The organism is Blautia sp. aa_0143 (assembly GCF_004167315.1).
GTDB classification, from domain to species: Bacteria; Bacillota; Clostridia; order Lachnospirales; family Lachnospiraceae; genus Blautia_A; species Blautia_A fusiformis.
Genome location: NZ_RCXU01000019.1, coordinates 1 through 57,671, shown reverse-complemented (window position 1 = coordinate 57,671; position 57,671 = coordinate 1). Strand labels below are relative to the sequence as shown.

The following is a 57,671-nucleotide window of genomic DNA, read 5'->3' as shown; positions in this document are numbered from 1 at the left end:
CTGAAACACGATCTCGTTATCTTTCACAAGTCCCAACTTCTCACGAGCCGCCTCTTCCACATATTCGTCGGTCTTCATATGTTCTTTCTCTGCTTCGATCTCCTTGGTACGTTCCTTCTCACTTTCAATGGACTTCTCCAGTGCTGTAGCTTTGGAATCATAATAATCCCTGCGCCGTTCCAGAGTCTTACTCTGTAGCATAAGGCTTCCCAGCAACACCAGTGCGATCACCATGATCCCCGCCATGCCAAGATAATTATATCCGATCCGTTTTTTTTCTTTTCCATTTTTTGGATTTTTCAATCTGCTGCTCCTTTTTTACACAATCTGATCTCTTTACCTTTTACGAGCTTATACATCCAAATTTTACAACTTCTTCAAAAAAATATCAACCGGTTTGCTGTCATTTTAGCTTTAATGGAACAGTCTTTTTAAAAGGGATCCTTCTTTTTTGTCCTTTTTCCTGCCAAGATAGGTAAGACTGTCGATTTTTCCCTCCAAGCTAAGCTGCCCGCTTTTCAGATCAAGATGTTTTACATGAAGTCCTTCGCCTTTTATGGATAACTTTCCTTCCTCTGTATGCAGCAGTATTTCTTTTTCATCGAAAGAGATCACCTCCCGGATTCCCGTTATGGTGCCGCCTTTCTGCCGCTCCAGCATCAGACTGTGAAATGCTGCCGGTTTCTTCTCGTCCAATCCATACCTCCCTGGGGATGATTTCTCTTTTATTTTATGAAAAATCCATCCGGAATAGACCATCACGCCCAAACGGCAGCTGTCCCTGCATCAGATATAGCGGAACATGCTTTCCACCTCATCCTTTTTTACCGTTTCCTTAACTTCCAGGACTTCAACCTTTACATTACGACTTCCAAACTGGATCTCCACAGTGTCACCGGTCTTTACCTGTACAGAAGCCTTGGCCGGCTTGTCATTGACCAGAACTCTTCCTGCATCGCAGGCTTCATTTGCCACCGTACGGCGTTTGATCAGTCTGGATACTTTCAGATATTTATCAAGACGCATAATTTTTCCTCCTAAAAAAGCAGGGGAAACCAAAAACCGGTTTCCCCTGCCGTTATCACTCTGAACCAACAGATTATTTACCGTTGACAACGTCCTTTAAAGCTTTTCCTGCTTTGAACTTCGGAGACTTGGAAGCCTCGATCGTCATGGTCTCACCAGTCTGAGGATTTCTTCCCTCTCTTGCAGCTCTTGTGCTTACTTCGAAAGTTCCAAATCCAACCAGCTGAATCTTCTCGCCTTTTTTCAGTTCATCTGTTACAACATCGATAAAAGATTTCAGAACAGCTTCTACATCTTTCTTGGAAAGATTGGTGTCTTTCGCCATTGCTGCCACTAACTCTGTTTTATTCATGGTGTTTCCTCCTATAATTGATGTTCTCTTATTTTTGACTTTGCTTTATATATATACCGCTTTTGGCTTATAATGTCAAGGTTTTTCGCATATTACAGGCGGAATGTGACCATTTTATCATTTCATGGAATCAACCATTTCAAGAACAGCCTTGCCCATTGCATCGGATTTCTCGTCTGCATCTGCAAGAGATGTTCCCTTAACGCCATAATAGAATTTAACCTTAGGCTCTGTTCCGGACGGTCTTACGCAAACCCATGCATCATCGGTAAGCTCATAGTAGAGAACATTGGAATTCGGAAGTCCTGTCGGCTTCTTCTCACCTGTTGCAAGATCTGTGATCTCATCCAGCTTGTAGTCACGTACAGCAGTCACCTTATGTCCGGCAAACTCAGCAGGCGGATTCTGACGAAGTGTTGTCATGATCTCTTGGATCTTCTGAAGACCCTCGATACCCTTCATGGTAACTGCCTGAATGGCATCCTTATAGTAACCGAACTCCTCATACATATCGATCATTGCATCCCAGAGAGTCTTGCCCTGTGTCTTATAGTAAGCAGCAGCTTCGCAAAGTGCCATGGTAGCAACAATGGCATCCTTGTCTCTTGCATAGGTTCCGATCAGGCAACCGTAGCTCTCCTCAAATCCGAAAAGATATGTACCCTTGCCACTGTTCTCAAATCCGAGGATCTGCTGTCCGATGTATTTGAATCCGGTAAGTACTTCGATAAGATTCACGTTGTATCCCTTGGCAATGGCATCTGCCAGGTTTGTTGTAACGATAGTCTTTACAAGAGCTCCGTCCTCCGGAAGGCTTCCGTTTACAGCCTTTCTCTGGCTCAGCTCATAGTTTGCAAGAAGGCATCCGGACATGTTACCGGTAAGATCATGATACTCTCCGTTTTTATCCTTTACGCGGACGCCAAGACGGTCTGCATCCGGGTCTGTGGCAAGTACGATGTCTGCATCCACTTCCTTCGCAAGCTTCAGGCCAAGCTCAAATGCCTCTGCTGCCTCCGGGTTCGGATAGCTGACTGTCGGGAAATCCCCGTTCGGAAGCTCCTGCTCCGGTACTACATATACATTCTCAAATCCAAGCTCTTTAAGGATCCTTCTGGCCGGGATATTGCCGGTTCCGTGAAGAGGTGTGTAAACGATCTTCAGGTTCCTGCCCTCTGCCTGGATCGCATCCATATGGATGATCTGTTTCTTAAGCTCTGCCATGTAAGCATCATCGACAGCCTGTCCGATCACTTCGAAAAGTCCTGCCTTTACTGCGTCTTCCTTGTCCATGGTCTTTACGGTATTCCAGTCGGAGATCGCCTTTACCTCGCCCATGATACCGGAATCATGAGGTGGTGTGATCTGCGCGCCGTCCTCCCAGTAAACCTTGTATCCGTTGTATTCCGGAGGATTGTGGCTGGCTGTTACGTTGATACCCGCCACACAGCCCAGATGACGTACTGCAAAGGAAAGCTCCGGTGTCGGACGAAGTGTCTCAAAGATATAAGCCTTGATCCCGTTTGCTGCCAGGCAAAGCGCTGCTTCCTGGGCAAACTCCGGTGACATATGACGGGAATCATATGCGATAGCAACTCCCTGGGATTTCTTGTCAACCTTGGCAATATAGTTGGCAAGCCCCTGGGTTGCTCTTCTTACCACATAAATATTCATACGGTTGGTACCTGCGCCGATGATACCACGCAGGCCTGCCGTACCAAACTCAAGATCCATATAAAAACGCTCTTTGATCTCATTCTCGTCGTCTTTGATCGCTTTCAATTCTTCTTTTGTCGCCTCATCGAAGTATGGGTTTTCAAGCCACTGATTATAGATTTCTTTATAATCCATGTTCCAAAATACCTCCCTGTTTCTTTATATAAGATACTTAATATTATATAACAATTTTCAGAAAAAGGGAAGTTTTGTTTTTGTCACATTCAGAATCATTACTGCCTGAAGCACTGTTTTGAAAATTCCTCCCACTGTTTTTTCTGATGGATCAGGGTTCTCAGCTTTTCCACATTTTTTCCGGAGATCACAGCCTTGTTATGTGTATAATAATGGTTTGCCAGTTTCCAGTATTTTTCCGGATAACAGAACCGGACTCTCAGGTTCTGCCACTCAGACTCCGAGAGCGGCCGTACGGAATCATATGCAGAAAGCATCTTCTGCGCGAGGTGCAGATCCCAGCTGTATTTCTCCAGGATTTTCCGCATAAAGCGGTACAGATCTGCCATCTGCACATCAAAGCTCCAGTGACTGAAATTCGTCACCGCTGTGTTTTTCCCAAGTATCAGCACATTATGCTGATTATATTCGCCATGACAGATACTGCCACTTTGAAGAGACTGCTGCCGCAGATTTTTATAATCCGTGGTTTCCAGCATAGCTGCCGCTTCTTCTCCTTTTTGCAGAAACCATTCCACGCTTTTCAGATAATCTTTCTCAAAAGAATTGACCGCTCCTTTTTTTCGGATAAAACGGCGTATTTTTTTCATTTCCTGATTATGCCGGATATATTCTTCCTGCAGATTTCTTCCCGCATAATCCATTTCCACAGGAAGCTGCATGATCTTGTGGATCTGTGCCAGAGTCCGGATGCTTTTTAAAATATCGTTTTCGGATCTCGTGTCACATTCCCGTCCCTCAAACCAGATCTGTGCAGTATATGGAACAGAATCTTTGTCCCTGCTTACCAGTACGCCTTCCCTGTTTCTGAGATAGGCGTCCACAAGACAGTTCTGTTCTTTCATTTTTTCAAGAAGCTGCTGCTGCATGGAAAGCTTTTTTTCCGAGCCATGAAATTCCCGGAGTATCACCGGACCTTTTTCTGTCCGGCACAGAAGTGCCCCCCGCACCCTGCCGGAGAATGAAGCTGTAAGCCCATACTGCTCCAGCACGCTCAACCCATAATCATACAAAAAAGTTCCCCCCTGCCTTATTTTACGTTCTATTTTATGCAGGGGGGATTTTTGTTATTCTATTCGGTTTTTATGCTGTCTTTTTCTGCTGTTTCAAGAAGTTTTTCTTTTGTATTAAGGGTTGGATCTTTCAGCACACAGTCAAGAAGTCTTTCGAGCAGTGCTCCCAGTGCCGGTCCAGCCGGATGTCCTGCCTTTATAAGATCCTTTCCGGAAACTGCCAGGGTTTTCAGAGATGTACATTCACCTCTTTCAAGGATCCCCTGATAAGCTTCCGTCACACCGCTTAACCGTGCCAGCTTCTCCTCCCTCCTGTAAGTGCTCTGGGATAAAAGATCTGCCTTCTGCACTTTCAGATACAGCGGAAAAAGCTCTTCTCCGATAAGATTCACAGCTCTCCGCACATCCTCGGCGTCCGGAGTGGGACGAAGATCATGATACCGGATCAGACGACAGGTATTTCGGATCGTTACATTATCAAATTTCAGACGGCGCAGGATCTTTCCTGCCAGCTTTTCGCCTGCCGGTCCGTGAGTCTTAAAGTGGTCTCTTCCATTCTCATCTGTCTTTTTTACAACCGGCTTGGCAATGTCATGAAGAAGCATGGTGATACGGAGAAGCCGGTCATTCTCGATTTCTGTAAGACTTTTCAGAATGTGCTCTCCCACGGTATAGCAATGATGAGGGGTATTCTGCTCGGTTTCCATACAGGCGTCAAATTCCGGAAGAAATTCCCGGGTAAGACCTGTCTCCCAGGCGGTTCGGAGATAATCCGGATGATCGGATACCAGAAGCTTTACAAGCTCTGTCTGGATACGCTCTGCACTGACATGCTCCAGATTCCCCGACATCCGCGCCAGTGCCGCTTTCGTATTTTCCTCCACAGTAAAACCAAGCTGTGCGGAAAAACGCACTGCACGGAGCATACGAAGGGCATCCTCTGTAAAACGTTCTACCGGATCACCAACACAACGGATGATCTTCCCATTGATATCTTCCATTCCACCAAACAGATCCACCAGTCCATGTTCCGGATGATACGCCATGGCGTTGATGGTAAAATCTCTTCGTTTCAGATCTTCCTCAAGACTCCTGGTAAAGGTCACGGCATCCGGGTGGCGGCCGTCATGATATTCTCCGTCCACACGGTAGGTTGTCACCTCAAAGCCCTCTTTGCCCATCATTACAGTTACTGTTCCATGCTGGATCCCCGTATCTACAGTTCTGTGAAAAAGCTCCTTCACCTGCTCCGGAAGTGCAGAGGTGGTGATATCCCAGTCTCCAGGCACCCGATCCAGGATAGAATCCCTGACACAGCCGCCTACAACATATGCCTCATAGCCGGCAGCATTCAAGGTCTTCAGTATCTGCGCTGCCTTTTGTGGTATATTAATCGTCATGATAACTCCTCTTGATGATCGCTGCTGTCCGTTCAAAACACGTTTACATTTCGCTGTATTATCTCCATGTCAGCAGCCGAATAATATTCTGATATGTTTTCCTTAACGCTATTATAACATAGATTCATAAAAACAGCGGAGCATATTTTGCCCCGCCGTTGTTTCTGCAATATGGTTCCTGTTCACTCCGTTCTCAGTAACACGCTTCGCGATGCACAGAATTTATGCTGATCGCATAAATTCGCGCGGTATGTCTCGGGTTTTCTGTGACCTTCGCTCACACAAAACACCTCGCGGGACATTACCAGTGAACAGTAACGCAATATGATCATCCCACTTTTTTGAAGTGGCCTGCTGTATTTTTTAGTATGCACGTCCCCAGTAAACCATTTTCTTAGCCGGTTTTCCGCAGCATACGCAAACGTCGCTTAACTGCTCCTGCTCAAACGGCATACATCTGGATGTTGCCTGGAAATCTTCCTTGATCTTGTCTTCACATGCACGATCACCGCACCACATAGCTTTGATGAATCCCGGTTTGCTGTTGATGATCTCACCGAACTCCTCATAATTCTTTGCTACGTAAGTATGTGACTCTCTGTGTGCACGTGCGCGCTCCAGCATATCATGCTGAATGGTATCCAGAAGCTCTTTTACCTTATCTGCAAGCTCCTCGAAGGATACTGTGTATTTCTCACGGGTATCTCTTCTGCAGAGAACTGCCTGACCGTTCTCGATATCCTTCGGTCCACATTCCACACGAAGCGGGATGCCACGCATCTCCTGCTCAGCAAACTTGAATCCCGGGCTCTTGTCTGTCGCATCAACCTTTGCACGGATACCTGCTGCCTTCAGTGCTGCAAGAAGCTCGTCAGCCTTCTCCATAACCCCTTCTTTACGCTGCTGGATCGGGATGATCACAGTCTGTACCGGAGCGATCCTCGGAGGAAGAACAAGTCCGCTGTTATCACCGTGAACCATGATGATCGCACCAATCATACGGGTTGTCATTCCCCAGGATGTCTGGTGAACATATTTCAGTGTATTATCTTTATCTGTGTACTGGATTCCGAATGCTTTGGCAAAGCCATCTCCAAAGTTATGGCTTGTACCGGACTGGAGAGCCTTACCGTCGTGCATCAGAGATTCGATGGTATAAGTAGCCTCAGCACCTGCAAATTTCTCCTTGTCTGTCTTCTGGCCTTTGATGACCGGAATCGCAAGAACTTCCTCGCAGAAGTCTGCATAGATGTTCAGCATCTGGATGGTACGCTGCTCCGCTTCCTCAGCTGTTGCATGAGCAGTATGTCCCTCCTGCCACAGGAACTCTCTGGAACGAAGGAAGGGACGTGTTGTCTTCTCCCAACGGACAACGGAACACCACTGATTATATACTTTTGGAAGATCTCTGTGGGACTGGATCTCTTTCTGGTAGAAATCGCAGAACAGAGTCTCAGAAGTCGGACGCACGCAAAGTCTCTCCTGCAGCGGATCAAGGCCGCCATGAGTCACCCATGCAACCTCCGGAGCAAAACCTTCTACATGATCTTTCTCTTTATCAAGAAGAGACTCCGGGATAAAGATCGGCATGTAAACGTTCTCTACACCGGTTTCTTTAAATCTGCGGTCAAGCTCATGCTGGATATTCTCCCAGATCGCATAACCTGCAGGTTTGATCGCCATACAGCCCTTAACACTTGTATAACCACAGAGCTCAGCCTTCTTAACAACGTCTGTATACCACTGAGCAAAATCCTCATCCATAGATGTGATGGCCTGTACTAATTTCTTTTCTTTTGCCATGATAAATCTCCTTTTTCTTGTGATCTGTTACATATTGCCGACTGTCAGGCAGCCACAGCAATCCGGAATCCTTCCAGCTTACTCTTCTGTCCTATAAACCGTACACTGTATTTACAATCCCGTTTTACGGACAAAAAATAAGCCATCCAAATCCCTCACAAGGGACCGAATGACTTCGGCGGTACCACCCCAGTTAACAGCCTGAAAAGCTGTTCTCTCAACACCCGTTAACGCCGGAAACACACGCCACGCTTCAATCACGCAGAGCTCCGAGGCCGGTTCCACAGTTCACGCACAGGATCCTTCCACCAAAGCAGATCCCTCTCTGAGATAATTCCCTGTGTACTATTCTCATCATCGCCGTATCTTTGATATATTTTAGGCGAAAACCGCCTCAAAGTCAACCCCAAACAAAAAAATATAACAAGTCTCCCTGCTATAACTCCTATTCCTTCACAGACACAGCCGGCATCTCCAGATACCTGTTCAGATCTTCTGTGAGAATATGGAGCTTAGTTCTGGTATCCTGCTCCTGATAAGTCAGCCGCCCTGCGATCCTGGTGATATAATCCTCTTCTTCGATAATCTCACAGGTCTCAGGAAAATTGATATCATAATACTGTGCAAGATAAGATACCCAGTAATCCACCGGCACATGTCTGTCTGCGGATAACACGGATTCTCTTCTGAGACAGGACTCCCACACTGCCGGTGAGATCAGCCCTTCTCCTGCAGCTTTCTCAGAGACTCCCAGCATGGCTTCAACAGACGCCTCCAGCTTTACTCTGCAGTTATCCAGCTTATCGGCATCCCGGATCAGTTTTGCATGGAAAAGTGTTCTTGCATCGTGGATTCCTTCCAGTTTGAAATCACTGTGCTTCCGAATTGCTGCATCGATCAGCTCATCAAATTTATCATCCTCCACGAAACGCCGGATCAGCTTCTCCTCCCCGAAGAGAAGTTCTGCACCGAACACGGCATGATCCATAGTTCCCGGCTCAAAGCTGTGAAATCTACGGATCTGCTCAAAACGGCCTATATCATGAAGCAGACCGATCAGCTCCGCAAGTTCCACATCTTCACCGGAACATTCCATTTTTCTGGCGATCTCTCCTGCGTATTTCACCACACCATAGGTATGTACGATCTTCAGACAGATCTGTTCATCCTCCCGGTCGTATTCATCCAGATATTTTTCGAATTCCTGTTTTGCATGCGCAATGTCGATCATTCTGCCACACCCCTTCTTCTTTTGTTCATTCCGTAGTTCTGTAAACACTCTGTATTTATTATATCGAAGGTCTCTGACAAATTCTACTGTATTTCCCGGAATTTTAAATCTTCTCGCTGCTGCCGAATGACTTCCCTGCTCAAGGAGCCAATTATACCCTTCGTTTCCGGAAATGATATCCGGAACAACATGGGCAACACCGCCCTCCTCTGTCTGGTCTGCCTCCACATCACGGAGCCATTTGCGGTTTCTTCTATTCATACTTTACGATTTCTTTCCTCAGCCGCTTCATGATCCGCTTTTCCAGGCGGGAAATGTAGGATTGCGAAATTCCTAAAAGATCCGCTACCTCCTTCTGTGTTTTCTCGCTTCCTTCCCGGTTTCCGATGCCGAATCGCAGACGGATGATCATCTGTTCCCGCTTTGTCAGTTTGCTGATGGCTTTTCCAAGAAGTGCGATCTCCACCTCATCTTCCAGACGTCTGGAAATCACATCGTCATCCGTTCCCAGGATATCCGAAAGCAGCAGCTCATTTCCATCCCAGTCCACATTCAGCGGCTCATCAATGGAAACCTCCATCTTTGTTTTGCTGTTTCTCCTCAGATACATCAGGATCTCATTTTCGATACATCGTGATGCATAGGTAGCAAGCTTGATATTTTTTACCGGATCAAAGGTATTGATAGCCTTTATGAGCCCTATGGTTCCGATGGAGATCAGATCCTCCACACCTACCCCTGTATTATCAAATTTCTTTGCAATATAAACCACCAGCCGTAGATTATGCTCGATCAGAACCGACTTTCCCTCTTTTTCCTTTTCTGTTCCCAACATTTCGATCACTTCAGCCTCCCGTTCCGCTGACAACGGCGCCGGAAGGATATCATTTCCACCAATATAAAAAACCTCTCCCGGACGATTGAACATAAATTTCCGGATCACCTGAAACGGATAGGATCTTGCAGCTGCTCTGTTCATAACATAAGCCCCCTTCTCAATTTAATAGTCTGGAATTCAAAAGTATCTCGTACTCTTCTCCCAAAGCTGAGGGCTCGGATGTTATAGCAAGCACCGGTTTTCCTACATGTACCACCCTTTCGGGAGTCTGGATCAGAAGTTCATCAAGGATCACTGCCAGCAGCAGTCCTTTTTTTCCATCTGCGGTATGACAGCTCAGAAAATGCGGCTGCAGACTGACAAATCCTGTATTTTCCAGTTCCTCTGGTTTATCTTTAATATCCATCAGTTTTTTCACCTGCTCTTTCGATATCAGGCTTCCCAAAAGTTCCTGTTTGATGATCGATACCGGCTGTTTTTTCACAGGATCCATAAGGAGATTTCCGGTATCATAAAAGCCGTATGTCTGCTGCAGCTTCCCCTGATATTTCAAAGTGACCGGAAAAATATTTCTTCTTCCAAACCGGAAGGTCTCGGTCACACATCCCAGAGTATAAAGTGTGCCATAAATCCCTGCCAGAAAAAGCAGAAATATTTTCACCGTCATGGTTCTTTCCGTTTCCAGTGCCTGATAGATCCCGCCAACCACAAAAGCTGTGAAATACAGAGCCAGAATGGTTTTTACAAGAAGGCCGCCTTTTTTCAGTCGAAAAGCAAACGACGCCATAAAAAAAGCGCAGCCGCCATGGATCAGTACAGCGGCAGGAAAAATGATCTTAAAAGGTACACATACAAGCAGGCAGGATACAAAAGATCCAAAGGCAGCGGATATCACACATCTTCTGCGTTTCCCGTCAAGATGCAGAAATTTTCCCACAAGTCTTAAAAGCATGTAATCCATAAGGAAATTCGTCATAAAAACGATATCTATGTATATCCTCTGATACATAAGCTTCCCCCACTGCTGTTTCGTCTGCCATCGATTCTCAACTTTGGTAAGTGTATTTATTATAGGGCAGGCTCTTTGCATATTTTGTCAAATCCGGATGTCGATTCTTCTAACTTATCGGGTCGTTTCTGTCTGTCTCGACATTTATAGATTTTTTCTATGAATCGGCGACAAAAATGTATAAATTTCCGTACAATATTTGTATTTGTTGATTTTCGCACTTTATAGTGCTAAAATATTTTTTATTATATTTCGTAAAGAAATTCTATTATATGAGATACAGGAGGGAATCGAACAATGATCAATATTACCGGACATACCGGGCTTACCGGCCTTCTGGGAAGCCCCGTGGCACACAGCGTATCACCTTTAATGCACAATGAGGCATTCCGTTATCTTGGACTTGATTATGTGTATCTCTGTTTTGATGTAACAGAGGAGACCCTTCCCCAGGCTGTGGAAGGACTGAAAGCCTGTGGGATCAAGGGCTTTAACCTGACCATGCCAAACAAGAATAAGATCGTGGAGCTTCTGGACGAGCTTTCTCCCACTGCCCAGCTGATTGGAGCGGTAAATACCGTACGCAACGACAATGGAAAATTAAAGGGGTTTAATACTGATGGTTATGGATTTACCCAGTCTGCCAGAGATGCCGGCTGTGATGTAAAGGGGCGCACTATCACCGTTATGGGTGTCGGCGGTGCCGGAATGGCGATCTGCGGCCAGTCCGCCCTGGAGGGTGCAAAAAAGATCCATGTTTTTGCACGTCCTACCAGCCGTTACTGGGAACGTGCTGCTGCCATGGCAGAAAAAATGTCTCATATGACAGAATGTGAGATGATCCTTCATGAGATGGATGATCACACTGCGCTGAAGGACGCACTGGAGGAAAGCAATCTCCTCATCAATGCAACTTCTGTGGGAATGGTTCCGGATGTGACAGGCACCGTGATCCCGGACAAGGCTCTGTTCCATCCGGAGCTTACCGTAGCCGATGTTGTATATGAGCCAAGAGAAACAAGACTTCTCAGGGAAGCCCGGGAAGCCGGATGTCCGACCTTTAACGGAATGTACATGCTGCTCCACCAGGGTGTAAAGGCTTTCCACATCTGGACCGGACTAGACATGCCGGTTGAGCTCGTGAGGGAGAAATATTTTAAATAAAAAATATCCGGCAATACTGACCGCCTCCGCATCACAGCGTGGTCTCAATATTGCCGGATCAAAAATAAAGGCGGCCCGCCTATCACACGGGTCGCCTTTTATTTATCCGTCAATCATCTGTTTTGTTTATTTCTTCTCTTCCTGAACCTCGATCTTACGGATCGTCTTGTTCTTGATCTCTTCTTTGATGAAGTCAATGAACTCACCAAGCTCTTTCATTCCCTCATCGCCAAGATAGCGGCTTCTTACGGAAACCTTACCCTCTTCTTCCTCTTTTGCACCAACGATAAGCATGTAAGGTACTCTCTCAAGACGTGCCTCACGGATCTTGTATCCCATCTTCTCGGAACGTCCGTCTACAGAGCAGCGGATTCCTGCTTCTCTCATCTGAGCTTCAACCTTCTGTGCATAATCGTTATACTTCTCGGAGATCGGGATCACACGAACCTGCTCCGGGCAGAGCCATGTCGGGAACATTCCTGCGTATTTCTCAATGAGCCATGCCAGTGTTCTCTCATAGCATCCCATGGATGTACGGTGGATGATGTACGGACGCTGTTTGTCGCCATTCTCATCGATATAGTACATATCAAACTGCTCTGCGAGAAGTGCATCCCACTGGATCGTGATCATTGTGTCTTCTTTTCCGTATACGTTCTTTGCGTTGATATCAACCTTCGGTCCGTAGAAAGCAGCCTCGCCCACATCCTCTGTGAATGGAATGTTCAGCTCCTCAAGCATCTGGCGGATATGGCCTTCTGTCTCTTCCCATACCTCCGGCTCACCGATGTATTTCTCTTTGTTTGTCGGATCCCATTTGGAAAGATGATAGGTTACATCTTCCTCAACACCAAGTACCTGCAGACAGTACTGGGCAAGTGCGATACAGTCTTTGAACTCTTTTACCATCTGGTCCGGTCTTACGATCAGATGTCCCTCGGAAATAGTAAACTGACGAACTCGTGTCAGGCCATGCATCTCTCCGGAATCCTCATTACGGAACAGTGTGGAGGTCTCGCCGAGACGGATCGGCAGATCACGGTAGCTGTGCTGCTCTGCTTTGTATACATAGTACTGGAACGGACATGTCATCGGACGAAGTGCATAAACCTCTTTGTCCTTCTCCTCATCACCAAGTACGAACATACCATCTTTGTAATGATCCCAGTGTCCGGAGATCTTGTAAAGATCGCTCTTTGCCATAAGAGGAGTTTTTGTTCTTACGTATCCACGCTTTGTCTCCTCATCCTCGATCCAGCGCTGAAGCTCCTGCATCATGATCACACCGTTTGGCATGATAAGCGGAAGTCCCTGTCCGATCACATCTACAGTTGTGAAGATCTTCATCTCACGGCCAAGCTTGTTATGATCACGTCTCTTTGCTTCTTCCATCTGCTCCAGATGCTCTTTCAGCTCATCCTTTGTAGCATAGGCTGTTCCGTAGATACGTGTAAGCATTGCGTTCTTCTCACTGCCTCTCCAGTATGCGCTGGAAGAAGAAAGAAGTTTGAATGCCTTGATGCCTTTTACACTCATCAGGTGTGGGCCTGCACAGAGGTCTGTCCAGTCTCCCTGTGAATAGAAGGAAATCTCTTCTCCCTCCGGAAGATCCTCGATCAGCTCAACCTTGTATGGCTCATTTTTCTCTTTAAAGTATGCGATGGCATCCTCACGGGATTTTGTAAAACGCTCGATCTTTGCGCCTTTTTTGATGATCTTTTTCATCTCTTTCTCAATGGCGTCAAGATCCTCACGTGAAAATGGATCGTGGTCGAAATCATAGTAGAAGCCTGTATCAATGGATGGTCCGATGGCAACCTTTGCCTCCGGGTATAAGTTCTGTACAGCCTGTGCCATTACGTGAGATGCTGTATGACGGAGAACTGCAAGGCCCTTCTCGTCTTTCGCTGTAAGGATATTCAGCTCACAGTCGCTGTCAAGAACTGTACGAAGATCTACGACCTCTCCGTTTACTTCTCCTGCACATGCAGCACGTGCAAGGCCTTCGCTGATGTCATATGCGATATCGATCACAGCTTTTGCTTCTGCATATTCTTTTTTTGAGCCGTCTTTTAATGTAATGATCATTGTTGTTTCTCCTTTCATTTGAAATGAAGTTTCTATGGTACACAGTATGTGTCTGCTTTTGCAAGAGATTCTGCAATAAAAAAATCCCTCACAGTACATCACATACTGTAAGGGACGAGTTCATTCATTCTCGCGGTTCCACCCTGCTTGCTCTGCTGCCCGGTCATGCCAGGATGCAAAGCCTCTCAATTATGATGATAACGGAATCACCGGACCGGATTGGGGCCACTCGGAGGTAGTCTTCGGCTGTTTCCCGATAAGATGTTTCCAGCACTTCACATCTCTCTCTGTAACGTTTCACAGCTTACTCGTCTCGTCAACGTGTTTTTTATTTCTTTTTCTGTGGTTCATTATAAGCGCAGTATTTTTATTTGTCAACGCATGTTGACAAAATTTTTGAGATTTCTCTTCTCGCACAGATCTACAGATTTCCCATGAGTTTGTCTTTGATAATAGCCAAAATCTCACGGGGAATGTAGATAAAAAGACGCCAGCTTCGATACCTGGAAGGTACCATGGCCACTTCCCGGAATCCACATTTTCTTGCAATGGCTGCTCCTCTCCATACATGAAAATTGTTCGTCACCACGCCTACAGAACAGTCTGTGGTTCCGATCTTTCTGCAACTGAATTCCAAATTCTCTTTCGTACTGGTAGATTCCTCTTCCCGTATCAGTCTGTCCCCGTTTATTCCGTGACCGGTAAGATAACGATACATGGCCTCTGCCTCGGAAATGTTTTCTCCATCGCCTTTTCCTCCGGATAGCACTGCCTTCGTACCCGGATTTTCTTCAAGATAAAGAAGAGCCCTTCTGGCTCGTTCCAGAAGGGCAAGTGTCATCCGTGTTCCGTCCACATGGGCACCTAACACGATAATGTAATCCAGATTCTTCTTTACGCTCATTATCTTCCGCAGCAGTGTTTGTATTTCTTGCCGCTTCCGCATGGGCACGGATCGTTTCTTCCGACCTTGTGCGGTTTCACAACTGTGCCGGATTTCTTCTGCTCCATGTAGAGGGTTTTCTTTTTCTCTTCTGTGAAGATCTTGTCCCACTGAGGAAGGTTGTAAAGCCAGTCAGCCTTGGCATCTACCATGTTCTTATAGAGTGCCTCTTTATCAAATGCAAGGTTTACCTTGGTATCCTCATCCATAGTCTCGATCGGGTTCGGAACCTTCAGACTGTCATTGATTCCGTCAAGGAAACCAACCATAGTCATAACGTCCTGACCGTATTTCTCAGCAAGCTCTTTTACAGTTCCGGAAACAGTCTCATCCGGGTTCTCAAGAAGCTGCTCATAAATATTCTTCTCAATGTTAAAATAATTTGCCCAGAAGCGCTGAAGCTTATTCTTATCTGCATTCTGATTATAAGCAATGGAACGCCACTGCTCAAGAATTGTCATATCGCTCATTGTCTGATCCTCTTTTCCAAAATTTTAGATAAATAAGACGGAGATTTATATTCCGCTTCGCAATTTCTATTTATTATATCATCTTTTGGCGAAGAAATCAAATACATCTGTTTCATATCCGAGTTATTTTATCACACTGTGATTTAGTTCAAGCAGATATTCGCGCCCCCGCAGAGGACTTACTTGCTTCAGTTAAAATATTTTCTGAGAAGATAAGTCGGAGTGCAGCTCCATGCGTGACAGTAGCTGTTGACAATGCTGCTTCCATATGGAGATTCTGCAGGATTTTCCGGATTATAAAGCTCCCAGAATGTATCCGCACCGTGGCTTATCATTCCGCCCCAGTAATATTTCATATATTCCATTGCCTGGTCTTTTTTACCACACATCAGAAGTGCTTCCACAAAATGATGGTTCATATATGGAGAAACCATTCCTTTTTCCGGTTTCAGTTCCACCAGACGATCCAGTATTTCTGCTCCTTCTTCGCCGCTGACTGCTTCCGCCAGGATCATCCATACCTGACTTGCTCATGATATAAATGGCAATATCGTGCTTTCCAAGCATTACCGCTATACCCCTGTTTTTCCCCATGAACATGAATTTTTTGAGATCCTCTGTCTGTATGACGGAACTGCCCACACTGCGATACAAAGGATCGAACACACTTTGCATACCGGAGATATCTGTATCATCCCACCGCATACCACTCACAGTGTGGGGATCTTTGATGACAGTGTTGCTTTTAATATTCTGGGCCATGCTGCTGCGTTTTCACAAAAATGATATTGAATCCATCCTTACAAAGGACAGCACCGGAAATTCTGTAACGGAAATCCTCAACTACCTGAACCGTCACTACCAGAGCGTTACCTTACATGAAGCTGCAAAGCATTTTGGCTATAGTACTTCCCACCTCAGTACCCTGATCAAGGAAAGTACCGGACGGACATTTTTACAGATCATCCGGGATATCAAGCTGAACCAGGCATGTCATGCTCTGCGTGAAACCTCTCTCAGCAATCTTGCGATCTGTGAACTTGTAGGGTATGAAAGTCCGGAGCATTTCATGCGTATTTTTAAAAAAACATATGGAATGACTCCCGGTGAATACCGGAAGAAGAACAGGGAATAAAAGATTACAAGATCTTATATATTTTCTGTATAACAGATGCCGTTCCGGGAGATACTTATCATATCCTCCCCTTTAGAATGCAGAGGGCTTCGCGATGGTGCAGGCCCTCTGCGTTTCTCTTTTCACACTGAAGGTCATTTCACACCAAGCTTCTCAAGCGCCTTCGCCGCCTGCTTCAAATTCTCAAACTGGATGGTATGGATACCGGCTTTTCCGGCTCCCTCACAGTTCACGGCACGATCATCCAAAAATACCGATTTCTCCGGTTTCAGGCTGTAACGCTTCAGAAGTGTTTTGTAAATATCCACCTCAGGCTTGATCTGCTGCACATCACAGGAAAATACCACTCCGTCCATATATTTCAGAAAAGACATATCCTGCTTTGTACGATCCAGCATATAAGTTCCGTAGTTGGAAAGGACATAGAGATGATATCCCTGATTTTTGAGATATTTCACCCAGGTTTCCGCATAATCATACAGATGCATACACTCCGGATCACGTCGTACCACCTCACGGATATCTGCTTCATATTCCGGTGCACTTTCCACAAATTTATCTACATACCAGGACTCCTCATGCTGTCCACGGTCCTGTTCCTCCCAGATCGGGTTGCGAAATACTGCATCTGCGATTTTCTGATACTTTTCTTCCGGGAAGTCATAGCTCCGAAGATACTCTTCCCAGTCATAGCCCATCAGCACATTTCCCACATCAAAAATAATATTCTCGATCATACGGTTTTCATCCTCTCTCGGCTTCTTATTTCCCCAGATCCGATACGCCATCCAGAAAACATACGCTACGATCGGTACCAGAACTGCTGCCGCAAAAGCCCCCCGGAACAAAGCCTGGGCGTTTTCACTGCTTCCCCAGGCAAATGCCATTGGAAGGCAGAATATAAGAAGTAATATGACAACACCTGCAAGTGCTGCGATTCTTTTAAAATTTTTCATTGAACTTCCTTTCACATGATACATCCGCTATTCTATCTGTTATTTTAACTGAATATCTCTTTGAACCAAAAGGGCGCCGGAGAAATTCTTCCCCGGCGCTTCCTGTTGTCATAATCCTGATACTGTAAAAATAATTATCTATAAATGATGTCGTTTCTTCCTGGTCCGTTAGAGATCATTGTGATCGGGAATCCAATATGTTTTTCTACGAACTCTACATATTTTCTGCAGTTCTCCGGAAGATCCTCATATTTTTTGATTCCACGGATATCGCATTTCCATCCCGGAAGCTTCTCAATAACCGGTTTTGCTTTCTCAAGCTGCACAGTTGTCGGGAATTCTGTTGTCACCTCTCCGTCGATCTCATAGCCTGTGCAAACCGGGATCTCATCCAGATATCCCAGAACATCCAGTACTGTAAAAGCAACGTCTGTAGCTCCCTGGAGACGGCATCCGTATTTGGATGCAACACAGTCGAACCATCCCATACGTCTCGGACGGCCTGTAGTAGCACCGAACTCACCACCGTCACCGCCACGTTTTCTCAGCTCATCTGCTTCCTCGCCGAAGATTTCAGAAACGAATGCACCTGCTCCAACTGCACTGGAGTAAGCTTTGCATACGGTTACGACCTTCTTGATCTCATATGGAGGCAGGCCTGCACCGATAGCACCATAAGCAGCCAGTGTGGAAGAGGATGTAACCATCGGATAGATTCCGTGATCCGGGTCTTTCAGAGTTCCGAGCTGTCCCTCAAGAAGAACCTGTTTTCCCTCTTTCAGTGCATTCCAGAGATAGAGAGATACGTCGCATACGTATGGCTCAACCATCTTCTTGTATTCCATCAGCTCATTCATGATGTCTTCCGGTTTCAGAAGAGGCTTATGATAGAGATGCTCAAGTGTTACGTTCTTGGTCTCGCAGATACGTACAACCTTCTCTTTCAGTGCTTCCTCATCAAAAAGCTCACTTACCTGGAAGCCGATCTTTGCATATTTGTCAGAATAGAACGGAGCGATTCCGGATTTTGTGGAACCGAAAGCCTTGCCTCCAAGACGCTCCTCTTCATACTGATCGAACAGAATGTGGTAAGACATTACCATCTGTGCTCTGTTGGAGATCAGGATCTTCGGTGCCGGTACTCCACGGCCTACTACTTCGTTGTACTCCTTGAAGAATACCGGAATGTTCAGTGCAACACCGTTTCCGATGACACTGGTCGTATGTCCGTAAAACACACCTGACGGAAGTGTATGAAGTGCGAATTTACCGTAATCATTTACGATGGTGTGGCCCGCATTGGCTCCACCCTGAAATCTTACGATGATATCGGCTTTCTCAGCAAGCATATCTGTGATCTTGCCTTTACCTTCATCTCCCCAGTTTGCTCCTACTACTGCAGTTACCATAACACAGTTCCTCCTTGTGTCTTTCTCTATTATTCGGAACGGCATGTTCTCTGCCTGTAATACACAGAGACACGTCATTCCTGTCTGTGTTCATTTCTTAATGTTTATAACATCTTGGAATTATACGTTGATCTCAACCTTAACGCCAAGCAGATCCTTATGTGCATCCAGAACCGGCTGTACCACATTGGCGATAAATGCCTCTGTCTGCTCTTTGGCACGTCCTGTATATCTGGACGGATCCATGGATTTCTGAAGATCCTCAAGAGTCAGGTTAAATGCCGGATCTGCTGCGATCAGCTCAAGAAGATTGTTATCTTTACCCTCTACCTTCACGTTCTTTCCTGCTTCCATGGAAAGCTCACGGATACGCTCATGAAGTTCCTGACGGTCTCCGCCTGCCTTAACTGCATCCATCATGATATTCTCAGTTGCCATAAATGGAAGCTCAGACATCAGTCTCTTCTCGATAACCTTCGGATAAACAACCAGTCCGTCTACAACATTGAGGCAGAGATCCAAGATTCCGTCGATCGCAAGGAATCCTTCCGGAACGCTGAGACGCTTGTTTGCAGAGTCGTCCAGAGTTCTCTCAAACCACTGTGTTGCAGATGTGATCGCCGGGTTCAGTGCATCGATCATCACATATCTGGACAGGGAAGCAATTCTCTCACTTCTCATCGGATTTCTCTTATATGCCATAGCGGAAGATCCGATCTGGGATTTCTCAAATGGCTCCTCTACTTCCTTCAGATGCTGAAGAAGACGGATATCGTTGGACATCTTATGTGCACTTGCAGCGATTCCCGCAAGGATATTCAGCACACGGGTATCAACCTTTCTGGAATAGGTCTGTCCGGAAACCGGATAGCAGGATCTGAATCCCATCTTCTCTGCGATCATCGGATCGATCTTGTCGATGGTCTCCTGATCCCCGTCAAAAAGTTCCAGGAAGCTAGCCTGTGTACCGGTTGTTCCCTTGGAGCCAAGAAGCTTCATAGTGCTTAATACATACTCAAGGTCCTCAAGATCCATCAGGAATTCCTGAGTCCAGAGAGTTGCTCTCTTACCTACGGTTGTCGGCTGTGCCGGCTGGAAATGAGTAAACGCCAGAGTCGGCTGATCCTTATACTGTGCAGCAAACTTGGAAAGCTCAGCGATCACGTTCACAAGTTTCTTGCGGACAAGTTTCAGTGCCTCTGTCATAACGATGATATCCGTATTATCTCCTACATAACAGGAGGTCGCTCCCAGATGGATGATACCTTTTGCCTTCGGGCACTGTACACCAAACGCATACACGTGAGACATTACATCATGGCGAACCTGACGCTCACGCTCCTTAGCCACATCATAGTTGATATCATCCGCATGAGCTTTCATCTCGTCAATCTGCTCCTGGGTGATGTTAAGGCCAAGCTCACGTTCCGTCTCAGCAAGTGCGATCCACAGCTTTCTCCATGTGCGGAATTTCATGTCCGGGGAAAAAATGTACTGCATCTCTTTGCTTGCGTACCGCTCTGACAGCGGGCTTACATATCTGTCTGTATTCATTATTATCCTCCTGATTACATACATCCGGGCCGGAATGGCGAATGATCCGTTATCTGCCCGAATCTGGTTAATTCACGCCTCTTGAAATTATATAACATTGCCTCTTTAAAAGCAACCGTTTGTTACTCCATACCCTGATGGAATTTTCCCAAAAATTCCTTCATTCTGCCATTTTCGGAAGAAAATACCTCCTGCGGCGTTCCCTCCACTGCGATCACACCCTTATCCATAAAGATGATACGGTCGGAAATATCTCTTGCAAAATTCATTTCATGAGTAACGATCACCATGGTGATATGCTCCTGAGCAAGATCCTTGATAACCTTCAGGATCTCACCGGTCAGTTCCGGATCAAGTGCAGATGTAGGTTCATCAAAAAACAGGATCTTCGGATTCATACAGAGCGCACGGGCAATGGAAACTCGCTGCTGCTGTCCTCCGGAAAGCTGAAAAGGATATGCCTTCTCCTTGTCTGCAAGGCCCATTTTCTTAAGAAGGCTTCTTGCCTGGACGTAAACCTCATCTTTCTTTCTCTTCTGCACCTTCAAAGGTGCATCCACTATATTTTTCAGTACGGAAAAATGCGGAAACAGATTGAACTGCTGGAACACCAGTCCCACATCACCGTTTTTGATGATCTCGCCGCTGTCCGGCGTCTCAAGTCCTGTGGCACAACGCAGGATGGTTGACTTGCCGGAACCGGAAGGACCGATGATACTTAAAACTTCTCCCTCTTCCACGTCAAGAGAGATATCTTTGAGAACTTCCAGTCCGTCAAAGCTTTTTTTGATATGTTTCATTTCAAATAATTTCATATTTTATACTCTCCATTCCGGTTAGCGGTAGTAATTCATACTTTTCTCAACCTTCTGCATCACAACAGCCACGATCAGGTTGAACACATAATAAAATATCGCAGCGATCACAAATGGCATCATTGTTGTCTGTGCACTTGCGATCTGCTTGGCAATGGTAAACATCTCCGCAACTGCCACAACAAACGCAAGGGAAGTATCCTTGACCAGCGTAATGACCTCATTTGTAATAGACGGCAAAATCCTCTTGATCACCTGTGGAAGAATGATGCGGAAAAATGTCTGCACCTTATTGTATCCAAGGATCTTTGCAGCTTCATACTGTCCCACCGGCATGGATTCAATGCCGCCGCGGTAGATTTCTGCAAAGTAAGCTGCATAGTTGATGGCAAATGCGATAAATACAGCGATCAGACTATATCCCATGGAAATACGGATCCCGAAGATAAAATAAGGGCCGAAATATACCACCATCAGCTGCAGCATCAGCGGCGTTCCTCTCATGATGGATATGTACCCGGATACAATGGTACGGATCACTTTGTTTCTGGACATTCTGCCAAAACAGATCAGAAGTCCCAGCGGCAGAGAAAACAGCAAGGTTACAAAAAAGATCTCAATAGAGACCAGCATTCCTCCTGCCAGCTGCTGGAGCATTACACTAAAACTCATTTTTTTCCTCCTGGTTCGGAGTATCAGTCCCATTTATCGGACTGATACCTGTAATTCCTGTAAACAACAGGAAATGAGCGTGTACGGCAGCTCTTTCTGCGCCGAAGCACCCTCATTTCCTTTTTATGCGGAAGCTTCAAAAGCTTCTGCTATGTTTCTTATTTCTACTGCTGTTGGATAGCTTAAAAAATATCTTCACAGCTTTTACTGTACCGGATCTGTACCGGATCATTTGGATTCAGAATCGGTTTCTTTCTCTGTGCTGTCTGCACTTTCTTCTGTGTCAGCTTCTGCTGAATCAGAATTCTCTGTCTTATCCTTGTCCTCGCTGATGCAGAGCATGCTCTTATCCAGTTCATACTTATCTGCAAGCTTGTCAACCTCACCGGACTCGTCAAGCTTCTTGACCTCATCCCATACGAGATCCTTCAGCTCATCATTTCCCTTCTTGAATCCGATGCCATACTGCTCGTTCTGGATCGGCTCGTCAAGGATCACATATTTATCCTTGCCTCTCTGGGAAAGCTGATAGTTAGCAACACCAATATCAACAGCAACAGCGTCTGCAGCTCCGGAATCAATATTCATAAATGCAGTGTTGTAGTCCGGATTCTCTGTAAGAGATGCAAAGCTGTCCTTCAGGTCCTTATTGTCATCGTTGTTCAATGCGTCCAGTGCAGCGGATGCAGCCTGTACAACTACGTTCTTGCCCTTAAGATCCGCAAGCTTCTCAATTTCAGAATCCTTGGCAACTACGATCACCTGCTCATTGTTGATGTATGGATCACTCCATGTATAGTCATCCTCACGTCCGTTGATAGTAAATCCATTCCATATACAGTCGATCGTTCCGGAGTTCAGCTCCATATCCTTGGAATCCCAGTTGATAGGCTTCTTAACAAGTTCCCAGCCAAGATTATCACATACTTCCTGGGCAAGGTCAAGGTCAAATCCTACATATTCTCCGTTATCATCCTTATATCCGAACGGAGGATATTCAGCATCAAATCCTACGATCAGGGTCTTATCCTCAACACCTGCCTGTACACTCACTCCTGTTACCATCATTCCTATTGTCATCGCTGCCGCCATTACTACTGCAACTGTTCTTTTCTTCATGGTCATTCTCCTTTTTTCGGTTATCTCTTTATCACATGGTCACTCTACCACGTGAAAGCGTATGGTTATAGTAACATACCCAAAAGGAGCTGTCAAGAGCAAACCTTCTGCTCTGCCAGATAATCTTTGTATTTCTTTCTGGCCGTTTTCAGATATGTTCTGGAAATTGGGATTTCCGTCTGTCCGACCACAAAACTGTTCTTCTTAAGTGAAGTTACCTTCTCCATGTTAATACAAAAGCTCTGATGACATCTCAGAAAACTGCTGTCTGACAGCTGTCCCGAAAAATCCCCCAGCCTGGCTCTGCAGCTGATCTTTTTTCCATCGGTAAGATGAAATGTCACACTGTGAAGACTACTGGATATATATGCCAGATGATCGTGCTGCAGTGTATAAACCTGTTTCCTGTAGCGAAAATACAGCGCTCTTCCGCCTTCACGCCTGCATACCTCCAGGATATGTACCAGAACATGTTCCAGTTCTCCACTTTCAACCGGTTTGACCAGATAGTTATAGGCAAACACTTCAAATGCTTCTTTATAGAATTTTTCATTCTCTGCCACCAGCACAACCGGGATATAATGTCCTTTCAGGCGCATTGTCCGTACAGTTTCCAGACTCCTGCCCTGATCACCATCCAGCCCCAGAAATATCAGATCGCAGATCTTGTGTCCCTCTGCCAGTCCTTTCAGAAGACTCTCTCTGGTCCGATACAGAAGGAGCTCTGCATCAGGGACCAGTGTGGAAAGCTGCCTGTACAGCTTCTGTGCATCCTTTCGTATTTCATCACATATCGCGATCGTCATCACTGCCATTGCCGTGTTTTCCTCCCTCATGCTCTTTCTGATATTAACATTTTATTTTCAAAGAAAGACCTGCGCAATATGTGCTTCTAATTGTGCCTTGTTTTTTTGCAAATTATTGTAATTCATGATCTGTTTTCGTATAATAATGTCATATAAGCACCAAAAGGAGTACTACTATGTCTGATTTCAGCAACAAATGCCGGGAATACCTAAAGGATACAGGAGAAAACGTTTATCAGTTATCTGCTTCTTCGGGACTTGACCGTACCTCGCTACAACGTATGATCACAGGGAAACGTCTTCCCGGTATTGATTTTGTGCGCCAGTTCTGCGATTCCCTCCGGATCAATCCTTCCCAGCGCAGGGAACTGATGGAATTATATAAAATAGAAAAAATCGGAAAAGAAATATATTACAACCGCAAATATATACAGGAGCTTCTGGGTGTTATCAGCTCCCAGCAGGTCATTTCCCGGGAGGGTTTTCTCAGGCTTCCATCCTTTCCCTTTTACCGTGGAACTTTTTCTCTTGATGTGGAAAAGAAGGTCCTGAGCCTTTTTGAGGACATCCTGTCTTCCGGTTCTTCTGAAACGATCCGTACCAACCTTCCGGCCAACTGCCGGCTTCTTGTACAGATTTTTTCCCATCTTTATCCCAAATATGAGAAACTGCCACCGGTGATCCAGATCCTGCCGCTTCACCAGAACCCGTCCGCCTCACCGGATTACAACATGAATCTGGAAACCTTTCTCTGCACACTCCTTCCGATCCTGTCAGGTTTTGTGGGCTACCAGCCATATTATTACTATACTCAGACAGGCCGAGAGTTTTCCAGCTATGAACTGTTTCCTTTTTTCTTACTCACAGAAAAAAAACTGCTGCTGTTATCCTCGGATATGATGACCTGTATTTTTACTGAAAATCCGGAAGCGATCCACGCATATCAACAGGAATTCCGGCGGGTTCTTGAGAATTCCAGCCAATTCTTCCTGCAGTCGGATTCTCCGGACAGGATCCTTAATATCTTTGGTTCTATCATGCAGACAAAGATCTCAACAAATTTTGCACTGGAATCTCATCCCTGCCTTGCACTGATGTCCTATGGTCCGGGCTTTATTCAGTCATTGTTTGATAACAGGGATATCGATCTTTCCGATCCGGTCTATACCCAACTGGCAGCGGTTCTGAACCAGACTTCCTTTTCTTTTACAGAAGCTGCCTTTTCCTGCAATTATTTTACACTGAGCGGGATCCGGAAATTTGCCCGTACCGGACTCCTTGACGGACCTTATTCCTACCATCAGACCCCTCTTCCGAAAGAAGAACGAAAAAAAGCCCTCAAGCATCTTCTTGACACAGATATGGGACATGAAAAATGCAGGATCCTGAAGCCTTCCGTACTTCCTGAAACCGGGATCCATCTGGAAGTTCTGTCTGACTATTCCGTTTTTCTCTGCTTTCTTTCCGAAAAAGATACTTTTCTCTGTATCTATCTGAAAGAGACCAGTATCGGACAGGCCCTGAATGATTACCTCTGTTCCCTGTCTGAGGAAGAATCCGTATATACAAAAAAAGAAGCCCGGCAGATCCTGCTGGGACTTCTTGAACAGCTTTAAGAGCCGGTACTTCTGTGATATTCTCTTGTGAGATCCTCCAGGATCCTGTCGGTTTCTCCGGATGCGATATGCTGCTCCGGGAGACCGGCAAAGCTTTTCAGAGCCTGGTCAGTTTCCTGCCTTACCATTTCATCTGTCTTCAGATCTTCCTGTCGTTTCCTGTATTCTTCTTCACTGTGAACACTGCGGTAGGCCAGAAGATAAACCTTCATCGCTTTCTCTGAATGATTCTCCTTCCATGCTTTCCAAAAACAATCCAGCGCTTTATCCATCTGGAACAGGTAACTGTATGCGCATCCCTGATTATGCAGGATCCTTTCACGCATCTCTCCGGTGATTTCTTTCCCGCCATGCTCCAGAAGCTTCTGATAAACACGGAGTGCATTCACATACATCCGATTCTCCATCAGCGCATCACCTTTGCGTTTCTCCCGTATTTCTTCAGGTTCACGTTTTCTGGCTTCAATGCGCCCGTTTAAGGTCTTAAGCTCTTCATAAGCCAGATAATTGATCTCTTTAAATATCGGATACAGTACTTCTTCAAGTCCGGCCTCTCTTCCAATATAAGGTTTCAGCTTGGCCGCAAGCTTCGGAAGCTCCAGTTCTTCCTCTAGCCAGGTACAGAGCTTACTGCTGATCAATGAGCTGTCCACAAGATAAAGATTGTTATAAAGATAATAGCAGAGTTCTTCTATAGAATAGATATTGGTACTGATATTTTCGATATAAAACGGCTTCTCTGCCTTTTTTACCTGACATAAAATATATCCGCTCATGCCTGCTTCCTTTCTTCCTGCTCATCCCATCGTACCAGTTCCCTCCAGATCTTCCCACTGGAAGGATACATTTCGCCAAAGCCCAGATCCTCTACTGTGATCTCACAGTCTCTCGGCGATACGTATTTCAGCGTGAGGGAAAGCCTTGAAGTCCGATTAGGCCGCTTTGGCAGACCCTCAAGTGCCATGGCCACACGTTTCTTCTCGGTTTCTTCCGGAATACTTACCACAAATACCAGTTCACTGGTATCATCCAGGATCAGCTCGCAGGATGCACTGCATTCATACCAGTTGCTGCCGCTTTCGATCAGCGGATAGTAAGCCGGAGAGCCCATCACCCGCATATCCATTCCTACGTCCGCAGCCACCAGCGAATCGCTTAAATAGCGGTAACCTTTGAGTTTTTTATCCTCCAGCTTGTCCTTACCGGCTATGCAGGCTCCCTTTGCAAAAAGATTGTTTCCGTAAAAAACCTTCCGTCCCTGATGACACAGGAGCTTTACAGACTGCTGTGCCCACTGCTGGTCAAATCCTTCTCCCGTGATCTGCACACTGGAGAAGAGCTCTTTTCCGAGAGTTTTACTGATAAAACGGTAAAATTCCACATCACGGATCTCTTCTTCCGGTTCAAGCTTTGTACTGACCGGATCCTCCAGTTTTACAAGCACCGGTCTGGAAGAGCCGTTGATGGTCAGCTTCCGGAAGGTTACCGTATCGCCTGCAAAGGCATACCAGCCTACACTTCGATTCCAGGTTTCCCGTTTCTGTCCCAGCGCATAATAATAAAAGCTCTCGCCATAGTCCATAAGCATATATTTCTCACGGGAAAAACCTGCAAGGCTGCAGGCCTTCTGATAATTCCGTACCTGAAGTGTACTAAGCTCCGGCGATGTGATACAAAGGCACCGGGTATTCTTTACGATATCCTGGATTCCCAGAAATTTCAGGATTCCCCTTAGAAAATGTGCCAGAAGCTCTGCCGGCTCTTTTTCCTCTCCTGCCACCTGGATCTTTTCTTCCTTCTGACAGATATCATAAATATTTCCGATCATGATTCCGCCCTTTTCCCTGGCAAAATACTCTGCTTCCAGGCCTACGCAGTAATCACCGTGATCGGTACGATAGCAGATGCAGCCCGGAGCTTCGTACTGACTGGCTCCTACCTTCATGGAAAGAGAACGGGCTTCTTCTGCTTTTCTGTCATAATAACAGATCTGTGTGTATTCTTTTCCAATATCAATTCCTATGATCAAGTCACGAATTTCATTCATCTTTCCGGTTCCTTCTCTATGACAAACATTTCATTAACGTACTGTTCCTGCCGGACATACTGTGCCAGCTTCTCCTTCACTTCCGTGTCTTTCTCCAGTTTCCTTGCACAGAGTATCTGATTGATCAGCTGATATTTGCTGGATGCCTGGTCATTACTCTGGTTCATGGTCAGTATTTTTTCTTCCGTTTTGTGTACACCAGTTTCATCTTCTGTCTGGAAATAATATCGCAGGGTCTCTCCATAAAACAATGTAAATGCTCTGGCAAAAATTCCCTCATAGATATTTTTGAGCGGTTCACTTTTATAGTCCGGTACAGTTCCAAGACCTGTATCCAGGGAATAATACAGTGTGACCGAAGCCTCCGGTGAAGTATGATACTCTACAAAAGTCTTATCATCCAGCTGATACAGTCGCAGGATATTCTGATCCAGATTCCGGAAAAACTCAAATAGCATTCCTTCCTTTACACAGGAAGAGAGGATTTTTTCCTCCATTTCCAGATTTTCTTCATCAGAAGTTTTTTCTTCGGAAAGCAGTTTCAGAAGGGTCAGGTCACAGATCCGGTCTCCGGGCCACTCCTTTTCTCTGCGATTTTTCAGATACTCCTTAAGTCCAGGCATCTCCGGCATTTCTTTTACAAACATTCCGTAAGACATCAGAGTCAGATACGCACCGATCACACTCTCTTTTCCGGAATGGCGGATATATGCTTTCAGGATATCCTCACCCTCTGGCCGATAATCCCAGTTAAACATCAGAAGAGAAAGAATCCTCTCCTCCAGATTATAGGTATCCATCTCAAACCCACAGGCACTTTTCCAGATATCCAGAAGTTCATCCACAGGTCCAAACCGGAATTTCATCAGATACATGAGGATCACTTCATCATAGATTCCCTGTCGGTATACATGAGAGGAAAGTGCGATCAGCTCTTCGTCTTCCGCACAGTCACAGCGGATGATCATACGGCTTACCAGCTTCAGAAGCGCACGCTCCTCTACTCCTTCAAATCCAAATGCTTCCACCACGCTCATAGCCTGCGGAAACAGTCCCCGCTGGATCAGGATCTCCAGAAGGGTTTTCCGGTCGACCATGGCATATTCCCGATAATCCATCATCTCCAGACAGGCATCCAGATCTTCTCCCTGCACGTGATCCCGATAATAATCCAGGATCTTTTTGCGGATCAGCCTCTTATATTCATCGGTAAACGCCGGTGAAAGGACCAGTTTCTGAAAAATTCCCAGATTCTTACGACTGATCTCCTGACCCTGACAGTAATACAAAAGCACAGCCGGTTCATCCGCCCCTTTTTCCAACACTGCCGGAACCATCTCACGATCATCAAAAAGTGGTGTCAGATTATAATCTACCGTAGTAGCATAACGTCTCTGTTTTTCATCCTGAAATACAACGGCCGCATCTTCGCTGCAAATCCTTGGGTAAGCGATCCCATGGATACACGGATAGATTTCTTCCTGTTTCATCTGTCTGTGACGGACGATCACACTGCGAACCTTCGGATCATCCGTATACAGCCGGCAGGTAAACATTCTGGAGGCGATCACCTGCGCTTTTTCGCTGTCCGATGGTTCCCGCATGAATTCCTGATAAACAGCGGCATAATTTTCATTCATCCGGCCTTCCCGTAACTTACGGAAAGCAAATTCCTCCATGCTTTCACGATAACTTTCGTATGTCTGTGGATCACGTTCCTTCCCTGCAATGATGCATGCATACAGATAGGCACGCTTGGAATCACCGAGAGTATTGTTGTTATAGGTAAAATACATCAAAAGCGGTTTCGGCAGGACTCTCCGATAAGAAGTATCCAGTGTTTCCACATAATATTCATACAGCCGTGTGATCCGGATCCCGCGGTCCACGGCAGCGGAAAACCACTGAAAATATTCCGGTTTTCTTGGATTTCCCTTCATAATATATTTACAGATAGCTTCCACGGTATCATCCGACGGAAAGGCTTCACATCCCATGGCCATAGCACGGTACAGACTTTCGTTAAAAGCTTTCTCATAACCGGAAAGATATGCCAGGCGCATGACCAGCTCTTCCGTCAGCATCTGTTCTTTTCCTGCAAAAAGGAATACCTGGGCCCAGAACCCATTGATTCGATGCAGCAGAGACATATCTGCACAAATACGGTTCCATGCTTCCAGATACAGAAAAGGACTTGTACATCCCCGCTCAAAAAGTTCCTCCATCAGAAAGATCTTTTTTGACGGAGAAAGCGTATGATCCATTTCAAATACCAGTTTCAGAAGGATAAAGCTGTCTTCCTTCTGCATCTGGAAATTCTGTACCTTGCGGAGGGCCTGTTCCTTATCCCGGTACAGCCCGGTCTGTGTACACAGATACAGATAAATCCCTGCCAGTTCCAGTTCATTGTGATGAAAGGATTTATTCTGATAACGCTCAAGGATTTCTGAAGCCTGGTCATCTTCTCCTTCCAGATGAAGAAGATAGGCTTCCAGAAGCTGATATTCCGGATATTTCAGTCCGTTTTCGCCCATACGGTCAAGCTTCTCATGAGTAGAGGCTGTCCAGGCCTGAAAATCTGTTCTTTTACAGAGATATCCCAGGTATTCCTTCATCAGAGATATCCGGTACTGTTTTTCCAGAAGATCCAGGTTCACGGCACTCTCAGTTCCTCTGGATGCAAGAACGTGATATATCAGTTTCTGGTATGGGGTTTTTACAATGATCTCGCCGTACTGATTTCCTTTTCCCAGTTTTTCCTGGCGGATCACATAGTTTATTTCACAGGTACTTCCGATAAAATCCTCTTCTGTGACCACATGCTTACCTGCCTCCAGAAAATCCCCGTTTACCTCAATATCTGCCCGCAGGTGTCCCCATCCGCTCCTGTGGATATAAAGGGATTCCTGAACAGATTCACTGACATCATAAAAACCGGCCTCTTCTCTGTTCAGACTCAATGTCACCTTTTCCTTGGCACCGGCTGCGATCAGAAATTCCTCCAGATGCTGATAGGTCACCGGCTGCTGTGACATTCCTGCATAAAGAGAACGGATCTTCTCACTCTGATCACTCAGGATCAGGGAAAAATGTCGTTCTGTAAAGATCCGGTAAGCCTCATGGAAATCTTCCTTTACAATGTGCAGAAATTCTTCCAGAGAAGATACCTTTCTGCCTGCACTCTTCACCTCTTCCGTCTGTACCTGTACAGTGAACGGCAGCTTATATTCTCCGATACTGGTAGTAAAACACAGCCAGCCTTCAAAGCTCTCTCCCGGCCTCATTCCCTCTGCATCTACCCCATAAGGCATGCGCACTGTGGTTCCGGAAAAGCGGTCAAATCCCGGCACCAGTCTCCGGTCAGATGAAGTCACAAAGCCACTGATCCTGCGGTTGTCATCGGTACCGAAATAAATCTCATCCTTTGTAGTCTCTCCTGCCTTCAGCGTAGCGAAAATACGGTCCTGTGAAAACAGAAGCTCAGGCTGTTCATAAATAAATTTTCCGTTAAGAAGCTGTTCTATCCTCTTTTTCAAAATATATACTCCTCATCAATATACACTGATTGTTGTCACTCGTATTTTATGATTATACACCAGATCAGAATGTGGCGCAACAGGTGTTCGCCTCTGTCCTTTTTATAAAGTTTCTGTTGGAAAAGCACGAAAAGCACGTCCGGCTCATAAGCTATAAGGAAATCCCCTTTGAGGTGAACCCTTGAAAACCTTTCTGAAACCGCTTTCTTTTGCGGAAGAGCAGTTCTATCTTCTACAGCTCCAAAGGGGCGATCCGAAAGCAAAAAATATCCTTATCGAACACAATCTCCGCCTCGTAGCACATGTTGCAAAAAAATATCAGGGATGTGACGAGGATCCGGATGATCTGATCTCCATAGGCACCATAGGTCTGATCAAAGCCATTTCCACCTTTGATCCCAGCCGGACTTCCAAGCTTTCCACTTATGCTGCACGGTGCATTGACAATGAGCTTCTCATGATGTTCCGTGCCCGCAGGAAACGTTCCAGAGAAGTTTCTCTCTATGAACCCATCGGCACAGACCGAGAAGGCAACGAGATCAGCCTTCTCGATATCATTGAAAGTCCACCCGTTGATGTTGTGGATGATTGTTTCAAAAGGGACAGCATTTCCTATCTTCTCCGTTATATCCGGACAGTACTCTCCCCAAAGGAATACCAGGTGATCTGCTGCCGCTACGGTTTGAATGGCCAGGAGCCACTGACCCAGCGAGAGATTGCTGAAAATCTCTCCATCAGCCGCTCCTATGTATCCCGTATCGAAAAGAACGCTCTTCGAAAACTCCGTACTCTTTTTCCTGAAAATCAGTAAAGGGGAGAACGTTCTTTTCGTTCTCCCCTTTCCTCTCTTATCCACCCTTTCGGATCATTCACCTCTTCGGAGAATATCAAATACCTCCGGCATCTCAGTCAGTTTCACATAGATCCTCTGCTGAGCATGTGGTGCACTCGCCATAGCTTCGCCCTCTTCATTATAAATGGCTTCCACTGTGACCGGAATATTCCTTCCGTCCGGTTTCATGATCTCAATGGTCTCTCCTACAGAAAACTTGTTTCTCTGTGTCAGTCTTGCCAGACCTCTCTCATCGATCTCTTCTGCAAATCCAAGATATGTGTATTCTCTTACATATGTGTTGCTGTCATAGATCTGGGTATTCTCATCCGGCTTTCCGTAGAAAAATCCGGTGGTAAACTGACGGTAGGTACAGTTTGAGATCTGCTCCTGATACCATGGCATATTTGCATGATATTTTTCCGGACTTTCCATACAGTCGTCAATGGCTTTGCGGTAGGTTCTTGCCACTGTTGCCACATAAAGAGCTGTTTTCATACGTCCTTCGATCTTCAGGCTGTCAATACCGCTTGTAAGGATATCTTCCATATGTTCTACCATACAGAGATCCTTGGAATTAAAAATAAAAGTTCCTCTCTCATTTTCAAATACCGGCATATATTCTCCCGGACGCTTCTCCTCCACAACAGAATATTTCCATCTGCAGGGATGGGTACAGGCTCCCTGATTGGCATCTCTTCCTGCCATAAAGTTACTGAGAAGACATCTTCCGGAATAGGAAATGCACATGGCGCCGTGGATAAACGTTTCAATCTCCATATCCTCCGGAATATGTGCCCGGATCTCCCGGATCTCTTCCAGAGAAAGCTCTCTTGCACTTACCACACGTTTGGCACCAAGGTTATACCAGAAACGGTAAGTCTCATAATTGGTATTATTTGCCTGTGTACTGATGTGACGCTCAATCTCCGGGCAGATTTCCTTTGCATACATAAAGATTCCCGGATCTGCGATGATCAGTGCATCCGGTCCGATCTCCTTCAGTTCCTGAAGATATTCCCTTACACCCTCAAGATCACGGTTATGCGCCAGGATGTTTACTGTCACATAAACCTTTACACCATGGGAATGGGCAAATGCGATTCCCTCACACATATCTTCTTTTGAAAAATTCTTAGCCTTTGCACGAAGTCCAAAAGCTTCTCCGCCGATGTAAACAGCATCTGCACCATATATGACGGCAACCTTTAAAACCTCAAGGCTGCTCGCCGGAACCAATAGTTCTGGTCGTTTCATAAACCTGTTCTCCTGTTTTTACACTTACAGCCGCTCCGTCTCCAAGAGGAAGCACCGATGTACGAAGCACCGGACTGTGAGTCAGCTGCCAGAGATATTCTCTCATTCTTTTATAGATTGTACGGTTACGCCGTTCCACAAGATAATGAGATTCAATAATATCCCCTTCCTGCAGCACGTTGTCAGATACCAGCACGCTTCCCTCTTTCATCAGTCTCAGCACGTCAGGAAGCCAGTGGATATACTGGCCCTTGGCTGCGTCCATGAAGATCATATCAAAGGTTCCGGTAAGATTCTTCAGGATCTCTCCGGCATCTCCCTCCAGAAGCGTGATCTGTGACTCTCTTCCTGCGCGCCTGAAATTATCCTTTGCGACAGGAATTCTTTTTTCATAATTCTCTATGGTAACAATTTCCATATCTTCCGGCCCATACTCACACATAAGAAGTGTGGAGAAGCCTACGGCAGTCCCCACCTCCAAAATGCGCTTCGGTTGTTTCAGTGCCAGAAGCATCCTCATAAAGCTCTGCATATCTCTCCGGATGATCGGCACCCGGTCTGCAAGTGCCTTTGTCTCCAACTCCTGCAGAAATGGAGTATTCCCCATATCCAGTGAATTGATATAGGTCTGCATGCGTTCTTCTACGATCACTGGCTGTTCGATCCTTCCTTGCTCTCTTCTCCTGACAGCACTGCAATGATCCTGGTCGGTGTATAAGCTGTACTGAGAAGGTATGTACCTGCTTTGATCTGTCCGTGATATGCGGACATTCTTTCCTGTATGGTAAATGCAAGCGCATCCTTGATAAGACCCTTCTGCTCCAGTGTCTTGCCTACTTTATATGCAGAAGCACCTTCTTTTATGACTACCGTGACCTGCTGTCCCTCTCCCGGGCTCATAGCCTGCTGGTTAAACACATCGTAGCCAAACTGATATGCTGATTTTCCAACCCAGATCAGAAATACGATAATAAAGATATATACAGCGGTTTTAAATACCCCTCCAGCCAGAAAAACGCCGGCCCTGCCAACCTTGTCTCTTGTGTCTGCCATAGTCTTTCCTCCTATAAGTCAGGAATCTGTATGTCGATCCCGTCCACCAGCGTCCTGCATATCCGCTGCATCAGTCTGCACAGCGCAAGCTCTGCGTCGAGATAGGCATTTACTTTCAGGTTCTGTCTCAGACTTGCAGACTCCTGATTGAGCTGTTCCGCAATATGGAACAGCTCATCCTTGTCTGAATGATTCTGCAGTCTGAAATTATCTCCACGGAATCTCATCACTCTGGCTTTCAGCTCAGGATCCCCTTCAAGCTGGGCTGCCTGTTTCTGATATTCCTGATATTCATCGCTTCTGTGCACAGCATCGAGAAGCTTCTCGATCTCCATGCTGATCTCATCCATGAACCTACGCCTCCATAATGATAGGCAGGATCATAGGATTTCTCTTGGTCCGTTTCCACAGATACTCTCCAAGGGCATCCTTGACCTCGGTTTTGATCTTGCCCCAGTCCGTGATATTGTTCTCCAGGCAGGAATCCAGTGCAGTTTCCACAACCTGTCTGGCATGCTCCATAAGATCCTCAGATTCTCTTACATACACAAAACCTCTGGAAACGATATCCGGACCTGCGAGAACTACATTACTGTGGCGCTCCAGTGTCATAACTACGATCATGATTCCATCTTCAGACAGATGCTGACGGTCACGGAGTACGATATTTCCCACATCGCCAACGCCAAGTCCGTCTACAAAGATCGCACCTGTATGAACGCTTCCTGTCACCTTGGCATCCTGTCCGTCCAACTCCAGAACATTTCCGGAAGAAAGGATAAAAATATTCTCCTTCGGGATTCCCAGATCTTCCACAATGTGTTTCTGTGCGGTCAGATGACGGTACTCACCATGGATCGGAATGGCATATTTCGGTTTTACGAGGGAGTAGATCAGCTTGATCTCCTCCTGGCAGGCATGTCCGGAAACATGGACATCCTGGAAAATAACCTTGGCTCCCTTCATAGACAGTTCGTTGATGACCTTGGAAACTGCCTTTTCATTTCCAGGGATCGGATTGGAGCTGAAAATGATGGTATCGTTAGGCTTGATCGTGATCTTTTTATGGATATTGGCTGCCATACGGGAAAGTGCCGCCATGGACTCACCCTGACTTCCGGTTGTGATCAGAACCACCTTGTCGTCCGGATAATTCTTCACCTGATCGATCTCGATCAGTGTGTTCTCCGGGATCTGCAGATAGCCAAGCTCTGACGCTACGGAAATAACATTGACCATACTGCGGCCTTCCACAGCAACCTTTCTTCCGAACCGGTATGCAGTGTTAATGATCTGCTGCACACGATCCACGTTGGATGCAAAGGTTGCAATGATGATCCTGGATGTACGGTACTCATTAAAAAGATTATCAAATACATGTCCCACTGTACGCTCGGACATTGTAAATCCCGGTCTCTCTGCATTGGTACTCTCACACATCAGTGCAAGCACACCCTTCTTGCCGATCTCTGCAAAACGCTGCAGATCGATGGCATCTCCAAATACCGGTGTATAATCAACTTTAAAGTCTCCTGTGTGTATCACGATTCCCACCGGTGAATAAATAGCAAGTGCGGATGCATCCTGGATACTGTGATTCGTTTTGATAAATTCCACAGCAAAATCCCCAAGATTGATCACCTGCCCGTGTTTTACCTCTTTCAATTTGGTAGAACGCATAAGGTTATGCTCTTTCAGTTTGTTGCGGATCAGTCCCAGTGTCAGCTTGGTAGCATAGATCGGAACATTGATCTCTTTCAACACATACGGAAGAGCTCCGATATGATCCTCATGTCCATGAGTGATCACAAATCCCTTCACCTTGGAAATATTTTCCTTAAGGTATGTTACATCCGGAATGACCAGATCGATTCCCAACATATCGTCCTCAGGGAAAGAAAGACCACAGTCTACAACTACAATACTGTCGCCATACTCAAAAGCGGTAATGTTCATTCCGATCTGCTCCAGACCGCCAAGTGGTATGATCTTAAGCTTGGATGTTGTTCTGCGGCCGGTTTTCCGACCGGATGGCCTGCCGCCGGTCTTTGCCGGTTTCTGTGTGTTTCTGCTGTTTTTTACAGCGCCACCGGCTGCTGTTTTCTTTGCTGTTGGCCGGAAAGGCTTATCCTGACGGTTTTTGCTGCCACCACGATACTGTCTTGTTCTTGATCCGGCATTCTTTTGTCTTGCTGCGGTTCTTCTGGCACCGCCTGCGGAAACTTGTACTCTGCTCTCCGCATTTTTGTTGTCATCGTTGTTCTCGCTTTTCAAAAATCGCTCCTCCATTCAAAATTCACGTCATCCAGCATCTGCTGAAAAACTGCATATACAGCCTGAAGTTCGTCATCATCCTCGACCATCTCATAACAGGCTTCTGTGCTTCCCGGAGCTGAAATATCCTTCAGAATATATGCGTCTGCTTCCTCATCCTGTGAATCGGACACCAAAAGATAAGTCACACCCGCAATATTGGTCTGCTCCTCTACGTAAAACTCAGCAGCTGTGCCGTCGTCTGACTGAAATATTATTTTTTCCATATTTAATTCTTCCTTATCCGTTCTTGTCAAGCGGATATTCACAATCCGCATTTGCTACCTGATCCGCTCAAAATATCTATTTGCGTTTCCGATCATTCTTCCACGCCTTCCTGCTGCTCTCTTCTGTATGCGGCAGCATCCAGATATCCCTGCAGGATAAAGACTGCTGCTACCTGATCCAGATACTGTTTACGGTCTTCCTTATGCACACCGGTCTCCTCCAGAGTACGGTCTGCCGCCATGGTAGTCAGTCTCTCATCCCACATAACAACAGGCAGACCCGTACGTTTCTCCAGCATTTCCTTAAACTCCAGAGATTTCTCGGCCCGCTCTCCTACTGTATTGTTCATATTTTTCGGGTATCCCAGAACGATCTCCGTAACCTGATACTCCGAAATGATCTCTTCAATACGTGCCAGAGTACGACGAAGCTTGTTTTCCTGCTTGCGCCATACGGTTTCCACACCTTGGGCTGTCAGACCAAGGGGATCGCTCACTGCAACCCCAACGGTCTTCGAGCCATAGTCCAGTCCCAGTACTCTCATATTAACGTTCCCAGGACTTATTCTTGATATACTCGGTGAGAAGCTCCTCTACCAGCTCATCACGCTCCACCTTCATGATCATGCTTCTCGCACCCTTGTGGCTTGTGATGTAGGTCGGATCTCCGGACATAATATATCCTACGATCTGATTCACCGGATTGTAGCCCTTCTCATCCATTGCATTGTACACCAGATCCAGGACTTCTTTTACCTGAAGCTCCTGATCCGGTTTTGTTCTGAAATACTGTGTATTTCCCAGATTATTCTCTGCCATTGTCTCTCACGTCCTTAAAATATATTCTTTTTTATTTTAATATAAATTTACATAAATTACAATCTTAAATTTAACGAGGATTGCGAATACAAACTGTCAACGTTACTGTTCACTCCGTTCTCAGTAACACGCTTCGCAAAATATTACCAGTGAACAAACAACCTTTCAACATACGATCCCGTTCTTCACTCCACGGCTTCACCGGTCATGATATGCTCTTCAAGAAAGCCTTCTGCCTTTACGATTACGATATCATTTACGCCATAAGCTTCCGATTTCGGTACAGCAGTTTTTATATACTCCCGGCTGTGTCCCAGATACCAGGTCCGTCCATCCTTTGTATACTCTTCCTCGATCAGTACCTCCAGGTTTTTGCCAAGCATGGATTTCTCATAATCCCCTGCATGACGATGATGCAGCTCGATCATCTTCTCACTGCGGAAGGATTTCTCCGCCTCTGTCAGCTGACCGTCCATGGCAGCCGCCTTTGTTCCCTGTCTTCTGGAATATTTGAAGATATGAGTCTCATAAAAACGGATACTGTCCACAAAATCATAGGATTTCCGGAATTCTTCCTCCGATTCCTGCGGAAAGCCTACGATCACATCCGTTGTCAGTGCCGGATTTCCATACACTTCTCTTAAAAGCTCACAGCGCTCTCTGTATTCCCCGCTTCTGTATCTGCGGTTCATCCTCTCCAGGGTCTCATCACAGCCACTCTGCAGGGAAAGATGGAAATGCGGGCATACCTTCGGCAGCGCCGCGATCCCTTCCGCAAATTCTCTTGTAACGATTCCCGGTTCCAGCGATCCCAGACGGATACGCCTGATTCCTTCGATCTCATGCACAGCACGGATCAGAGAAAGCAGCGTCTCTTTTTTCTCCTCCGGGAAATCCACTCCATAGGAGCTTAAATGGATTCCTGTAAGGACCACTTCCTTATACCCTTTTTCCGCAAGTGCACGGACCTCCTTCAGCACACTTTCAATATTCCGGCTTCTGACACGGCCTCTTGCATAGGGAATGATACAGTACGTACAGAACTGATTGCATCCGTCCTGAACCTTGATATATGCCCTTACATGTTCTGCTGTATGATCAATGGAAAGTTCCTCATACTCTTTTGTCTGATTGATCTTGATCACATGGGAACCATGGCCCGGTTTGTTTTCCGCATATTCGGCCAGTGCCTCCACAATATTGATCTTCTGGTTATTTCCCAGAACAAGATCAATGGCTTCGTCTTTTTCCAGTTTCTCGCCACCGGTCTGTACATAACAGCCCGTTGCCACCACAATCGCTTCCGGATTCATTTTTTTTGCTTTGTGGAGCATCTGTCTTGATTTTCTGTCTGCAATATTGGTTACTGTGCAGGTATTGATCACATAAATATCCGCTCCCGGCTCAAAAGGCACGATCTCATATCCCGCCTCCTCCAGAAGCTGCTGCATGGCCTCGATCTCATAGGCATTTACTTTGCAGCCCAGGTTGTGTAATGCAACTTTATTTCCCATTTTTCCTCACTTTTTTTACACTTTAACTAATTATTAAAACAATTTTTATCTCTTTTCACCTTGACTTTTTGGGTACTGACAGGTAAGATGAAAGCTGTAAAATAACAAAAATTTATCAAGGGAGGTTATTATAATGAAAACAGCTAAAATCTCACTGAATTCCATCGATAAGGTGAAAGCATTCGTAAACGAGATCAGCAAATTCGACTGCGATTTTGATTTAGTATCCGGAAGATATGTGATCGATGCAAAATCCATCATGGGTATCTTCAGCCTGGATCTTTCCAAGCCGATCGACCTCAACATCCATGCAGATGGCGCTGCTCTGGATAACGTAATGCAGATTATTTCCAAATATACAATCGACTAATCTATACTGTATATTTGAGAGGAACTGTATCGGATACAGTTCCTCTTTTTTCATGCTTTCAGAATCCTTCTGTTCTCAATGAACTCCCTTTTCCTGATATATCGGTAATTCCAGGGAACCTCTGCAGCGAGGTTCCCTGTTTGTTTTTTCTTATCTAAAAACGGATCACTGAATTTCAATGATCTCTGTGGTATTCAGAGCCGTTTCCATAAGCTCATCGATCTTCTCAGAAAGCTTCTGCTCAGAACGGCGGATCACCTTAAGATTCGGCTTTGTTACAGGATGTTTCGCTACAAAGATGGTACAGCAATCCTCAAACGGCTGAATAGAAGTCTCAAAGGTATCGATCTTTCTGGAAATACGGACGATCTCCTCTTTATCAAAGCCGATCACCGGACGATATACCGGAAGTGTGCAGACCTCATTTGTAGAAGCAAGGCTCTGTAAGGTCTGGCTTGCAACCTGTCCGATGCTCTCACCTGTGATAAGTCCGAGACAACGGTCTTTTTTAGCGAAATGCTCGGCAATACGCATCATATATCTTCTCATGATAATAGTAAGCTCATCATGAGGACACTGATCATAAATATAAAGCTGTATATCTGTAAAGTTAACTACATGGAGACGGATCGGTCCGCTGTATTTGGCTACCAGGCGGGCAAGATCCACTACCTTCTGTTTTGCGCGCTCACTGGTGTAGGGCGGTGCATGGAAATATACCGCATCGATCTTGACACCACGTTTTGCGATCATATAGCCGGCAACCGGACTGTCGATCCCACCGGAAAGAAGAAGCATGGCTTTTCCGTTTGTTCCGATGGGCATTCCGCCTGCGCCCGGAATGGTCTGGGAATATACGTAAATCTTGTCACGGATCTCAACAGAAAGATCCAGCTCCGGATGATGAACATCTACACTTGCCTCCGGGAACGCATCCAGGATACGTCCGCCAAGCTCAGCGCTGACTTCCATGGAGCTGATCGGATAGGATTTCTTTGCGCGGCGTGTCCAGACCTTGAAGCTTCCGTTAAAGTCCGGATGCCACTGCTTCATATAACCCACAACATCTTCGGCAAGCTTCTCAAAGCCCTGTTCTTCATAGATCATAACCGGGCAGATGCCTACAATACCGAATACATGCTGCAGCGCATCTACAGCCTCATCGTAATCATAATTCTCCGGGCAGAATACATAAACTCTTCCCTGCTCTTTTTTTACTTCAAAATCTCCCTCGATCTTGGAGAGTGCGATCTCCATCTGATGTACGAGAGCATCTTCAAAACGATAGCGGTTTTTTCCCTTAAGGGCAATTTCCGCATATTTGATCAGAAATGCATGTACTAACATAAAAATCCCTTTCTTCTGTATTCTCTATCGACGTGCATACCTGCGCAGCATCGGAATTGTTTTTCCCAGTGCTTCCAGGCAGTAATCTACCTCTTCAAAGGTATTTTCCTCACAGAAGCTGATGCGGACGGTACTTTCCACATCGGCTCTGCTCAAGCCTATAGCTGTCAGTGTTGCACTTGGTTTTCTCTTATGACTGGAGCATGCACTTCCTGCGGAAATATATACTCCGAATTCTTCCAGCGTATGGAGCAGGACTTCGCTTCGGACTCCATGAAAAGTCACGCTCATGATGTGCGGTGCCCCTTCTCTTAAAGGCATTCCGTTGATGGTGATGTCTCCAAGCTTTGAAAGTCCCTCTGCCATCCGTTCTTTCAGGTCATAAAGGTGCTGTATTTTTTTATCAAAATCCGTATATACCATCTCTGCAGCAACGCCAAGGCCTGCGATTCCCGGTACATTGTCCGTTCCGGAACGCATGCCGTTCTGCTGTCCGCCTCCAAGGATCTGTGGCTGTACTCTTACTTTTTCGTTGATGTAGAGGAAGCCCACACCCTTTGGTCCGTGGATTTTATGGCTGCTTACAGATAAAAGGTCGATTCCCAGTTTTTTCGGGTAAATACGGTACTTTCCGAATGCCTGGATGGCATCTACATGAAAAAGTGCTTTCGGACTTTTTTCATGGACAAGCTTTCCGATCTCTTCTACCGGCATCACGGCTCCCACCTCATTGTTCACGTACATCACAGACACCAGAATGGTATCCGGACGAAGAGCCGCTTCCAGTGCATCCAGCTTTACAACGCCCTGATGATCCACAGGAAGAATAGTCACCTCATAGCCCTGTTCCTTCAGATAAGCAAAAGGCTGGGCCACTGCTGCATGCTCTACTGCAGTTGTAATGATATGGTTTCCCATACGCTTATTGGCTTCCACACCACCGATGATAGCAAGATTGTCCGATTCTGTTCCACCGGAGGTAAAAAGAATCTCTTTTTCATTCACTTTCAGTAATTTTGCAAGGGTCTGGGCACTTCTGCGGACATAATTCTCCGCTTCCATTCCCTTTTTATGCATGGCAGAAGGATTTCCGAAATCTTCTGTCATGGTTTTGCAGACAATATCCTTTACTTCATCGAAGCATCTCGTTGTCGCGGAATTGTCAAAATATGCTTCCATAATTTATTCATCCTCCAGTTGAAACATCAGAACAGAAAGTACTGCGAGTCCTGCGGTTTCTGTCCGTAAGATCCGGTGTCCCAGGGTGATGGGTTTCGCACCGGCTTCCATGGCATCTGCCACTTCCTGCTCTTCAAAACCACCCTCAGGGCCGATAAAGACACCGATGCTTTTTCCCGGTTCGATCGACCGGATCAGTTCTTTCGTCTCTTTCATTCCCTTTGCAAGCTCATAAGGGATCAATAGAACGTCCAGTTCTTTTGCATAGACAAGGGCTTCTTTAAAAGTCATCACGGAATGTACCTCCGGCACCAGCATACGCTTGGACTGTTTTGCCGCACTTTCTGCAATCTGCTGCCAGCGGGATACTTTTTTTTCTGCTTTTTTGTTATCCAGTTTTACCACGCAGCGCCTGGTTGAAACAGGAACTACGGAATATGCTCCAAGCTCTACTGCCTTCTGGATGATCAGCTCCATCTTATCAGCCTTCGGCAGTCCCTGAAAAAGATAAATACGGTTCTGCAGCTCATAATCCGGCTCCTGTACATAGAGGATATGAAGCAGGACTTCATCCTCCCCCGCGTTTTCGATCACACAGTGATATTCTTTTTCCTTATCGCTGATCCAGAGCTCCTCGTCTTTTTTCATGCGGAGTACATTGACAATATGATTGACATCATTTCCTGTGATATGGATCTCATGTCTGTCCCTGTCGATCTGATGAGGTTCCACAAAAAATCGCTGCATGAGATCAGTCCTTTCTTGCTGTCACAGATACCCACTCGCCCTGATGAGTCACCTCAACAAGCGTCAGTCCGGCGTCTTTTACAGCCTTCACTACGACATCCTCCTTTACATCCAGAATGCCTGATGTAATGTAGTAAGCGCCTTTTTTCATCTGTGCAACGATCACCGGAGTCAACGGTACCAGAACATCTGCCAGGATATTTGCAGTTACGATATCATATTTCTCATATCCGACCTGTTCCTGAACTTCTTTGTCATCGATGATGTTTCCGATCATCATGTCAAAGGATTTCTCCTCGATCTGGTTGGCCTCCTTGTTCTCAGATACTGCCGGAACTGCACAGGGATCAAGATCTGTACCAACCACATGACCTGCACCAAGCTTCAGTGCAACGATTCCCAGGATTCCACTTCCGGTTCCCACATCAAGGATCTCCATTCCCGGCTTCACAAATTTCTTCAGCTGACGGATCACAAGCTGTGTGGTCTCATGCATTCCTGTACCAAAGGCAGTTCCCGGATCAATGTGGAGGATCATCTTGTCCTTATCTTCTGCCTTCACTTCTTCCCAGGACGGTACGATCAGAATATCGTCTACATAGAACTGATGGAAGTACTGTTTCCAGTTATTGATCCAGTCCTTGTCCTCTGTCTGGGATTCTGTGATGGTTGCCTCTCCGATATCCACAAAGCTTCTCAGATCCTCCAGTGCAGCCTTCACATCTTTCAGGATTGCCTCGGTATCCGCATCCTCTTCCAGATAGAAGTTCAGATATGCGATCCCGTCATCTGCTGGTCCTTCCGGCATAATATCCACAAACATCTGTGCCTTATCCTCATCGGTCAGCGGCTGCTTGTCCTGGATCTCCACACCTTCAATTCCCACCTCGGCAAGTGTACAGATCACAATATCCTCTGCCTCTGTTTTTGTCTTAAGTGTAAAACGGTTCCATTTCATATTTTATATCTCCTTATGCTGTATACACATTTACGGATTTTCATTCCAGTCTGTCGCCTGTTTTCTATTGTCCCGAAAACAGGCACTTCTTTTAATATACACGAATACAGAAAAAAAAGAAAGAGGCATTTTGTGCCTCTTTCCTGTTTTCACTTTATTTATTCCTCAAACATTTCCTTAACTTTCTCACGGAAACCTTTTTTCTTCTTTTCGGTTTTTTCGGAAGTCTCGGATGTGCTGTCCTCTGACGGACGGTTTCCACATGCCGCATCAAAAGCTTCCAGAGCTTTCTTTGCTTCCTCATTGAGATTTGTCGGAGTCTGGACTACCAGTGTTACATAGTGGTCACCACGAACGTTCTTGTTGCGTAATGACGGAACACCTTTGCCCTTCAGGCGGATTCTTGTATCCGTCTGTGTTCCCGGTTTCACCTCATAGGAAACCTCACCGTCTACCGTATTGATACGCATCTCACCGCCAAGTGCAGCCTGTGCAAATGTGATCGGAGCTGTTGAAAAGATATTCATATCCTGTCTCTGGAAGATCGGATGACGGGCTACATTTACCTCCACCAGCAGATCTCCTCTCGGACCGCCGTTGGTTCCCGGCTCACCTTTTTCACGGATACGGATGCACTGACCATTGTCGATACCGGCCGGTACAGATACCTGGATCTTCTTTCTGGAAGAAGTATATCCGGTTCCACGGCAGGCACTGCATTTATCCTTGATCACCTTACCGGTTCCATTACAGTCCGGACAGGTCTGAACATTACGTACCATACCAAACATGGACTGCTGAGTGTAAACGATCTGACCCTGGCCTTTACATTTCGGACATGTGACCGGTGATGTTCCAGGTTTCGCTCCGGTTCCGTGACATGTGGTACACTCATCCTTCAGAACGATCTCCAACTCTTTCTCGCACCCGAAAACCGCTTCCTCAAAAGTAATGTTCACACGTGCACGAAGATTGGAGCCCTTCATCGGTCCGTTGTTGGCCCGTCTGGTTCTGCCTCCGCCGCCGAAAAGGTCTCCGAAGATATCTCCGAAGATGTCTCCCATATCTGCGCCGTTGAAGTCAAATCCGCCAAAGCCGCCGGCTCCGCCTCCACCGCCATTTTCAAATGCCGCATGACCAAACTGATCATACTGTCTTCTCTTGTCGGCATCACTTAAAACGGAGTAAGCCTCTGTCGCCTCTTTGAATTTCGCTTCAGCCTCTTTATCACCCGGATTTACATCCGGGTGATATTTCTTGGCCAGCTTACGATATGCTTTTTTTAATGTTGCGTCATCGGCGTTTTTATCCACACCTAAGACTTCATAATAATCTCTTTTATCAGCCATTGTAATTATTTCCTACTTGTCTTAGACTTCCTTGTAATCAGCATCTACAACATCATCGCCGTATCCTGCTTCATTTCCGCCCTGGGCACCAGCGTTTCCGCCCATGTTGCCCATATCCGGTCCAGGACCAGCCTGACCCTGAGCCCCCTGAGTCTGCTCATACATCTTGGAAAACAGCTTCTGAGCGCTCTCCATCATCTTCTCCTGTGCAGCTTTGATGTCTGCAACCTGAGAATCAGTAAGCTCCTGTGCATTTGCTGTCTGTGCAAGAAGATCCTTCAGTGCATTGAGGTCTGCCTCAACACTTGCTTTATCGTTTGCATCAAGCTTGTCGCCTGCTTCCTTCAGTGCATTCTCAACCTGGAATACCATGGAGTCTGCATTATTTCTTGTGTCGATCGCCTCTTTACGTTTCTTATCCTGAGCCTCGAACTCCGCTGCTTCTTTGACAGCTTTGTCGATATCGGAATCGGACATGTTAGAACCAGCTGTGATCGTGATGTGCTGCTCCTTACCTGTTCCAAGATCCTTAGCGGATACGTTAACGATACCGTTGGCATCGATGTCAAATGTTACCTCGATCTGCGGAACACCACGACGTGCTGGCGGGATTCCATCCAGACGGAACTGGCCGAGGGATTTGTTGTCTTTTGCGAACTGACGCTCACCCTGTACAACGTTGATATCTACAGCTGTCTGGTTGTCTGCTGCTGTGGAGAAGATCTGGCTCTTCTTTGTAGGAATTGTAGTATTTCTCTCGATCAGACGAGTTGCGATACCACCCATTGTCTCAATGGACAGAGACAGCGGAGTAACATCCAGAAGAAGGATATCACCGGCACCTGCATCACCTGCAAGTTTACCACCCTGTACAGAAGCACCAAGTGCAACACACTCATCCGGATTCAGGTTCTTGCTCGGCTCTTTGCCTGTTAACTGTCTTACCTTATCCTGTACTGCCGGGATACGGGAAGAACCACCAACCAGAAGTACCTGGCCAAGCTCGGAAGCTGTGATACCTGCATCAGACAGTGCACGACGAACCGGCTCAGCAGTCATCTCTACAAGGTCATGTGTCAGCTCATCAAATTTAGCTCTTGTAAGGTTCATATCGAAATGCTTCGGTCCCTCAGCTGTAGCTGTGATGAACGGAAGGTTGATGTTTGTTGTTGTTGCGGAAGAAAGCTCTTTCTTAGCTTTCTCAGCTGCCTCTTTCAGTCTCTGAAGAGCCATCTTGTCGTTGCTTAAGTCTACGCCCTCTGTTCTCTTGAACTCAGCAAGCATGTAATCTGTAACTTTCTTATCAAAGTCATCTCCACCAAGACGGTTATTACCAGCTGTGGAAAGAACCTCGATAACGCCATCACCGATCTCAATCACGGATACATCGAATGTACCACCACCAAGGTCGTATACCATGATCTTCTGCTCTTTCTCATTGTCAAGGCCATATGCAAGAGCTGCTGCTGTAGGCTCGTTGATGATACGTTTTACATCAAGACCTGCGATCTTACCTGCATCTTTGGTAGCCTGACGCTGAGCATCGTTGAAGTAAGCCGGAACTGTGATAACTGCCTCTGTTACTTTCTCACCAAGATATGCCTCTGCATCCTTTTTCAGTTTCTGAAGGATCATTGCGGAGATCTCCTGTGGAGAATATTTCTTGTCATCGATGGTTACACGGTAATCGGTACCCATCTCTCTTTTGATAGAGGAGATCGTTCTGTCTGCATTTGTAACTGCCTGACGTTTTGCAGGCTCACCTACCAGACGCTCTCCTGTTTTTGTGAATGCTACAACGGATGGTGTTGTTCTTGCGCCTTCTGTATTTGCGATAACTGTCGGCTGTCCACCTTCCATTACGGCTACACAGCTGTTTGTTGTACCTAAGTCAATACCAATAATCTTTCCCATGATTTTTTCCTCCTGTTTTAGTCTGTATCTGTTAAAATAAAGTTTGTTGTCAGTTAGTTCGCAACCTTCACCATACTGTGGCGTACTACGAAATCCTTGTAAGTGTAACCCTTCTGGAATTCTTCCACCACGATGTTCTCTCCAACCTCTTCATCCTCCACATGCATCACTGCATTATGGAAATCCGGGTTGAATTCCTTTCCCACTGCTTCGATCGGCTTCACACCAAGCTCATCCAGTGTTGTGGTAAGCTGCTTGTAGATCATTTTCATTCCATCTGCAAAAGCATCGCCTTCCTGTGCCTGTGCAAGACCTCTTTCGAAGTTATCCACAACCGGCAGGATCTTTTCAACGATTTCTTTTGCTCCGATGATGTACATGCTGGATTTTTCTTTTTCCGTTCTTTTACGGAAATTATCAAATTCAGCCATGGTACGCTTCAGGCGATCGGTAAGTTCCTCCACCTTCTGCTCAGATTTATCTTTTTTCTTCTTTCCGAAGAAGGAAGTTTTTGATTTTTCTTCTTTTTTATCCTCTGAGGCAGCTTCTTCGCCTGGAGTATTATTTTCTTCCTCCGGCAGATCTTCTCCCTCCGGTGTCAGGTTTTCTTCTTCCTGATCTCCGTCAGTTACGGGGATTTCCTTCTCCGCTTCCTGCTCTTCGGATGTTTTCTTTGTTTCCTCCGACACTTTTTTTCTACCGCCTTTCTAAGTTTTCTTCTTTTTCAAAACGTCATCCAGATGATTCTTCAGTTCCTTCAGACTGTCCACTACATTCTCATAATCCATTCGTTTGGGACCGATGATCCCGATGGTTCCGTACATTCCGTCTCCCAGTTCATATCTGGCAGTTACAATGCTGCAGTCCTTCATGGTCTGGATTGGCATCTCATCACCGATGTAAACCTGAATTCCTGTATTCTCTCCATCTGACATCTGTTCTTTTACAAGATCGGCAAGTTCATGCTTCTCCTCAAATGCGGAGATCAGCTCCGTTGCCTTCTCTTTATCGGCAAGCTCCGGATACTTGAAAATGTTAGTTGCACCTGAAGTATAGATCTCCATATCTTCCTCTTCCACATGAATGGTGGCTGCCACTGCATCCAGAACCGTTGCCACCACACCGCTGTGGCTGCCTGCCTGTTCCTTCAGTCTGGCGATCATCCCAAGGTTGATATCCTGGATTGGAATCCCATTGAGATTGGTGTTAAGAAGAAGATTCAGTTTCAGGATCGTCTGGTCGTCCATTTCCTCATCCAGATTGATGATCTGGTTCCGGACTGTGTTGTTGTCACTGACAACCACTGCCACAAGCTGAAGCTCGCTCATCCTCGACAGCTGGATGAACTTGACCTTGTTGCCGCTGTACTGCGGAACGGAAACCATGGTAGCATAGTTGGTATTGGAAGCAAGAACCTTCGCAACCTTCTTAAGCACCTTATCCATCTTATCTGTCTTCTCAATGATCAGATCTCGCAGCTCTGCGACCTCCGCTTCCTTCTCCTTCATCAACTCATTGACGTAAAGTCTGTAGCCCTTATCTGAAGGAATCCTTCCTGCTGAGGTATGAGGCTGGACGATATAGCCCATATCTGTCAGGTCTGACATTTCATTTCGGATCGTTGCGGAACTGACATTGAGATCCGCATACTTGGAAATGGTCCTGGAACCAACCGGTTCTCCGGTTTCCATATAGGTCTTGATGATTGCTTTTAAGATTTTTTGCTTGCGCTCATTCAACACCTCTTCCATGAATCCATCTCCTTTCCTTTTTATTCTTTCCTGACGGATGTTGATTCTTTTTTTACATCTGTTAGCACTCATTTTAGTGGAGTGCTAACATCTACAGTCTTTAAGATATCACCATGTAAAATATTTGTCAATATGTTTTGAAAAAAAGTTCTTATTTTTTCAAAACAAAAAAAGCATCAGTACGATGCTTTTTTGTAATACTGGTCTATGCAGTTCTGTGCCCCGGCAAAAAATTCCGCTTCTGTTTTCTGTCCCAGCATATATTTCTGAAATTCCGTTCCCATGGACGAAACGGCTTCTATGGAATCGGCACACAGTGGTCTTGCTTTCAGCTTATAATCTTTCAGATATTGCCGGATCATTTCAATGCCATCCAGATCAAAATTCTTATCCTCGATCACATCCAGTCTTGCCGGACACATTTTTGTCAGCTGTCCGTAATTTTTACTGGCCTCATATCCGGACACATACTGAAGGAACTTCAGAGCTGCTTCTTTATGATCAGAATTTTTATTCAGTACATACTGCCAGGTTGCGATATTGGTCACCTTCTCGTCAAATTCCGGAAATGGTGCCATATGGATCTTATCTTTTCCATACACGCCTGCATTCTGAAAAGTACTCAACACACCGGTATACATAAACATACATCCATACTGGCCGTTTATAAATTTTTCATTCAGCTGGTCATGCTGGTCGATCAGATTCTCCTCTGATATCATCCCTGTATCCAGCATTCGCTTCATATATTCTGCCGCTTCTCTTGTTTTCGGATCCGTCCAGTCTGTATAATCTCCTCCGAAAAAATCGACATACTCGCTGATACTATTATATATGTAAGAAATCTCCCATGCATCCCCATATGCATATTTTCCCGTATTCTGAAGCTTTTTCTGAAGGATCTCAAGATCACTGAGACAGGAGAGTCTGTCCAGACCAGCCTGATCCAGCAATTCCTGGTTCACCCAGAATGCCATGATATCCATCCTGAACGGTACCGAAAAAATATGTCCGTCTGACATGCATATTTCTTTCAGGTATTCCTGCAGAAAATTCGCCGCTGTCTCCTCTGTCATAACCGTATCTTCCAACGGAAGAAGAAATCCCTTATGTTTAAATTCGGATATCATCTCATCATTTACTGTGATCAGATCAACAGAATCATCTCCTGATGTCAGAAGAGTTGCTATTTTGGCCTGGCGATTGTCCGCATTGGCCGGACATTTTTCAATATGGATCTTTATTCCAAGATCTTTTTCCGCCTGGCTGATAAAAGAATCAAAGCCTTCTGTGCCTGCATCCACATGAAGGATCGTCAGTTCCTGTCTGTTCTCCGGCACAATATCAGATGCAGCCTCCTTCTTCTGGACTCCACATCCTGTCACTGCCAGAGCCAGGGCAAATACCCCGCAAAATACCTGTTTTTTCAATCTCTACCACCCTTTTTATCTGGGCCATCTATCCTCTTTTGACATCAACGGCTGGAACGGTGCATGAGGAAGTGTCTGATACCAGTACGCTACACTTGCCACATCATCCTGTCGTTCAAACAGGCCACGGTATCCGACGCCTATCTGCTGAATCGTAACGCGAAGATCCTCTTCAAAGCAGATTGGATCCTGTAAATGCCATCTGTAAAAGCCTCTCATTGGCGGGCAGTCATCATTATGATAAAAATTGTGGATCAGCTCGTCATGGGCAGAATAATACGGATATCCCAGATACGGCGTGTTATAATTCTGTTCCACGGTTTTTCCATCCACCTGTTTGGCAAAGCTCCAGGAACCACCAAAGTAATCTTCCGTTCCTGTTCCACAGATGGTCGGATACTCCTCATCTCCGTCAATATAAAACTTCATTTCTCCCTCGCCCCACCAGTAACGTTCCAGTGTGGTAAGTGCCATGTAGGTTCCTATATAATGGCCTTTTCCTTTTACTCCATCCAAAATTGTATAATCTTTTGTTTTTTCTGTCAACCGTTCCCTTCTCCACTGCGCATGGAAATAAGCAATATCGTCCGGAAGCTCATCATAGAGACAGTAATCTACCTGATAAAAGAAAGCCGGGATTTTATTTGCATGCTGGTTTTCCAGTGTGATCTTTGCTTTCTTCTTAAACGGCATCGGGAAATAGCAGTTAAAGCCCCTGTTTGGAACAACAGCCACCGGAACAGAATTTACAAAACATTCCCTTCCGAATCCGCAGCAGAAGAAATCACCCAGAGGACTTTCCACGGAAGGAGTTTCCTCGTCATCCCAGTACATACGGATTACAAGATCTCTCAGTACAAAGCAATCTGCCTCTGTAGTCTTGTTATCAACGGTGATCCAGATATGATTGATCTGTCCCGGTCCTTCCATTTCTGCCAGAGTTACCACAGTTCCCGGCTCAATATCCCTGAGACACGGGCTTCCTTTTCTGGACGGTCCCAGATGACTTGCAGCCATACCGCCTCTGCCTTTTTCTCCATGAGGATTTTCTGCGTTGATCGCACGGCTTTTTCCATGCTTTGCAAGTGCGATCCCTCCCAGTCCGCCTGTAAATGCCTGATACATATCTGTTTTCTCCTCTCTTTTGGAAATTAAAAATATTATATTTACGCTTTTACTCCACCTGCCATGATACCATCCATGATCTGTTTCTCAAAAACAGCTACAAAGATAATGATCGGAAGAAGGATGATCCATCCCATGGCGCTGACCAGATCCCACGGAACTCCATACATGTTGTCACGTAACGGAAGCTGTACGATGGAAACAGAAAGTACCTGAATACCATTTGAATAAAACAACGGTGTGAAAAAGTTATTCAGACAGGTAATAAAGTTGATAATGCAAACCGTAGCGATTGCCGGCTTCATCAGCGGCAGAACGATCGTAAACAGTCTCTGTGAAAAAGATGCGCCGTCAATAGCAGCTGCCTCCTCCAGTGAGATCGGGATCTCACCGACAAAGTTTCTGAGGATCAGAACCGTAAACGGTATAACGGTACTGATATAAAGAAGGATAAGTCCCGGATATGTATCATACAGCTTTACCTTCTGCATAAACTCATACAGCGGGCGGGCTGTGACAACCTCAGGGATCAGCATGGTAGCCAGAACAAACGCAAATGCAACAGAAACTCCCTTTGAGTTAAATCTTGAGAAGCCATAGGCAGCCATTGCACACAGCACGGTACTGATCACAAGTGTAATGCCTACGATCAGAACTGTATTTCCGATCTTTGAAAGCAGTCCTACATTCTGTATCAGAAATTTATAGCTTTCCAGTGTGGGATGATCCGGAAGATAATCGATCGGTGTTTTAAACAATTCTCCTGACGGTGTGATCGAAGAAATAAAGATCCAGTAAACCGGGAACAGGATCAGAAAAGCCACAACTGCAAACAGAACCCATCTTCCAACGGCTACCACTCCATGATAAACATTATATTTTCCTGTATTCTTCACGATAATTCCCCCTAACTGTCAAACTTATTCATAACACGTATATTCAGCCAGCTGAAGATCGCCATTACAACAAACAGCAGCATAGCCAGCGCCGAAGCATATCCTACGTTTAGATTTGTAAATGCTTCTGTTGTGATTCTGTATGCGATCAGCGCAGTATCCTCTCCAGGGCCTCCAGATGTCATGGAATAAACCAGATCGAAGGTTGTCAGTCTCCAGAGTGTGAACGGAATACATAAAGTCAGGACATTTTTTGCGATCAGCGGAAGTGTGATCCGGAAAAAGCTCTGGATCCCGTTTGCACCGTCTACCTTTGCTGCCTCATAGATATCGCCGGAAATAAACTGAAGTCCGGAAAGTACAAGAATTGCAAAGAACGGAAGGTCCTTCCACAGGTCCATTGCAATTACCGCTGCTCTTGCAGTACCTGTATTGATCAGCCAGCTGTTCTGGTAACCCGGTACAAACCAGCGGATAAAATCATTGATCAGACCATAATCATTGTTAAATGCCCATTTTGCAGCCATACCGGCTACTACTGCAGGCATAGCCCACGGGATCAGCACGATGGTCCTCAGAAAACGGCGGCCTTTGAATTTCATATTCAGGATCAGTGCCAGGATAACTCCGAGGATCACATGAAAGATCATGGAAGCAACCACAAATATTGCCGTAAAGCTGATCGATGTGAGCACTTTAGGATCAGAAAATACCTTCAGGTAATTCTTGAAGCCTATAAATTCATTGATACCTGCAAGGATACTGATATTAAAGAAGCTGTTTTTCACAGTCATCAGAATGGGATATACTGTTGTAAAACCTCGAATCAGTACAACCGGCAGGATCAAAAGCCATGGTATCCACTTCATATTTTTTTTGCTTATTGTCATGGAACTTTCCTCCCTGTTCATCAAGCAATGTAAAGCAGACTTTTACCTCTGCTTTACATTGCTGTTTTTTTATATCTTTTACTTATACATATCTACCACATCCTGAGCCTTCTTGCAGAACTCATCAACTGTAATCTCGTCTTTCATACAGGACTGGAAGATTGTTCCCATATCGCTGATAAATTCCATTGTCTGTGCCACCATCGGACGTCCCTGTACATTGCATTCATTTGCATATCTGCTGTACATTTCTTTTGCCGGGTCAGAATCCGGAACTACCTTCTCTGCAACATCCTTTCTTGCAGGATATCTGTCAAATGCTTTATAGGAAGCTTCCATTCCGCCTTCATCAGCCATATACTGGAGGAATTTCACAGCTGCATCTTTATTCTTGGATGCTTTGTTGAGAACATAGCTCCAGGAATCTGTAAAGATCGCACGCTCTCCCTTGCCGCTGAAATCCGGTACCATTTCCATGTGGATCTTATCTGCGCCAAGCATATCTGCCTTTGCATAATCTGTTCCAAGGCCCCACATGAACCAGCATCCGTATTTTCCGTCATTGATCTTCGGATTCATCTGGTCATATTTATCTGCAATCTGTTCGATGGATGTTTCTTTATTAGCAACCAGATCGTGAAGGAACTGAACTGCTTCCTTGTTTTCCTCTTTGGTCCAGTCAAAATAATCGCCGCCGAACATGTTTACAAACTGTGCAAGCTCGTTAAATGCATAGGTTTTCTCCCAGGAACCGCCGTAGCCGAATCTTCCGTCCTTGGAAACAGCCTTCATATACTTCATGAAATCCTCTTTTGTATCAATGGATTTGATTCCGACCTCATCCATGATCTCCTGATTTACCCAGAATGCAAGATATCCTGTATAGCCTGGAACACCGACGATGTTTCCGTCCTTATCTGTGATCATATCCTTTACATATCCCTGGGCAAACTGATCAGCGATATCATCTGTCATTACTGTATCGTTCAGTCCTTCCAGCCATCCGGAATTTTTAAATGCCGCGCTCATCTCATCGTTGATCTCAATGACATCCACGGAAGTATCTCCTGTGGAAAGCATTGTGGTGATCTTCTGCTGACGGGTATCTGTATCTGTAGGTGCCGCAATTACATTAATGTTCAGGCCCGTGGCATCTTCCACATTTGCAAGCCAGTCCTCAAAATCCGGGTCTGTGGTGTTGACGCTGTATAAGGTAAGATCATATTTTTCCTTTGCGGAAACAGTAACCACGTTACCTGCCATACCCACAACCATCGCTGCTGCCAAAACTGCACTCATTACTTTTTTCTTCATATCTTTCTTCCTTTCTGGACATTTTCGTGTTTGTCCACACCTGTTTTTGATGGTTTAAGGATACCAGAGAGCCCCCTCATTCTAAATACAATATTTTATGATTTATTTATATTATTTTTCGTTCTCTTGTATTTTTGTTGTTAATTTTTTATAATCCTTTTATATAATCTATATTTGTAACGGCTTTTTTCACAGCTGGATTCGGTTTCATTAATTTGTTTTTGACATAAAGGAGAATATGTACTATGAAATTCCACAAATGTATCCCACCCATTTTTTCCTCATTTCGCTATAAGCTCCTGCTCGCATTTCTGATCGCAACTATGGTACCTCTGATTTCCCTGACCTTCATCAGCTATCACATTTCCTATAACATTGCCAGAGATCGTATCATCGATTCTGCCGTAATGACTGACAAGCAGCTGGTCTCTCAGCTGAACGACCGCCTCGGTCAGGTTGAAAATGTAGCAGATACCATACAGTTTCAAATGTACTCCCTAAATCAGCCTTCCTCTAATAAGGTAGATGCACTGAAAAAATTCACCACTGTAAAAAACAATATTTCGCTGTATAAATCCACATTCGATTTCTTCCATATATATGTTTTTCTGCAGCCCGATCAGCTCGGTTCAAAAGAAAGCCTGTACTTCTTTTCCACAGATGAGCTTTCTGCATATGGTCTGGATAAAAATATTGTTTCCGGTTCAGGCTTTTCCTCTGTCTGGATACCGGTTTCCAATATGCCTCTGCCTAAAATACTGTCCACAAAAAAATCATCTGCCGATGTGATCCTCTGCGTCCGGGCACTGAAAAATCAGGCCACCGGTATTCTGGAATACGCCTACGGCATTGCTCTGGACACCTCAGAGCTTACCACTTATCTGCAGCCTGCTGCTTTGGATTCCCGCATATACAGCTACATTCTCACAGATCACGGAGAGATTGCAGCAAAAAATACATCCTCACTGAATTTATCCGGAATTTCCAAAGCACAGTTTCAGAAACTCAAAAAAAATGCAGATTCTTCTTTTCACAGCGGCGAAAAATATTATAACTGCTGCACCTTAAGCAATGGCTGGCTTCATGTTACCGAAATCCCGGAAAGCTATATTCAGGGCAACACGCACATCCTGATCCGTGCCTTACTGATCACTGTCCTTATTTTCTTGCTCCTTACTGTTATCATCGTTATCCTGTTTTCCGAAAATCTTACCCGGAAGATCACTGCACTTTCCTATGCAATGGAAGCCTTTCAGCTGGGATATGACCCGGAACATCTATCTATCGTTACTGTTCCCCACCCGGATGATCCTTCCAGGTATGATGAGATTGACAGACTGGGCATCACCTTTGAAGATATGCAGCACACAATAGCCGGAAACCTGAAGTCCATTGTAAATCTTTCCGTAAACGAAGAACGTCTGAAATACCAGCTGCTCCAGTCACAGATCAATCCGCATTTTCTTTACAATATCCTGGGATCGATCCGTACCTGCCAGTCCCTTGGAAAGCTTGACATTGCTGATCAGATGATTGCAAATCTGACTGCCTTTTACCGTCTTACCCTGCGTAAATCAAAGGAACTTATTCCTATTAAAGATGAATTGGAAATTGCCCGGCTTTATCTGGAAATGGAAAAGCTCTGTCATAAAGATAATCTGGACTGGGAGATCGAAGCAGAAGATGGAATCGAAAATTTCCTGATCTGCAAGTTTACACTTCAGCCATTTCTCGAAAATTCCATTCTGCACGGAATTTCTTCGGGCACACCAGCTGTTTTCATTTCGATCCATGTTCTTTATGGCGATGATACGGTTGTGATCTCCATTGAGGACAACGGTGCCGGCATGGACTCTGAAACCCTTGCACAGCTGCGCCATGCTATTGAGCATAATGTTATTGATTATGAGAAGCATTTTGGAATTTCCAACGTAAGTTCCCGTATTTCCAACCCATTATACGGAAACGGTTCCGTAAGGATCCGCAGCAACCCCGGAAACGGCACATACGTCACCATTGAATTCGAACAGATGGAGGAAGATATCGATGAAAAAAATAATGATCGTAGATGATAATTACTTATCTGCAGAAGGTATCGAAAAAAACATAGACTGGGAAACGCTGAATGCAGAGATCATCCATGTCTGCTACAATGGAACCTCTGCTATCGAAGCCATGAAAAAAGAACCGGCAGATCTGATCATTTCTGACATTGAAATGCCTGATCTTGACGGCATTTCCATGAGCCGTCAAGCTCTTGAGATCAATCCCATGGTGAAGATCATCCTGATCAGTGCCTATGATAAATTTGAATATGCAAGACGTGCTCTGCTCCTCGGTGCTCTGGATTATATCGAAAAGCCTCTGGATTATGCCTATCTTATCCAGAAGGTAAAAAACGCTTTTGCACTGATGGAAAAGGAACAGAAAAATCTCCAGCTTCTGAAACAAAGCAGGCCTCTTCTTACGGAAAAATTTTTCCGCGAGATCACACACCTTCCGTCTTCTGAAGCAGCCTACCGACTGAAGCCTTATCTTAAGTATCTGAACCTGGAGCTGAATTATGATTTTTATACAGTTGTTATTCTGGAGCTTGAAAATGCTCCGGATCTAAAAGCTGTTTACGGGATTGAAAAGTTTCAGATGGAGCTTTTCAACCTTCAGGATCTGATAACTGAGGAAACCGCTTCTCTTGATTTTGTGTATCTTCTCCCGGATATGGATGGCTATCTGTGCATTCTGGGACACAGCGGCTGTCAGTCCAACAGCTTCCGCCAGCTTACCAGCGGACTTATTTCCTCAATCGCAGATGCCTGCCAGCCACTGGGACTTTCTCTCAACGCAGGCATTGGAACAATTGTCCAGGATTTCTGGAACCTGAACCATTCTTATAAAAGCGCCGTACATGCACTGGAATACAGATTCTTTTTCCCGCATCAGAATATCTTTGACGGAAGAGAGGCTCTGGGTTCCGATCTGTCTGTTGCAGATTTTTCAGATACAAAGGAGGATGAACTGATCCGGCTTCTCTGCAAAAAGGATACCGCTGCCATAGATCTCTGGTTTCAGAATTTTTCCGACTGGCTCACTCAGAAATTTCGCACAAAGAATTTCGCTTTCATACAGATTTATTCTCTTCTTGGCCGGATCCTGAAATTTTTCTATGAATTAAATCTGGATACGCATGACCTTGAAGCTAAAATTTTGTATGTTTACAACCACATAAATGAGTTTCATAATACGGAAGAGCTATGTCAATGGCTGAAGGATCTGTGCCATCTTTTATGTCGGAAGCTTGATTCCTCCATGAATGATTATCACCAGAAGCTCTGTGAACTGGTGATTTCCTATATCAACGAACACTACACTGACAATACGCTCTGCCTCAATGATATTTGTTAACTTCCAGAAATTTTACAACTAAATCGAGCTTCTCCTGATGTAACCGGTACAGATCAAAAACACACTATTTA

The 57,671-nt window shown here is 45.5% G+C and carries 55 protein-coding genes and 1 other annotated feature (1 of these 56 running past the window's edge); of the genes, 8 read left to right on the top strand and 47 right to left on the bottom strand.

Annotated elements, in window-relative coordinates; genetic code table 11:
• The 11 genes from EAI83_RS10935 to EAI83_RS10885 form a co-directional block, all read right to left on the bottom strand.
• Positions 1–303, bottom strand: the 5' portion of a protein-coding gene (locus tag EAI83_RS10935) for an FtsB family cell division protein (RefSeq protein WP_021650636.1). Its footprint begins 12 nt before the window's first position; 303 of the gene's 315 nt are visible here — the first part of the coding sequence; the start codon lies at positions 301–303; the stop codon falls past the left edge of the window.
• Between the two features lie 111 nt (positions 304–414).
• Entirely contained in the window at positions 415–696 is a 282-nt protein-coding gene (yabP, locus tag EAI83_RS10930; RefSeq protein WP_044960948.1) for a sporulation protein YabP, read from the bottom strand.
• 90 nt (positions 697–786) lie between these two features.
• Positions 787–1,026 carry an RNA-binding S4 domain-containing protein gene (locus EAI83_RS10925; protein WP_015527118.1) on the bottom strand — a complete coding sequence of 80 codons (240 nt, stop codon included), beginning with the start codon at positions 1,024–1,026 and terminating at the stop codon, positions 787–789.
• A 73-nt stretch (positions 1,027–1,099) separates the two neighbouring features.
• Positions 1,100–1,393: an HU family DNA-binding protein gene (locus EAI83_RS10920; protein WP_227573730.1), complete on the bottom strand. Its 294-nt coding sequence runs from the start codon at positions 1,391–1,393 to the stop codon at positions 1,100–1,102.
• 102 nt (positions 1,394–1,495) lie between these two features.
• Positions 1,496–3,229 carry a phospho-sugar mutase gene (locus EAI83_RS10915; RefSeq protein WP_015527116.1) on the bottom strand — a complete coding sequence of 578 codons (1,734 nt, stop codon included), beginning with the start codon at positions 3,227–3,229 and terminating at the stop codon, positions 1,496–1,498.
• A gap of 98 nt (positions 3,230–3,327) precedes the next feature.
• Complete coding sequence (locus EAI83_RS10910) at positions 3,328–4,302, bottom strand: hypothetical protein (protein WP_022427359.1); 975 nt, start codon at positions 4,300–4,302, stop codon at positions 3,328–3,330.
• Between the two features lie 59 nt (positions 4,303–4,361).
• On the bottom strand, positions 4,362–5,702 hold the full coding sequence (locus EAI83_RS10905; RefSeq protein ID WP_059085400.1) for a CCA tRNA nucleotidyltransferase: 1,341 nt from the start codon (positions 5,700–5,702) through the stop codon (positions 4,362–4,364).
• A 363-nt stretch (positions 5,703–6,065) separates the two neighbouring features.
• Positions 6,066–7,505 (bottom strand): proline--tRNA ligase, encoded by a 1,440-nt coding sequence (proS, locus tag EAI83_RS10900; RefSeq protein WP_022427357.1) that lies wholly within the window; start codon positions 7,503–7,505, stop codon positions 6,066–6,068.
• A 157-nt stretch (positions 7,506–7,662) separates the two neighbouring features.
• Positions 7,663–7,872: a binding site (T-box leader), on the bottom strand.
• A gap of 78 nt (positions 7,873–7,950) precedes the next feature.
• Positions 7,951–8,997, bottom strand: coding sequence for an HD domain-containing protein (locus EAI83_RS10895; RefSeq protein ID WP_302467471.1), 1,047 nt, complete (start codon positions 8,995–8,997; stop codon positions 7,951–7,953).
• Positions 8,990–9,664, bottom strand: coding sequence for an RNA polymerase sporulation sigma factor SigE (sigE, locus tag EAI83_RS10890; protein ID WP_235812409.1), 675 nt, complete (start codon positions 9,662–9,664; stop codon positions 8,990–8,992). Before sigE ends, EAI83_RS10895 begins: the two co-directional genes overlap by 8 nt.
• 67 nt (positions 9,665–9,731) lie before the next feature.
• Positions 9,732–10,583, bottom strand: a complete 852-nt coding sequence (locus tag EAI83_RS10885; protein ID WP_044961994.1) for a sigma-E processing peptidase SpoIIGA — start codon at positions 10,581–10,583, stop codon at positions 9,732–9,734.
• 297 nt (positions 10,584–10,880) lie between these two features.
• Between EAI83_RS10885 and EAI83_RS10880 the strand changes: the two genes are divergently transcribed.
• On the top strand, positions 10,881–11,747 hold the full coding sequence (locus tag EAI83_RS10880; protein WP_021652363.1) for a shikimate dehydrogenase: 867 nt from the start codon (positions 10,881–10,883) through the stop codon (positions 11,745–11,747).
• A 126-nt stretch (positions 11,748–11,873) separates the two neighbouring features.
• Here the strand turns inward: EAI83_RS10880 and thrS are convergent, their stop codons facing one another.
• The 4 genes from thrS to EAI83_RS10860 all read right to left on the bottom strand — a co-directional run bounded on the left by thrS (position 11,874) and on the right by EAI83_RS10860 (position 15,763).
• Positions 11,874–13,835 (bottom strand): threonine--tRNA ligase, encoded by a 1,962-nt coding sequence (gene thrS, locus EAI83_RS10875; RefSeq protein ID WP_092071309.1) that lies wholly within the window; start codon positions 13,833–13,835, stop codon positions 11,874–11,876.
• A 421-nt stretch (positions 13,836–14,256) separates the two neighbouring features.
• A complete protein-coding gene (locus tag EAI83_RS10870) occupies positions 14,257–14,739 on the bottom strand; it encodes a YdcF family protein (RefSeq protein ID WP_059085398.1) in 483 nt (160 codons plus the stop codon).
• Positions 14,739–15,248: an SEC-C metal-binding domain-containing protein gene (locus EAI83_RS10865; protein ID WP_059085397.1), complete on the bottom strand. Its 510-nt coding sequence runs from the start codon at positions 15,246–15,248 to the stop codon at positions 14,739–14,741. The genes EAI83_RS10870 and EAI83_RS10865 overlap by 1 nt, the downstream gene beginning before the upstream one ends.
• 188 nt (positions 15,249–15,436) lie before the next feature.
• Entirely contained in the window at positions 15,437–15,763 is a 327-nt protein-coding gene (locus EAI83_RS10860) for a hypothetical protein (protein WP_059085396.1), read from the bottom strand.
• Positions 15,764–15,800: 37 nt separating this feature from the next.
• On the opposite strand from EAI83_RS10860, the gene EAI83_RS18020 reads away from it, so the two are divergent.
• Entirely contained in the window at positions 15,801–16,034 is a 234-nt protein-coding gene (locus EAI83_RS18020; RefSeq protein WP_161206363.1) for an AraC family ligand binding domain-containing protein, read from the top strand.
• Positions 15,979–16,383: a helix-turn-helix transcriptional regulator gene (locus tag EAI83_RS10850; RefSeq protein WP_161206362.1), complete on the top strand. Its 405-nt coding sequence runs from the start codon at positions 15,979–15,981 to the stop codon at positions 16,381–16,383. The genes EAI83_RS18020 and EAI83_RS10850 overlap by 56 nt, the downstream gene beginning before the upstream one ends.
• Before the next feature lie 134 nt (positions 16,384–16,517).
• On the opposite strand, the gene EAI83_RS10845 is transcribed toward EAI83_RS10850, so the two are convergent.
• From EAI83_RS10845 to EAI83_RS10815, 7 genes are all read right to left on the bottom strand, one after another.
• Entirely contained in the window at positions 16,518–17,339 is an 822-nt protein-coding gene (locus EAI83_RS10845) for an HAD-IA family hydrolase (RefSeq protein ID WP_015527102.1), read from the bottom strand.
• A gap of 134 nt (positions 17,340–17,473) precedes the next feature.
• Entirely contained in the window at positions 17,474–18,748 is a 1,275-nt protein-coding gene (locus EAI83_RS10840; protein WP_022426147.1) for an adenylosuccinate synthase, read from the bottom strand.
• A gap of 120 nt (positions 18,749–18,868) precedes the next feature.
• A complete protein-coding gene (purB, locus tag EAI83_RS10835; protein ID WP_044961987.1) occupies positions 18,869–20,302 on the bottom strand; it encodes an adenylosuccinate lyase in 1,434 nt (477 codons plus the stop codon).
• 122 nt (positions 20,303–20,424) lie between these two features.
• A complete protein-coding gene (locus tag EAI83_RS10830; RefSeq protein ID WP_110102490.1) occupies positions 20,425–21,117 on the bottom strand; it encodes an amino acid ABC transporter ATP-binding protein in 693 nt (230 codons plus the stop codon).
• Positions 21,118–21,138: 21 nt separating this feature from the next.
• The gene (locus EAI83_RS10825) at positions 21,139–21,789 is read right to left on the bottom strand and encodes an amino acid ABC transporter permease (protein WP_022426149.1); all 651 of its coding nucleotides are present in this window, start codon (positions 21,787–21,789) and stop codon (positions 21,139–21,141) included.
• 228 nt (positions 21,790–22,017) lie between these two features.
• Positions 22,018–22,908 carry an amino acid ABC transporter substrate-binding protein gene (locus tag EAI83_RS10820; protein WP_110102492.1) on the bottom strand — a complete coding sequence of 297 codons (891 nt, stop codon included), beginning with the start codon at positions 22,906–22,908 and terminating at the stop codon, positions 22,018–22,020.
• A 92-nt stretch (positions 22,909–23,000) separates the two neighbouring features.
• Entirely contained in the window at positions 23,001–23,723 is a 723-nt protein-coding gene (locus tag EAI83_RS10815) for a LytR/AlgR family response regulator transcription factor (RefSeq protein ID WP_059085394.1), read from the bottom strand.
• A gap of 167 nt (positions 23,724–23,890) precedes the next feature.
• Between EAI83_RS10815 and EAI83_RS10810 the strand changes: the two genes are divergently transcribed.
• The gene (locus EAI83_RS10810) at positions 23,891–25,330 is read left to right on the top strand and encodes a helix-turn-helix domain-containing protein (RefSeq protein ID WP_129975376.1); all 1,440 of its coding nucleotides are present in this window, start codon (positions 23,891–23,893) and stop codon (positions 25,328–25,330) included.
• On the opposite strand, the gene EAI83_RS10805 is transcribed toward EAI83_RS10810, so the two are convergent.
• The 3 genes from EAI83_RS10805 to EAI83_RS17585 are packed head-to-tail and all read right to left on the bottom strand — an operon-like array spanning position 25,327 to position 30,913.
• Entirely contained in the window at positions 25,327–26,106 is a 780-nt protein-coding gene (locus EAI83_RS10805) for a hypothetical protein (RefSeq protein ID WP_021652345.1), read from the bottom strand. The genes EAI83_RS10810 and EAI83_RS10805 overlap by 4 nt on opposite strands.
• The gene (locus EAI83_RS10800; RefSeq protein ID WP_110102495.1) at positions 26,103–27,377 is read right to left on the bottom strand and encodes a DUF5716 family protein; all 1,275 of its coding nucleotides are present in this window, start codon (positions 27,375–27,377) and stop codon (positions 26,103–26,105) included. The genes EAI83_RS10805 and EAI83_RS10800 overlap by 4 nt, the downstream gene beginning before the upstream one ends.
• Positions 27,374–30,913, bottom strand: a complete 3,540-nt coding sequence (locus tag EAI83_RS17585; RefSeq protein WP_243113481.1) for a DUF5717 family protein — start codon at positions 30,911–30,913, stop codon at positions 27,374–27,376. The genes EAI83_RS10800 and EAI83_RS17585 overlap by 4 nt, the downstream gene beginning before the upstream one ends.
• 181 nt (positions 30,914–31,094) lie before the next feature.
• On the opposite strand from EAI83_RS17585, the gene sigK reads away from it, so the two are divergent.
• The gene (gene sigK, locus EAI83_RS10790) at positions 31,095–31,724 is read left to right on the top strand and encodes an RNA polymerase sporulation sigma factor SigK (protein ID WP_021652342.1); all 630 of its coding nucleotides are present in this window, start codon (positions 31,095–31,097) and stop codon (positions 31,722–31,724) included.
• Positions 31,725–31,778: 54 nt separating this feature from the next.
• Here the strand turns inward: sigK and EAI83_RS10785 are convergent, their stop codons facing one another.
• The 9 genes from EAI83_RS10785 to mtaB form a co-directional block, all read right to left on the bottom strand.
• Positions 31,779–33,002, bottom strand: a complete 1,224-nt coding sequence (locus tag EAI83_RS10785) for a peptidase U32 family protein (protein WP_021652341.1) — start codon at positions 33,000–33,002, stop codon at positions 31,779–31,781.
• Complete coding sequence (locus EAI83_RS10780; RefSeq protein ID WP_021652340.1) at positions 32,962–33,654, bottom strand: O-methyltransferase; 693 nt, start codon at positions 33,652–33,654, stop codon at positions 32,962–32,964. The genes EAI83_RS10785 and EAI83_RS10780 overlap by 41 nt, the downstream gene beginning before the upstream one ends.
• The gene (locus tag EAI83_RS10775) at positions 33,651–34,055 is read right to left on the bottom strand and encodes an endolytic transglycosylase MltG (protein WP_015527091.1); all 405 of its coding nucleotides are present in this window, start codon (positions 34,053–34,055) and stop codon (positions 33,651–33,653) included. The genes EAI83_RS10780 and EAI83_RS10775 overlap by 4 nt, the downstream gene beginning before the upstream one ends.
• Before the next feature lie 11 nt (positions 34,056–34,066).
• Positions 34,067–34,405, bottom strand: a complete 339-nt coding sequence (locus EAI83_RS10770; protein WP_021652339.1) for a YlbF family regulator — start codon at positions 34,403–34,405, stop codon at positions 34,067–34,069.
• Positions 34,406–34,409: 4 nt separating this feature from the next.
• Positions 34,410–36,044 (bottom strand): ribonuclease J, encoded by a 1,635-nt coding sequence (locus EAI83_RS10765; protein ID WP_044962008.1) that lies wholly within the window; start codon positions 36,042–36,044, stop codon positions 34,410–34,412.
• A 281-nt stretch (positions 36,045–36,325) separates the two neighbouring features.
• Positions 36,326–36,595 carry a DUF1292 domain-containing protein gene (locus EAI83_RS10760; protein ID WP_059086846.1) on the bottom strand — a complete coding sequence of 90 codons (270 nt, stop codon included), beginning with the start codon at positions 36,593–36,595 and terminating at the stop codon, positions 36,326–36,328.
• Positions 36,596–36,687: 92 nt separating this feature from the next.
• A complete protein-coding gene (ruvX, locus tag EAI83_RS10755) occupies positions 36,688–37,140 on the bottom strand; it encodes a Holliday junction resolvase RuvX (RefSeq protein WP_015527088.1) in 453 nt (150 codons plus the stop codon).
• Between the two features lies 1 nt (position 37,141).
• Positions 37,142–37,414, bottom strand: coding sequence for an IreB family regulatory phosphoprotein (locus EAI83_RS10750; protein ID WP_015527087.1), 273 nt, complete (start codon positions 37,412–37,414; stop codon positions 37,142–37,144).
• A 185-nt stretch (positions 37,415–37,599) separates the two neighbouring features.
• Positions 37,600–38,928, bottom strand: a complete 1,329-nt coding sequence (gene mtaB / locus EAI83_RS10745; protein WP_021652336.1) for a tRNA (N(6)-L-threonylcarbamoyladenosine(37)-C(2))-methylthiotransferase MtaB — start codon at positions 38,926–38,928, stop codon at positions 37,600–37,602.
• 133 nt (positions 38,929–39,061) lie between these two features.
• On the opposite strand from mtaB, the gene EAI83_RS10740 reads away from it, so the two are divergent.
• Positions 39,062–39,298, top strand: coding sequence for an HPr family phosphocarrier protein (locus EAI83_RS10740; RefSeq protein ID WP_015527084.1), 237 nt, complete (start codon positions 39,062–39,064; stop codon positions 39,296–39,298).
• Positions 39,299–39,463: 165 nt separating this feature from the next.
• Here EAI83_RS10740 and thiI read toward each other — a convergent pair whose 3' ends face one another.
• The 13 genes from thiI to EAI83_RS10675 form a co-directional block, all read right to left on the bottom strand.
• The gene (gene thiI, locus EAI83_RS10735; RefSeq protein ID WP_015527083.1) at positions 39,464–40,645 is read right to left on the bottom strand and encodes a tRNA uracil 4-sulfurtransferase ThiI; all 1,182 of its coding nucleotides are present in this window, start codon (positions 40,643–40,645) and stop codon (positions 39,464–39,466) included.
• Between the two features lie 24 nt (positions 40,646–40,669).
• Complete coding sequence (locus EAI83_RS10730; RefSeq protein WP_129975374.1) at positions 40,670–41,824, bottom strand: cysteine desulfurase family protein; 1,155 nt, start codon at positions 41,822–41,824, stop codon at positions 40,670–40,672.
• A 3-nt stretch (positions 41,825–41,827) separates the two neighbouring features.
• Positions 41,828–42,571 (bottom strand): 16S rRNA (uracil(1498)-N(3))-methyltransferase, encoded by a 744-nt coding sequence (locus EAI83_RS10725; protein WP_129975372.1) that lies wholly within the window; start codon positions 42,569–42,571, stop codon positions 41,828–41,830.
• A 4-nt stretch (positions 42,572–42,575) separates the two neighbouring features.
• Positions 42,576–43,529, bottom strand: a complete 954-nt coding sequence (gene prmA, locus EAI83_RS10720; protein WP_015527080.1) for a 50S ribosomal protein L11 methyltransferase — start codon at positions 43,527–43,529, stop codon at positions 42,576–42,578.
• Positions 43,530–43,687: 158 nt separating this feature from the next.
• Positions 43,688–44,878 (bottom strand): molecular chaperone DnaJ, encoded by a 1,191-nt coding sequence (gene dnaJ / locus EAI83_RS10715; protein ID WP_129975370.1) that lies wholly within the window; start codon positions 44,876–44,878, stop codon positions 43,688–43,690.
• Between the two features lie 21 nt (positions 44,879–44,899).
• Positions 44,900–46,792, bottom strand: coding sequence for a molecular chaperone DnaK (gene dnaK, locus EAI83_RS10710; RefSeq protein WP_110102502.1), 1,893 nt, complete (start codon positions 46,790–46,792; stop codon positions 44,900–44,902).
• Positions 46,793–46,845: 53 nt separating this feature from the next.
• Positions 46,846–47,481 carry a nucleotide exchange factor GrpE gene (gene grpE / locus EAI83_RS10705; RefSeq protein WP_059085388.1) on the bottom strand — a complete coding sequence of 212 codons (636 nt, stop codon included), beginning with the start codon at positions 47,479–47,481 and terminating at the stop codon, positions 46,846–46,848.
• An 18-nt stretch (positions 47,482–47,499) separates the two neighbouring features.
• On the bottom strand, positions 47,500–48,543 hold the full coding sequence (hrcA, locus tag EAI83_RS10700; RefSeq protein WP_059085387.1) for a heat-inducible transcriptional repressor HrcA: 1,044 nt from the start codon (positions 48,541–48,543) through the stop codon (positions 47,500–47,502).
• A gap of 176 nt (positions 48,544–48,719) precedes the next feature.
• Positions 48,720–49,973, bottom strand: coding sequence for an ABC transporter substrate-binding protein (locus EAI83_RS10695; protein WP_237971358.1), 1,254 nt, complete (start codon positions 49,971–49,973; stop codon positions 48,720–48,722).
• 15 nt (positions 49,974–49,988) lie between these two features.
• A complete protein-coding gene (locus EAI83_RS10690) occupies positions 49,989–51,098 on the bottom strand; it encodes a glycoside hydrolase family 172 protein (RefSeq protein ID WP_021652327.1) in 1,110 nt (369 codons plus the stop codon).
• Positions 51,099–51,139: 41 nt separating this feature from the next.
• Positions 51,140–51,994, bottom strand: coding sequence for a carbohydrate ABC transporter permease (locus EAI83_RS10685; protein ID WP_021652326.1), 855 nt, complete (start codon positions 51,992–51,994; stop codon positions 51,140–51,142).
• An 11-nt stretch (positions 51,995–52,005) separates the two neighbouring features.
• The gene (locus EAI83_RS10680; protein WP_044961978.1) at positions 52,006–52,884 is read right to left on the bottom strand and encodes a carbohydrate ABC transporter permease; all 879 of its coding nucleotides are present in this window, start codon (positions 52,882–52,884) and stop codon (positions 52,006–52,008) included.
• 78 nt (positions 52,885–52,962) lie between these two features.
• Entirely contained in the window at positions 52,963–54,198 is a 1,236-nt protein-coding gene (locus EAI83_RS10675; protein ID WP_092071267.1) for an ABC transporter substrate-binding protein, read from the bottom strand.
• A 245-nt stretch (positions 54,199–54,443) separates the two neighbouring features.
• Here EAI83_RS10675 and EAI83_RS10670 point away from each other — a divergent pair, with 245 nt between their 5' ends.
• Positions 54,444–56,270, top strand: a complete 1,827-nt coding sequence (locus EAI83_RS10670) for a sensor histidine kinase (protein WP_192926487.1) — start codon at positions 54,444–54,446, stop codon at positions 56,268–56,270.
• Positions 56,245–57,600 (top strand): response regulator, encoded by a 1,356-nt coding sequence (locus tag EAI83_RS10665; protein WP_243113480.1) that lies wholly within the window; start codon positions 56,245–56,247, stop codon positions 57,598–57,600. The genes EAI83_RS10670 and EAI83_RS10665 overlap by 26 nt, the downstream gene beginning before the upstream one ends.
• The last annotated feature ends 71 nt before the right edge of the window (positions 57,601–57,671 follow it).

Bases quoted from the DNA above. Each gene is read 5' to 3' on its own strand.
- EAI83_RS10925 (WP_015527118.1), bottom strand. From the start codon at position 1,026: ATGCGTCTTGATAAATATCTGAAAGTATCCAGACTGATCAAACGCCGT.
- EAI83_RS10915 (WP_015527116.1), bottom strand. From the start codon at position 3,229: ATGGATTATAAAGAAATCTATAATCAGTGGCTTGAAAACCCATACTTC.
- EAI83_RS10905 (WP_059085400.1), bottom strand. From the start codon at position 5,702: ATGACGATTAATATACCACAAAAGGCAGCGCAGATACTGAAGACCTTG.
- proS (WP_022427357.1), bottom strand. From the start codon at position 7,505: ATGGCAAAAGAAAAGAAATTAGTACAGGCCATCACATCTATGGATGAG.
- EAI83_RS10895 (WP_302467471.1), bottom strand. From the start codon at position 8,997: ATGAATAGAAGAAACCGCAAATGGCTCCGTGATGTGGAGGCAGACCAG.
- sigE (WP_235812409.1), bottom strand. From the start codon at position 9,664: ATGTTCAATCGTCCGGGAGAGGTTTTTTATATTGGTGGAAATGATATC.
- EAI83_RS10885 (WP_044961994.1), bottom strand. From the start codon at position 10,583: ATGTATCAGAGGATATACATAGATATCGTTTTTATGACGAATTTCCTT.
- EAI83_RS10880 (WP_021652363.1), top strand. From the start codon at position 10,881: ATGATCAATATTACCGGACATACCGGGCTTACCGGCCTTCTGGGAAGC.
- thrS (WP_092071309.1), bottom strand. From the start codon at position 13,835: ATGATCATTACATTAAAAGACGGCTCAAAAAAAGAATATGCAGAAGCA.
- EAI83_RS10870 (WP_059085398.1), bottom strand. From the start codon at position 14,739: ATGAGCGTAAAGAAGAATCTGGATTACATTATCGTGTTAGGTGCCCAT.
- EAI83_RS10865 (WP_059085397.1), bottom strand. From the start codon at position 15,248: ATGAGCGATATGACAATTCTTGAGCAGTGGCGTTCCATTGCTTATAAT.
- EAI83_RS10860 (WP_059085396.1), bottom strand. From the start codon at position 15,763: ATGATCCTGGCGGAAGCAGTCAGCGGCGAAGAAGGAGCAGAAATACTG.
- EAI83_RS10850 (WP_161206362.1), top strand. From the start codon at position 15,979: ATGACAGTGTTGCTTTTAATATTCTGGGCCATGCTGCTGCGTTTTCAC.
- EAI83_RS10845 (WP_015527102.1), bottom strand. From the start codon at position 17,339: ATGAAAAATTTTAAAAGAATCGCAGCACTTGCAGGTGTTGTCATATTA.
- EAI83_RS10840 (WP_022426147.1), bottom strand. From the start codon at position 18,748: ATGGTAACTGCAGTAGTAGGAGCAAACTGGGGAGATGAAGGTAAAGGC.
- purB (WP_044961987.1), bottom strand. From the start codon at position 20,302: ATGAATACAGACAGATATGTAAGCCCGCTGTCAGAGCGGTACGCAAGC.
- EAI83_RS10830 (WP_110102490.1), bottom strand. From the start codon at position 21,117: ATGAAATTATTTGAAATGAAACATATCAAAAAAAGCTTTGACGGACTG.
- EAI83_RS10825 (WP_022426149.1), bottom strand. From the start codon at position 21,789: ATGAGTTTTAGTGTAATGCTCCAGCAGCTGGCAGGAGGAATGCTGGTC.
- EAI83_RS10820 (WP_110102492.1), bottom strand. From the start codon at position 22,908: ATGAAGAAAAGAACAGTTGCAGTAGTAATGGCGGCAGCGATGACAATA.
- EAI83_RS10815 (WP_059085394.1), bottom strand. From the start codon at position 23,723: ATGGCAGTGATGACGATCGCGATATGTGATGAAATACGAAAGGATGCA.
- EAI83_RS10810 (WP_129975376.1), top strand. From the start codon at position 23,891: ATGTCTGATTTCAGCAACAAATGCCGGGAATACCTAAAGGATACAGGA.
- EAI83_RS10805 (WP_021652345.1), bottom strand. From the start codon at position 26,106: ATGAGCGGATATATTTTATGTCAGGTAAAAAAGGCAGAGAAGCCGTTT.
- EAI83_RS10800 (WP_110102495.1), bottom strand. From the start codon at position 27,377: ATGAATGAAATTCGTGACTTGATCATAGGAATTGATATTGGAAAAGAA.
- EAI83_RS10785 (WP_021652341.1), bottom strand. From the start codon at position 33,002: ATGAAACGACCAGAACTATTGGTTCCGGCGAGCAGCCTTGAGGTTTTA.
- EAI83_RS10775 (WP_015527091.1), bottom strand. From the start codon at position 34,055: ATGGCAGACACAAGAGACAAGGTTGGCAGGGCCGGCGTTTTTCTGGCT.
- EAI83_RS10770 (WP_021652339.1), bottom strand. From the start codon at position 34,405: ATGGATGAGATCAGCATGGAGATCGAGAAGCTTCTCGATGCTGTGCAC.
- EAI83_RS10760 (WP_059086846.1), bottom strand. From the start codon at position 36,595: ATGGAAAAAATAATATTTCAGTCAGACGACGGCACAGCTGCTGAGTTT.
- ruvX (WP_015527088.1), bottom strand. From the start codon at position 37,140: ATGAGAGTACTGGGACTGGACTATGGCTCGAAGACCGTTGGGGTTGCA.
- EAI83_RS10750 (WP_015527087.1), bottom strand. From the start codon at position 37,414: ATGGCAGAGAATAATCTGGGAAATACACAGTATTTCAGAACAAAACCG.
- mtaB (WP_021652336.1), bottom strand. From the start codon at position 38,928: ATGGGAAATAAAGTTGCATTACACAACCTGGGCTGCAAAGTAAATGCC.
- EAI83_RS10740 (WP_015527084.1), top strand. From the start codon at position 39,062: ATGAAAACAGCTAAAATCTCACTGAATTCCATCGATAAGGTGAAAGCA.
- thiI (WP_015527083.1), bottom strand. From the start codon at position 40,645: ATGTTAGTACATGCATTTCTGATCAAATATGCGGAAATTGCCCTTAAG.
- EAI83_RS10730 (WP_129975374.1), bottom strand. From the start codon at position 41,824: ATGGAAGCATATTTTGACAATTCCGCGACAACGAGATGCTTCGATGAA.
- EAI83_RS10725 (WP_129975372.1), bottom strand. From the start codon at position 42,571: ATGCAGCGATTTTTTGTGGAACCTCATCAGATCGACAGGGACAGACAT.
- prmA (WP_015527080.1), bottom strand. From the start codon at position 43,529: ATGAAATGGAACCGTTTTACACTTAAGACAAAAACAGAGGCAGAGGAT.
- dnaJ (WP_129975370.1), bottom strand. From the start codon at position 44,878: ATGGCTGATAAAAGAGATTATTATGAAGTCTTAGGTGTGGATAAAAAC.
- dnaK (WP_110102502.1), bottom strand. From the start codon at position 46,792: ATGGGAAAGATTATTGGTATTGACTTAGGTACAACAAACAGCTGTGTA.
- hrcA (WP_059085387.1), bottom strand. From the start codon at position 48,543: ATGGAAGAGGTGTTGAATGAGCGCAAGCAAAAAATCTTAAAAGCAATC.
- EAI83_RS10690 (WP_021652327.1), bottom strand. From the start codon at position 51,098: ATGTATCAGGCATTTACAGGCGGACTGGGAGGGATCGCACTTGCAAAG.
- EAI83_RS10680 (WP_044961978.1), bottom strand. From the start codon at position 52,884: ATGACAATAAGCAAAAAAAATATGAAGTGGATACCATGGCTTTTGATC.
- EAI83_RS10675 (WP_092071267.1), bottom strand. From the start codon at position 54,198: ATGAAGAAAAAAGTAATGAGTGCAGTTTTGGCAGCAGCGATGGTTGTG.
- EAI83_RS10670 (WP_192926487.1), top strand. From the start codon at position 54,444: ATGAAATTCCACAAATGTATCCCACCCATTTTTTCCTCATTTCGCTAT.
- EAI83_RS10665 (WP_243113480.1), top strand. From the start codon at position 56,245: ATGAAAAAAATAATGATCGTAGATGATAATTACTTATCTGCAGAAGGT.